Below are 47,846 nucleotides of genomic sequence, written 5' to 3'. Positions count from 1 at the left end.
CGGTGCGGTCGTCCGCACCGGCCGCCCGGCTCGGGTCACTTGACCTTGATCTGGTCGTACACCGGGACGCTGAAGACGTTCAGGGCGACGTTCTCCACCCGGTCCGAGTAGCCGGCGCTGCCGTTCTGGTACCAGAGCGGGATCACGGGCATCTGCTCGGCGAGGATCTTCTCCGCGTCCTGGAAGGTGCTGACGGCCGTGGCCTTGTCGGTCTCGGCGTTCGCCTTGTTGACCAGGCCGTCGAACTCCTTGTTGGTCCACTTGCCGTCGTTGGACGGGGCGTTGGTGTAGTAGAGCGGCTGGAGGAAGTTCTGGATGAGCGGGTAGTCCATCTGCCAGCCCGCGCGCCAGGCGCCGGTCAGCTTCTGGGTGGAGACCTGGCTGCGGAAGTCGGCGAACGTGCCGACCGGGCTGCCGACACAGGCCTTGTTGTTGCCCATGACGTTGTTGATGCTGTTGCAGACCGCGTCGACCCATTCCTTGTGGGAGCCCGTGTCCGCGTTGTACGAGATCTTGAGCTGACCGCCGGGGATGCCGCCGCCCTCCTCGATCAGCTTCTTGGCCTCGGCCTTGTTGTACTCGCACGGGTCGCCGCACAGGCCTTCCTTGAAGCCGCCCTCCTCACCGAGGACCGGGGAGGTCCAGTCGGAGGCGGGGGTGCGGGTCTTCTGGAAGATCTGGTCGGTGATCTGCTCCCGGTTGATGGCCATCGACAGGCCCTGCCGGACCTTGACCGCGTCGGGCGTGTTCCAGGCGTCCACGTAGAACGGGAAGGCGAGCGTCTGGATGATGCCGGCCGGGGTGTTGATGTACCGGTCCCCCAGGTCCGCCTCGACGTTCTTGAGCTGCGAGGCGGGCACGTCGTCGACCAGGTCGAGGTTGCCTGCCGTCAGGTCGGTGTAGGCGGTGTTGTTGTCGGTGTAGACCTTGAGGTCGATGCCGCCGTTCTGCGCCTTGTCCGTGCCGGGGTAGTCGTCCCACCGGCGCAGGTTCATCGAGGAGCCCTTGGCGTACGAGTCGACGGTGTACGGGCCGTTGCCGACCGGCTTGGAGAGCCAGGCGTCGTGGTCCGAGTAGAAGGTCTTGGGCAGCGGCACGAAGGCCGCGTAGCCGAGGGTGTCGGGCCAGAGCGAGAACTTCTGGGACAGCTTGACCGTGAAGGTCGTCCCGTTGACCACCTTGAGGCCCGAGAGGGTGTCGGTGGAGGCCTTGCCCGCCTCGGGGTGGGCCTTGTCGTAGCCGTCGATGTAGGCGAAGAAGTACGCGTTCTTCTGGTTGTTCTTCAGCGCCGCGCCGTAGTTCCAGGCGTCGACGAACGACTGTGCGGTGACCTTCTCGCCGTTGCTGAAGGTCCAGTTGTCCTTGATGGTGATGGTGAAGTTCTGCGAGTCGGTGGACTCGATCTTCTCGGCGATCTCGTTCTCGGCCTCGCCGGTCTTGGGGTCGTACCGCACGAGCCCGCGGAAGAGCATGTCGAGGACCTTGCCGCCCTGCACCTCGTTGGTGTTGGCCGGCTCCAGCGGATTCTGCGGGTCGCCCCAGGAGGAGCTCACGATCCCGTCCGCGCCGCCACCGCCACCGCTGTCGTCCCCGCCGCCGCAGGCGGTAGCCGCCAGGGCGACGGCGACCGCGCATGCGGCCCACCTGGCGTGTGTGGCTCCGCGCATGGAGTGCCTCCTAGGGTTCCCGTGAGTAGCTCAATGCCTCATATCACCCCATATGACACTGCGTCGCATGTTCATGTCCGCCGTACGGGGACCGGCCCGAACGCACGAAGACGCCCGGCCCCACAGGGGGCCGGGCGTCTTCCGTTCAGCTGACCGACGAGCTACGCCGCGTGCACGACGTCCTTCTCCTCGGCGAAGTGGCACGCCGACTCGTGCGCGGCCGGAGTGTCCGAGGCCTTGAAGCGCTCGGGGATCGCCAGGAGCGGCACCTCGGTGGCGCACTTGTCCTGGGCCTTCCAGCACCGCGTACGGAAGCGGCAGCCCGACGGCGGGTTGGCCGGCGAGGGGACGTCACCGGTGAGGATGATCCGCTCGCGTCCGTCACGGGCACTCGGGTCCGGAACCGGGACCGCCGACAGCAGCGCCTGGGTGTAGGGGTGCGTCGGGTGGTCGTAGATCTGCGTGTCCGTACCGATCTCGGCCATCTTGCCGAGGTACATGACGCCGACCCGGTCCGAGATGTGCCGGACGATCGACAGGTCGTGCGCGATGAAGAGGTAGGAGAGGTTGAACTCGTCCTGGAGCTTCTCCATCAGGTTGATGACCTGCGCCTGGACCGACACGTCGAGCGCGGAGACCGGCTCGTCGCAGATGATGATCTCCGGGTTGAGCGCGAGGCCGCGGGCGATGCCGATGCGCTGGCGCTGACCGCCGGAGAACTGGTGCGGGTACCGGTTGATGTACTCCGGGTTCAGACCGACGACGTCCAGGAGGTCCTGCACCTTGCGGCGCCGCTCGCCCTTCGGGGCCACCTCGGGGTGGATGTCGAAGGGCTCCCCGATGATGTCGCCGACCGTCATGCGCGGGTTCAGCGAGGTGTACGGGTCCTGGAACACCATCTGGATGTTGCGGCGCACGGCCTTCAGCGCACGGCCGGACAGCCTGGTGATGTCCTGGCCCTTGTAGAAGACCTCACCGGCGGTGGCCCGCTCCAGCGTCATCAGGAGCTTGGCGACCGTGGACTTGCCACAGCCCGACTCGCCCACGATGCCGAGCGTCTCGCCCTGGTAGAGATCGAACGAGATCCCGTCCACGGCCTTGACCGCGCCGACCTGCTTCTTGAACAGGATGCCCTGGGTCAGCGGGAAGTGCTTGACCAGGTTGCGCACCTGGAGGATGGGCTCCCCCTGCGAGACCGGCGCGTCGATCGCCGCTACGGCCTCCGACTCGGTGACCGCATTGACCGTCGCCACTTCGGTGACGTTCGGGGTGGCGTCCACGGGCTCCTTCTCGAGGTCAGCCATGGATCGTCTCCTTCCAGAAGTGGCAGGCGCTGCCGCGGCCGACCAGCTCGGTACCGTCCTGCTCGGTGACCGGGCGCAGTGCCGGGATCTCCGTACGGCAGATGTCCTGCGCCATCGTGCAGCGCGGGTTGAAGGCGCAGCCGGACGGCACGTGCAGCAGGTTGGGCGGCAGGCCCTTGATCGCGTAGAGCTCCTGGCCCTTCTGGTCCAGGCGCGGGATCGACTCCAGCAGACCCTTGGTGTACGGGTGCGCGGGGCGCTTGTAGATCTCGTGGACCGGTGCGGTCTCGACGATCCGGCCCGCGTACATCACGGCGATCTTGTCCGCCACGTCGGCGACGACACCGAGGTCGTGCGTGATCAGGATCAGGCCCATGTTGAAGTCGCGCTGGAGCTCCGCGAGCAGGTCCATGACCTGCGCCTGGACGGTCACGTCGAGCGCCGTGGTGGGCTCGTCCGCGATGATCAGGTCGGGCTCCAGGGCCAGCGCCATCGCGATCATGATGCGCTGGCGCATACCGCCGGAGAACTGGTGCGGGTAGTCGTTGACCCGCTCCTTGGCCGCCGGAATGCGTACCCGGTCCATCAGCGCGATGGCCTTGGCCTTGGCGTCCTTCTTGGAGAGCCCCTGGTGCACACGGAACATCTCGCCGAGCTGGTAGCCCACGGAGAGCACCGGGTTCAGCGAGGACAGCGCGTCCTGGAAGATCATGGCGATCTTCTGGCCGCGGATCTGCCGGCGCTCCTCGTTGGACATCTTGAGCATGTCCTGGCCGCGGAAGAGGATCTCGCCCTTGGGGATGCGGCCCGGGGGCATGTCCAGGATGCCCATGATCGCCTGAGCGGTCACGGACTTGCCGGAGCCGGACTCGCCGAGCACGGCGAGGGTCTCGCCCGCGCTGACGCTGTAGTTGACCCCGTTGACGGCCTTGGCAACGCCGTCACGGGTATGGAACTCCACGTGCAGATCGCGGACTTCGAGCAGCGGGCCGCTCTCGTCGTTGGAACCACGCGGAGCAGGAACATCCGCCGTCTTGTCGATGATGGTCATGTACGCCTCCCTCAGCGCAGCTTGGGGTCGAGGGCGTTGCGTACCGCATCGCCGAGCATGATGAACGCCAGAACGGTGATCGACACCATGACCGACGGGATGATCAGCACGAACGCGGCGTTGCGCAGCTGCTCCTGGCCGGAGGAGATGTCCACACCCCACGACACGGTCGGTTCGGCGAGGCCGATGCCCAGGAAGGACAGCGTGGCCTCGGCCGAGATGTAGCCGCCGAGCGCGATGGTCGCGACGACGATCACCGGGGCGATCGCGTTGGGCAGGATGTGACGGAGCAGGATGCGGGTGGTCGAGGCGCCGAGCGCCTTGGCCGCCATCACGTAGTCGGCCTGCTTGATCGTCAGTACGGAACCGCGTGCGACACGGGCGATCGAGGTCCAGCCGAGGAAGGCCAGGGCCAGGATGACGACCCAGATGTGGCGCTCCGAGAACGAGGTCAAGACGACCATCGCGCCGAGGATGAACGGCACGCCGAAGAAGATGTCGGTGACCCGGGAGAGCAGGGTGTCGATCCAGCCGCCGAAGTAGCCGGCGAGCATCCCGACCACGGTGCCCAGGATGGTGACGAGGGCGGTGACGACGACGGCGACGGTGATCGAGGCGCGGGCGCCGTAGACGACACGCGCGTAGATCGAGCGGCCCTGGATGTCGTACCCGAACCAGTCCTCCTGGAAGAAGTTCCCCCACTTGGGCTTCTGCAGGTAGTGGTGGGCCAGGTCCGCGTAGCGCGGGTCCGCGCCGGTGAACAGGCCGGGGAAGACCGCCATCGTCAGCAGGAAGACGATCAGGACGGCCGAGACGACGAACAGCGGGCTGCGCCGCAGGTCGTGCCAGGCGTCCGACCACAGGCTGCGGGGCTTGCCCACCTTGGCGGCGGGAGCCGGTGCGGTGGTCGCCTCGGGCAGCTGGCCCGCGGTGGTTTCCTTGAGCGTCTCAGGCATAACGGATCCTCGGGTCCAGGACCGCGTAAAGCAGGTCGACGACCAGGCTGGCGACGAGATAGACGATGACGATCAGCGTCACGATGCCGACGACCGTGGCACCCTCGCGGTGCCTCAGCGCGTCGAAGACGGCGGAGCCGACACCCTTGACGTTGAAGATGCCCTCGGTCACGACGGCGCCGCCGAGCAGCGCACCGAGGTCGGTGCCGAGGAAGGTGACCACGGGGATCATCGAGTTGCGCATCAGGTGGACCCCGACGATGCGGCGTCGCGGCAGCCCCTTGGCCACAGCGGTACGCATGTAGTCGGAGCGCAGGTTCTCCGCGACCGAGGTACGGGTCAGTCGCGCGACGTACGCGAGTGACAGGGACCCGAGCACGACCGCGGGCAGGATCAGCTCGTCCCAGCTGGCTTCCATGCTCACGTTGGGCTGGACCCAGCCGAGCTGGAAGGCGAAGAAGTACTGGCCGAGGAAGCCCAGTACGAAGGACGGCACGGAGATCAGCAGAAGCGTCAGTACGAGCAGTCCGCGGTCCCGGAAGGTGTCGGCCTTCAGACCGGCGAAGATGCCCATGGAGATACCGACGAGGACCGTGAAGATGAAGGCAAACAGGGCCAGTCTGACTGTGATCGGAAATGCTTCCGAGATGATGTCCGCCACCGGTCGGCCACTGGCGATCTGTGTGCCGAAATCACCCTGGAAAAGGCCGATGAGGTAGTTCCAGTACTGGTGCCAGAGCGGGAGGTCGAGACCCAGCTCCTTCTTCATGTTCGCGATCTGCGTCGGGTCGACGGTCTGCTCACCTGCGAGCGCGCGCACGGGATCGCCGGGCAGCGCGTACATCATGGAGAAGACCAGCAACGTTGATCCGAGGAAGACCGGGATCATCTGGAGCAGTCGCCGCGCGACATAACGCCCCATGTTTGCCTCCGATTTAGGGATAATGCAGCCCAAGGGCCGCTCTCCGGATTCGAAGAGCGGCCCCCGGGACCTACTGCCTGTGTGGGCGGCTGATGGCCTGGTGGGGGCCCTCAGGCGGTGTTACTTGGCGACGGTGACTTCGGTGATGTTGTAGTCACCGTGGAAGTCGACGGTCACGTTGTCGACTGCCTTGGAGTAGCCACCGTTGGTCTTGTACTCCCAGAGCGGGATCGCCGGCATCTTCGTCAGGACGAGCTTCTCGGCCTCCTGGTAAGCCTTGATCGACTCGTCCAGGGTCTTGGCGTTGTCGCCCTTCTTGAAGGCCGCGTCGACCTCCTTGTCGGAGAACCGGCCGTTGTTCGCCTCAGCGGTGGTGCCGTACAGCTCCCGCATGAAGTTGACGTTCAGCGGGTAGTCGGCCACCCAGCCACCGCGGTACATCGACTTGACCTGGTCGTTGTCACGCGCTTCCAGGTCGGTCTGGAAGTCCGGCTTGGCGTCCGGGATGCAGTCCACACCGGTGGAGTTGCGGATGGACTCGCAGACCGCGGTCACCCACTCCTTGTGACCACCGTCGGCGTTGTACTGGATCCAGATCTTGTTCTCCGGAACGCCGCCGCCCTCGGTGACGAGCGCCTTCGCCTTGGCCGCGTCGAACTTGAACACGTCGGTGCCCAGGTCCTGGTTACCGGCCACACCCGGGGGCGTGAAGCTGGTGGCGGGCTTGCGGGTGCCGTTGAGCACGGTCTTGGTGATCGTGTCGCGGTCGATACCCATCGACAGACCCTGGAGGACCTTCGGGTTGATGCCCTTGAAGGTCTTCGAGTAGAAGGTCGGGACGAGCGACTGGATCGCCGCGTACGGCTGGTCGATCGCACGGTCGCCGAGGTCCTGCTTGTACTTCGGCAGGTCCTTCGGGCCGACCTGGCGGATCATGTCCAGGTTGCCGGAGAGGAGGTCCTGGTACGCGGCCTCGACGGTCGCGTAGTTCTTGAAGAGGACACCCTTGTTCTTGGCCTTGTTCGGGCCCTGGTAGTCAGGGTTGGCCTTGACGCGGATGAGCTTCTTGTGGTCCCACTTCTCGAAGATGTAGGGACCGTTGCCGACCGGCGCCTGGCCGAACGCCTTGGTGTCCTTGTAGAACACCTCCGGCAGCGGGGCGAAGGTCGCGTAGCCGAGCTTGTACTCGAAGTACGGCACGGCGGTGTTGAGCTCGATCGTGAAGGTGGTGTCGTCGACCAGCTTCAGACCGGACATCACGTCGGACTTGGGGTCACCCTTCTCGGGGTGGACGTCCGCGTAACCCTTGATGTCCTCGAACCAGAAGGCGTTCTGCTGGTTGTTCTTGCTGTTGGCGTACCAGTTCCACGCCTTGATGTACGAGTCGGCGGTGACGGGGGTGCCGTCGTGGAACTTCCAGCCGGCCTTGAGCTTGACCGTCCACGTCTTGGAGTCGGTCGTCTTAACGGACTCGGCGTTCGTGTAGACGATGTTGCCGTCGGCATCGAAGTCCAGCAGCTGCGTGAACAGCGACTGGATGACGTAGCTGCCGAGCGACTCGTTCGTGTCGGCCGGGATCAGCGGCTTCTGCGGCTCGCCGACGTCGATGGACACGTAGCCCGCAGGCTTGCCCTTCTCCTTCGAAGCCGAGTCGCTGCTGCCGTCACTGTCGCCGCCGCCACAGGCGGTCGCGGCCAGGGCGATGATTGCCGCTCCCGCGACCCACTTGGCGCTCTTGGCACCGCGCATGGGTTTCCTCCTCATGAGTCCACTTTTGACTACAAGAGGGGCACTGGAGAGATCCACCGACACCCCTGACGGCGATCGTTTCAGTGCCCCGAGTGTGCTCGTGAGTCCGCACTCCCCACAGTGCGTCGACCCATTGACCCGAGCTCAATGGAGCCAACTATTAAGGAACACCGAGCTGTAAACCACACTTAAAGGGTCTCGGTTTGACAACATCAGGAAGCCGTGGTTGACCGAAATCCGGACAAAGGGATCCCAGACAGACACCCGCGAAACGGACCGTTAACACATGTTCCGGAGAGCGACGCCCGATATCCGGACACCTCGGTCAGAAAAACCGATTGACGAAAGGCCCGGCCCCCCACAGTCTCTGCGGGGGGCCGGGCCTCATGTCAATGGCTAGTGCAGGCGGTTCGCCGGCCGAAGCGGGCGCTCCGGATCAGGCGTCAGCCGTTCTTCGCACGCGAGGCCGTACGGCCGCGCTGCTTCTGGTCCAGGACGACCTTGCGGATACGGACCGTCTCCGGGGTCACCTCGATGCACTCGTCGTCGCGGCAGAACTCGAGCGACTGCTCCAGGGAGAGCTTGCGCGCGGGCACCACGTTCTCCGTGGTGTCCGCGGAAGCCGCACGCATGTTGGTGAGCTTCTTCTCCTTGGTGATGTTCACGTCCATGTCGTCGGAGCGCGAGTTCTCACCGATGATCATGCCCTCGTAGACCTCGGTGGTCGCCTCCGTGAAGATGACACCGCGCTCCTGGAGGTTGACCATCGCGAACGGCGTCACGACGCCCGCACGGTCCGCCACGAGCGAGCCGTTGTGACGGGTGCGCAGCTCGCCGAACCACGGCTCGTGGCCCTCGAAGAGGGAGTGCGCGATGCCCGTACCGCGGGTCTGGGTCAGGAACTCCGTACGGAAGCCGATGAGGCCGCGGGACGGGACGATCCACTCCATGCGGACCCAGCCCGAACCGTGGTTCGTCATCGTCTCCATGCGGCCCTTACGGGTCGCCATGAGCTGCGTGATCGCGCCGAGGTGCTCCTCGGGCGAGTCGATGGTCATGCGCTCGATCGGCTCGTGGGTCTTGCCGTCGACCTGCTTGGTGACCACCTGCGGCTTGCCGACGGTGAGTTCGAAGCCCTCGCGGCGCATCGTCTCGATGAGGATCGCCAGCGCGAGCTCGCCACGGCCCTGGACCTCCCAGGCGTCGGGGCGCTCGGTGTCCAGGACGCGGAGCGAGACGTTACCGACCAGCTCGCGGTCCAGACGGTCCTTGATCTGCCGGGCGGTGACCTTGTGGCCCTTGCCGCCCTTGCCGACGAGCGGCGAGGTGTTCGCACCGATGGTCATCGAGATCGCAGGCTCGTCGACCGTGATCAGCGGCAGCGCGATCGGGTTCTCGAGGTCGGCCAGGGTCTCGCCGATCATGATGTCCGGGATACCGGCGATGGCGCAGATGTCGCCCGGGCCGGCCACCTCGGCGGGCTTGCGGGTGAGCGCCTCGGTCATCAGCAGCTCGGTGATGCGCACGTTGGACATCGTGCCGTCGCGCTTGATCCACGTGACCGTCTGGCCCTTGCGGAGCTCGCCCTGCTCGACGCGGCACAGCGCGATACGGCCGAGGAAGTTGTCGGCGTCCAGGTTGGTGACGTGGGCCTGGAGGGGCGCGTCGGCGTCGTACTCCGGGGCCGGGACCGCGGAGAGGATCGTGCTGAAGAACGGCTCCAGGCTGTCGCTGTCCGGCGGAACCGTGCCGTCCTCGGGCTTGGTCAGCGAGGCGACGCCGTCACGGGCGCAGGCGTAGACGATCGGGAACTCGATCTGGTCCTCGTCGGCGTCCAGGTCCAGGAAGAGGTCGTACGTCTCGTCGATGACCTCGGCGATCCGGGAGTCCGGGCGGTCCGTCTTGTTGATGCACAGGATGACCGGCAGCCGGGCCGTCAGCGCCTTGCGGAGCACGAAGCGGGTCTGCGGGAGCGGCCCCTCGGACGCGTCCACGAGCAGGACGACCGCGTCCACCATCGACAGGCCTCGCTCGACCTCACCACCGAAGTCGGCGTGGCCGGGGGTGTCGATGATGTTGATGGTGATGACGTCGCCGCCATCTTTCGGGTGGTACTTCACGGCCGTGTTCTTGGCCAGGATCGTGATGCCCTTCTCACGCTCCAGGTCGTTCGAGTCCATCATGCGTTCGTCGAGGTTCTCCGCGGCGTGGGCCGCGAAGGCGCCCGCCTGCTTGAGCATGGCGTCGACCAGCGTGGTCTTGCCGTGGTCGACGTGGGCGACGATGGCTACGTTACGGATGTCGTGGCGCGTGGGCATGGGTGGCTTGCGCTTCTCTCGGATCGTGGGATCAGGCGTCTCAGTCGGTCTCGAGTCCTCGTACGCCCGCCGGGCGGACACGCCACGGCTAGTCCAATGGTACGGGCCCGACGCGTCCTGGGCTTCCCGGCCCGATCCGCAGGACCGGACTCCAAGCAGTATTCAGCCGATATTCAGCCGGTATTAAGTCATCATCCGACCTGTGACCGGCCGGACGGAGGGGGGTGTGGGGGGGTGAGCAGCCCGGGTCTGGGCAGAAACCACCTTGCCCGCCGGGGGTCCCGGCGGGCAAGGGAATTGAGCTGGTTCTGAGCTTCCGATACGGCCTTGACCTGCTACTTCTTACGATTCGCGGGGGAACCTGCCGCTTGTCGCCCGGTGAATCCGATGTCCTCGTAGCGAGGTGCGGCGAAGCCGAAGGCACCGACGTTGGCGAGCTTCTTGTTCACGGCGACCAGCTGTGGCCGCTGATACAGCGGAATCGATCCTGCAGCGGCCCAGATCCGTGCGTCCGCCTGCTTCAGCAGATCCCTGGACGCCTCCGCGTCGAGCTCGGAGACGGCCTGGTCGAAGAGCTGGTCGATGTGGTCCGAACCGACTCGCGTGTAGTTCTGCTCGACGAGCAGCGACCCGTCGGTGGCGGGCTCGGGCTTGGAGAAGATCGGCCGGCCGTCGGTCGCCGGGTAGGCGGTGGCGGGCCAGGAGTACAGCGCGAGGTCGTAGTCGCCGGAGGCGATGTGGTCCTTGAAGTAGCTGTCGTCCGAGACCTTGGTGATCTGCGTTCCGATGCCGATGGTGTCCAGCATCTCGACGATCCGATCGCCGACACTGCGCAGTGACTGCGAGCCGGGGCCGGACGGCAGGACGAATCGCAGCGTCAGCGGCTTGCCGTCCTTGCCGAGCCGGCCGCGGACCGAGGCGGGGGCGGGCGCCGCCGTGCCCACGGGGGCGTAGGCGCCTGCGGCGCCGCCGGGCTGCCTGTCCTGGGCGGAGACCTTGGCGTCGGCGCCGTCCCCGGCGGCGGTGCCGGTGAGCGCGCCGGCCTGGCGCCGCAGGGCGGCACTGTGGGCTGCGGCGGCCGGGGCGGTGGCGAGGACCCCGACGGGCCGGCCTCCCGGCTTGTCGTCGCCGACGATGTACATGCCCTCGTCACGGGATGCCTGGTCGTCCTTGCCCGCGTCGTCCGACCCTGCCGCGTCCGACCCCTCTTCGTCGGACTCGGCGGGCTTCGCGGACTTCTCCGCCTTCTCCGCCGGCTTCTCGGCCGTCCCGGACTTCCCGGCCTCGGGCTTCGCTTCCTTCTTCTCCTCGGCCTTCTTCTTTTCGGCCTCGCTGCCGGCCTCCTTCGGCGTCACGGCGGCGCCGCCCTTCGTCCAGCCCGCGTCGCCCAGCAGCGCCTGCGCCTCCTTGGTGTCCTGGTCGCCCAGTGCACCGCTGCCGTCCTTGTAGGCGGGCTGCCCGGCGAGCGCCAGGTGACTGCCGGGCGGCTTCGCGGGCAGGCCCAGCGGCTTCAGGACGATGTCGGCGAGCTCCTGGCGGTCCAGGGCGCGGGCCACGGCACGGCGGACCCGGTCGTCGGAGAGGGGGCCCGACTCCCCGTTCATCGCGAGCTGCGTGTACGCGGGCTCCAGGGACTTGCGTACGGCGAAACTGCCCAGGGACTTCTGCTCGGCGGCGTACGCCGCGATTGCCGCCCGGTTCTCTTCGCGGGCCGCCTGTGCGGTCTCCGCGGCCTCCTCGTCGGATCCGTGGGCCAGCGCCCAGGAGCGCAGGGCCGCAGCGGGTGTGATGTCGGCTCCGGGACCGTGGGCGGGCTGCCCGTTGCTTCCCCGGTAGCGGGCCGCGAGGGCGATACGGTTCGCGGTCGCCGGGTCGACGTCGGCGACGTCCACGGTGCCCGCGGTGAGCGCCTTGTCGCGCTTCTGGGGTTCGACGGTCCGGAAGACCAGGGATTCGAGCTTGGCCTCGGCACCCCACCAGCGCGGGCTCCGGTCGAGGGTGACGGTCCCCTTGGCCTTGTCCACGCCGCGCAGCCGGAACGGCCCTGCGGTGTTCTTGAGCGTCGTCCTCGCGCCGTCGTTGAAGGCGCCCGGGGATCCGGTCACCTCCTTCGGGTACAGCGGGGAGAACAGGGCGCGCCAGTCCGCGTACGGCTTGGAGAAGGTGACTCTGACCTGCAGGTCGTCCTTGCCGCGTTCGATCTTCTCGATCCGCTCGTAGCCGGCGTTGCGCGCCGTCCAGTACGCCGAGTCCTTGCCGCTCAGCGCGCGCCACTGCGCGACGAAGTCGGGAGCGCCGATCTCCCGGCCGTCGCTCCACACGGCCTGCTGGTTGAGCTTGTACAGGACGACCTGCTTCGGCTCCTGCTCGATGACCTTCGCCGACTCCAGGTAGTCGGGGTTGAGCCTGGGCTCGCCCCGCGCGTCCATCGGGAAGAGGGAGGGCAGCAGGGCGCCCGTGATCCGGGTGGTCGCGCTGTCGGCGTCCGACTGGAAGGTGTTGAGGGTGGCGGGCACCGCGTCGATCGCCCAGTTGAGCGTGGATCCCTCGGTGACCCGGTCGCGGGAGGCCGGGGCGATGTCCTGCGGGACGGCTGCCGAGGCGGCGCCCTCGCCGCCCGAGCTGCAGCCGGCCAGCACCGGGATCGTGAGGACGCCTGTCGCCAGGAGCGCGACCGAGCGGCGCTTTCGGGCCGTCCCCTGTGGGACGCCGAGGTGGGCCATGGCTGATACCTCCGGGGCCGGCCCGGCCCACCCCGTACCGGAATGGACCGGATTATTCGTTCTGGTGGCATTTGCAGTTGATCACACTGATTCGTTGACCCACTGAACCCACCTCCACGCGCGTCGGACAGCAGACACGGCCCGTACGGCGGCAAACCTCACCCGAGCGGCCCCACACCCGCGCCCCGGCCACGGGGGCCTGCCGGACCCTTGTGGAGCGGCGGTGTGACGCGTAACACTCTCAGGCACACAACTGCGCACCGCCATCGCGGGAGGTTGGTCAAATCATGTCTCTGCACGATGAGTTGACAGCCGTTCAGCACTGCCTCGACGACCTGGTCCGCACGGTCGGCCGGTTGGAGCGGACCGTCGCGCAGCTGCGCGCCCAGGACTCCGCCACGACGGAGACCCCAGGCCCCGACACTCCCGGCGGTCCCGGCCCCGGGGTCATCACCATCACCGAGACGCCGTACGACGCCGCCTTGTGGACGGACTCGGACGACGAGGGTCTGGGCGTCCGCGGCAGGCACGCCTTCTAGGAGAGCTCCTTGGCCACCGGTACGGAACCAGGTACAGAACCAGGTACGGAACCACCGAGGCCCGCAGCGCCGCCGGCGGGCACGACGGGCGCCGGGGCAGGGGTGCGCGGAGCGTCGCGCGCCGCCATCGCCGCCCGCCATCTGCGCACCGACCGGTGGTGGCTGGCGCCCGCCGCGACCGCCGCCGGCCTCTTCGCCTTCATCGTCTACTCGACCTGGCGGGCGTTCTCGAACGCCGACTACTACGCGGCCCCCTATGTGTCGCCGTTCTACTCCCCCTGTCTGGCGGAGAACTGCGTACCGATGCGGGGCGGCCCGAACTGGGACGTACTCGGCAGCTGGTGGGGCCTCTCCCCCGCGCTGATCATCCTGATCTTCCCGCTGGGATTCCGGCTGACCTGCTACTACTACCGCAAGGCCTACTACCGGGGCTTCTGGGCCTCACCCCCGGCCTGCGCCGTCGCCGAGCCCCACACGACGTACACCGGTGAGACCCGCTTCCCGCTGGTCATGCAGAACATGCACCGCTACTTCTTCTACGCCGCGGTGCCGGTCGCCGGAATCCTCACGTACGACACCGTGCTCTCCTTCCGCGACGAGCACTACGCCTGGGGCCACATGGGGCTCGGCTCGCTGATCTTCCTGGTCAACATCGTGCTGATCTGGGCGTACACCCTGTCCTGCCACTCCTGCCGCCACATCATCGGCGGCCGGCTGCGGCACTTCTCCGAGCACCCGGTGCGCTACCGGCTGTGGGGCTGGGTCGGCAGGCTGAACGCCCGGCACATGCTGCTCGCCTGGGCCTCGCTCATCAGCGTGGCGCTCTCGGACTTCTATGTGTACCTCGTCGCTTCCGGCGCCTTCGACGATCCGAGGTTTTTCTGAATGACACAGCTCGAACGGCAGCAGTGGGACGTCGTCGTGGTCGGTGCCGGGGGTGCCGGACTGCGCGCCGCGATCGAGGCCAGGGAGCGCGGGGCGCGTACCGCGGTCATCTGCAAGTCGCTCTTCGGCAAGGCGCACACCGTCATGGCGGAGGGCGGCATCGCGGCCTCGATGGGCAATGTGAACTCGGGCGACAACTGGCAGGTCCACTTCCGCGACACGATGCGCGGCGGGAAGTTCCTCAACCAGTGGCGGATGGCCGAGCTGCACGCCAAGGAGGCGCCCGACCGGGTATGGGAGCTGGAGACCTGGGGTGCGCTCTTCGACCGTACGCCGGACGGGAAGATCTCCCAGCGCAACTTCGGCGGCCATGAGTATCCGCGGCTCGCGCACGTCGGGGACCGTACCGGCCTCGAACTGATCCGTACCCTCCAGCAGAAGATCGTCGCCCTCCAGCAGGAGGACCACCGCGAATTCGGCGACTACGAAGCCCGGTTGAAGGTCTTCCAGGAGTGCACGGTCACCCAGGTCCTCAAGGACGGTGACCGGGTCGCGGGCACCTTCTGCTACGAGCGGGAGTCCGGCCGCTTCTTCGTGCTCGAAGCCCCCGCGGTGGTCCTTGCCACCGGAGGCATCGGCAAGTCCTTCAAGGTGACGTCGAACTCCTGGGAGTACACCGGTGACGGCCACGCACTGGCGCTGCTCGCGGGCGCGCCCCTGCTGAACATGGAGTTCGTGCAGTTCCACCCGACCGGCATGGTCTGGCCGCCGTCGGTGAAGGGCATTCTCGTCACCGAGTCGGTGCGCGGCGACGGCGGGGTGCTGCGGAACTCCGAGGGCAAGCGGTTCATGTTCGACTACATCCCCGACGTGTTCAAGGAGAAGTACGCGCAGTCGGAGGAAGAGGGCGACCGCTGGTACGAGGACCCCGACAACAACCGGCGTCCGCCCGAACTGCTGCCCCGCGACGAGGTGGCCCGCGCCATCAACTCCGAGGTGAAGGCGGGCCGCGGCTCGCCGCACGGCGGCGTGTTCCTGGACGTGTCGACCCGGATGCCCGCGGAGAGGATCCGGCGGCGGCTGCCCTCGATGTACCACCAGTTCAAGGAGCTGGCGGACGTCGACATCACGGCTGAGGCGATGGAGGTCGGACCGACCTGTCACTACGTGATGGGCGGGATCGCCGTGGACTCCGACTCCGCCAGTGCCCTCGCCGTCCCCGGGTTGTACGCGGCGGGCGAGGTGGCCGGCGGCATGCACGGCTCCAACCGGCTCGGCGGGAACTCCCTCTCGGACCTGCTGGTCTTCGGCAGACGGGCCGGAGCGCACGCCGCCGAGTACGCGAGCTCGCTCGACACACCGCCCGTGGTGGACCAGGACCGGATCGACACGGCGGCGGCCGAGGCCCTGCGGCCGTTCGGCTCCGAGGTGGCCGGCACCGGCGGGACACCCGCGGAGAATCCGTACACCCTGCACCAGGAACTCCAGCAGACGATGAACGACCTGGTCGGCATCATCCGGCGGGAGCACGAGATGGAGCAGGCGCTGGAGAGACTGGCGGCGCTCCGGGAACGGGCGCAGCACGCCGTCGTCGAGGGGCACCGGCAGTTCAACCCCGGCTGGCACCTCGCACTGGACCTGCGGAACATGCTGCTGGTCAGCGAGTGCATCGCCCGGGCAGCGCTGGAGCGTACGGAGAGCCGAGGCGGGCACACCCGCGAGGACTGCCCCTCGATGGAGCGCTCCTGGCGCCCCGTCAATCTGCTCGCGCGGCTCGCCGGGAACGACGATCCCGCACAGGGCCTGATCGAGCTCGTACGTACGACGACCGAACCCATCCGTCCCGACCTGCTCTCCCTCTTCGAGAAGGAGGAGCTGGTCAAGTACCTCGCCGAAGAGGAGCTGTACGAGTGAGCAGCTACGAAGCCCGGTTCAGGGTGTGGCGCGGGGACACCGACGGCGGTGAGCTGAAGGACTTCGCGGTCGAGGTGAACGACGGGGAGGTCGTCCTCGACATCATCCACCGGATCCAGGCCACGCAGGCGGGCGATCTGGCGGTGCGCTGGAACTGCAAGGCGGGCAAGTGCGGTTCGTGCAGCGCGGAGATCAACGGCCGGCCCCGGCTTCTGTGCATGACGCGCATGTCGGTGTTCCGCCGCGAGGAGACGATCACGGTCACTCCGCTGCGGGCCTTCCCGGTCGTGCGCGATCTGGTGACGGATGTGACCTTCAACTACGCCAAGGCGCGCGAAGTGCCCGCCTTCGTACCGCCGCAGGGGGTGAAGGCGGGCGACTACCGGATGCAGCAGGTCGACGTGGACCGCTCCCAGGAGTTCCGCAAGTGCATCGAGTGCTTCCTGTGCCAGGACACCTGTCATGTGGTGCGCGACCACGAGGAGAACAAGACGGCGTTCGCCGGGCCGCGCTTCCTGATGAGGGTGGCCGAGCTGGACATGCACCCCCTGGACGCCGCCGCCGAGTCGGGGCTGGACCGGAAGGCGACGGCGCAGGAGGAGCACGGCCTGGGCCTCTGCAACATCACCAAGTGCTGCACGGAGGTGTGCCCCGAGCACATCAAGATCACGGACAATGCGCTGATCCCGCTGAAGGAGCGGGCCGTGGACCGCAAGTACGACCCGCTGGTCTGGCTGGGGAACAAGATCCGGCGGCGGGAGGGGTCCTGACGGAGCTGCGAGGCGGCAACTCGGCGACTCGGCGGCCTGTCAGCCTCTGGGCCCCTTGACCTCTGGGCTCTTGGCTTCTTGGCCTCTCAGCCGAGGAGCTTGACGATCGCGGCGGTGGTGTCGGTCTCGCCGAGCCTCGGGAAGATCTTCTCGACGCTGTTGCGGTGGGTGTCGGCGTCCATGTCGGTGACCGCGTCCGTGGCGATGGTGACGTGGTAACCGTGCTCGTGGGCGGAACGGGCGGTGGACTCGACCCCGATGCTGGTCGCGATGCCCGTCACCACGATCTGGGTGATGCCGCGGCGGCGGAGCCGCAGGTCCAGGTCGGTGCCGTAGAAGGCTCCCCACTGCTCCTTGGTGACGACGATGTCGCCCTCGCGGGGCCCGAGCTCGGGGACGAGGTCGGCCCAGTCCGCGGCGGGCCGGCCGGCCGGCGCGGAACCGTCCGTACGGCCGGGGGCTCCGCCGGTGACACGGACCAGGACGACCGGGAGACCCTTGGCGCGGAAGGCGTCCGCGAGGGTCGCGGAGTTCGCGACGATGTCGGCTGCGGGGTGGACGGTGGGGCGGCCGACGATGCCCTTCTGGAGGTCGACGACGACGAGTGCGGTCTTCGGGTCCAGGGTGGTGGCGGTCATGTGCGTGCTCCTTGTGGTGCGGGGGGGGCGGGTGATCCGTTGCGTGCGCGTGGGGCGCGGTCGTCGGCGGTCGGGATGATCACCGGGCGACGCGGTGGGGTGGGCGCTCGGGCCGCGGTTGAGGACCTGATGCCGGGGCTACCGGGGGCGGAGGCCCGTTCGGCGCTCCGGGGGTGATTCCGGTGATGCACCGGATGCCGTGCTCGTCCTGCGCCCGGTCACTTCTCGACGAGGCGGCCGATGAGCTCGACGGCTTCGGCGACCGTTCGGCGTTGCTCCCCGTCCAGTTCGGCGGTGATCGCCTCGGCCAGCCAGCTCCGCTTGGCGGCCCGGACCTCGGCCAGCGTGGTGCGCCCCGCGTCCGAGATGGACACGACCGATTTCCGCCCGTCCGACGGGTCGGGGGCGCGGGCGACAAGGCCCAGGTCCCCCAGCGCGCCGAGAGTCAGCCGCATCGACTGCGGCCGTACGAGCTCGGCGCGGGCCAGCGCCGCGGTTGTTGCAGGCCCTTCCTCGTCCAGTCTGGCCAGCACCGACCGCTGGGAGGGCGTGAGCAGGCTGTCGGCCGAGCTGGTGCGCAGCCGCCGGAGCAGCCGGCCCACCACTGCCGCGAGGTCCGTCGCCACGCGCTCCGCGCTCGGGTCGGCGGGCCTCCGGTCCCGGGGGTCCGGGGAAGTACTGGACATCCTTCGACCGTAAAGATGGACAGGGCACCTTGCAAGGCAGCCTGTCCATTTTCTGCCCAGTGTTCGGTAAAGGGATACCGGGAGCGTGAACGCGGCGCGCGCCACACCGTTCGGTCTTGCTCGCCCGCCAGCCCGCGATCTAGGGTGAATGCGCTTTCAAAGGACCGGTCGGCACGGAGCCGGCCGCCCAGGAGCACACGTAACAGCACACGCATCAGGCGCGTCGCTACGGAAGAAGAAGCGGACGGTCGGTCGAGTGAGCGCCCCCACGGTGTACGACGTCGCCGAGCGGTCGGGCGTCTCCATTGCCACGGTCTCCCGGGTCTACCGGAACCCGGATTCCGTGCGCGCCCAGACGCGCGAGCGGGTCCTGGAGGCGGCCCGCGAACTCGGCTACGTACCGAGCGGCAACGCCCGTGGCCTGGCCAGCCGCACCACCGGTGTGCTGGGCCTCTGCTTCCCGGACTACGCCGACCCGGACGCCGAGGCGGACGCGGAGGCCGACAGCGACGCCGACGACGCGGTGATGCTGTACTCCGACCAGATCATCCGCGGCATGGAACGGGCGGCGCGCCGGCACGGCTACGCCCTGCTGATCGCCGCGTCACTGGAGGGCGGGCCGGAGAGCCTCGTCGCGAAGGTCGCGGGGCGGGTGGACGGCTTCGCCGTACTGGCGCAGACCGTGCCGACCGAGGACCTCGAGGTGATATCGCGCCGGCTGCCGGTGGTCATGCTCGCCGGGCCGCGCGAGATCGACCACCTCGACCACATCGTCGTCGCGAACGCCGACGGGGAGCGCGAGCTGGCCCGCCACCTGATCGAGGACCACGGCCTGCGCAGGCTCGCCTTCGTCGGGGGCGACCCCGCTTCGCCGGATGCCGAGGCACGGTTCCGCGGCTTCCGCGAGGCGTGCCGCGACGCCGGGCTGCCGGTGCCGGACGCACCGGATCTTCGGACGGAGATGATGACGCAGGCCGAGGGCGCACGCGCCGCGGAGACGCTGCTCGACCGGGACTCCGAGCGGCCGCAGGCGGTGCTCTTCGCCAATGACCAGATGGCGGTGGGCGCGCTGCGCGCGCTGGAGAGGCGCGGGGTCCGGGTCCCCGAGGACATCGCGGTGACCGGGTTCGACGGCATCCCGCTGAGCCGGATCGTGCGGCCGTCACTGACGACCGTGCGGCAGCCGATTCGGCAGTTGGGCGAACAGGCCGTGGAGTTGCTGGTGCAACGCCTGACCGACCGGAACCGTGACCCCGTGTCGCTGGAGCTGCCCGTCTCCCTGGCCCGGCGGGCGAGCTGCGGCTGCGGCTGACCCGGACTCCGCCCGGGTGCGGCCGGGGCCGCTCCGGGTCACTGTCCGAGCCACGCCCTCCGGGTCACCGCCCGAGCCACGCTCCGAAGAACCGCCGCCGACGGGTGCGGAGTTCGGCAAGGTCGGCATCACACCCTTCGTACGCGAAGTGCCCGGCGCCCAGTACCAGCAGCTCCCGCGGGCCGGGCAGCGCGTTGTGCACGGCGAACTGTCCCGGCGGCGGCACCGCAGGATCGAACAGGGCTGCGGCGACGAATGTCGGCAGTTCCAGCCGAGCGGCGGCCGTGGCCGCGTCGAAGTACCGCAGAACCTCCGTGACGCCGGGGTTGTCACGGTGGTGCGTCCGTACCGACTCCCCGCTGCCGCTGCAGCGCAGGGTGAGCCGCAGCGGATGGTTGCCGAAGGTCGGAACGGTGAGCTGCGCGGCGCCGAACCGCTCGTCCCAGGGCAGTGCGAGTGCGCCGAGGCCGCCTCCGAAGCTCTCGCCGACATAGCCGAGGGCACCGGGGCCGCGCAGTTCCGGCAGCAGTTCCTGGAGGGCCGAGGCCGCGCACCACAGGTCGGCCACGCAGTCGCCGATGACATAGGTGTCGCGCGACCCGATGCCGTGCAGAACATGCCTGGGGGCCCTGCTGGGAATGCCGGGCCACAGCCCACGGCTTCCCATCCCGCGCACGCAGGGCAGAATCGCGGCGGACCGGGGCAGCGGCAGCGGCACCTCCGCCCCCGGGCCCTGCCGGCCGCCGTAGCCGTGTCCGATGACGAAGCCGTGCTCCGCGGGCCCCTCGACAGGCAGCGCCAGCCAGCCGCCGATGCGCACCCCGCCCACGGAGGTGAAGGACACCTCGTGCAGCCGGACGCCGTCGCGCTCGCCTTCCACCGGGCCGATCTCGGGAGCGGTGGTCACAGCACGGGCCTCGCTGTGCCGCTCCTTCCAGAACGCCTCGAAATCCTCGGGCGCGGTCGGCGCGGGTATGCGCAGCAACTCGTCGAGCGTGTGCCCGTGGGCCGGATCGAAGGGAAAGCCGTGCGCGAACGAAGCCATGGCCACGACGGTAGCGCGCTCGCTTCCGCCCGCCGGGCGCCCTCCCTGGATCTCGCCGCACCCTTGCCGAACCCCTCCCAATCAAGCGGAATCGGTCACATCCACTTCTAATTCGCAAACGGCATGCTTACCGTTCCACAGTCGAGCCCCCAGGTGTCGAGCACGTTGCACGAGTGTGACCCAGCACCCTCTTGCGGATTCGTGAAGGACTGTCGCAGAGTGATGTATGCGCTTACAGGCAGCGCATACATCCGGATTGCTCAAGGAGGAGCCCTCCATGTCCCGCACCGCCAGAACCGTCTCCGCCGGTATCGCAGTCGCGCTCGCCTTCGGCATCACCGCCTGCGGGAGCTCCGGCGGCGCAGACGTCGCCGCGGACAAGAAGCAGACGCTCACCGTCTGGGCCATGGGCGCCGAGGGCGAGAAGCTCGCGGATGTGGCCAAGGTCTACGAGAAGGCCAACCCCCACATCACCGTCAAGGTGACCCCGGTCGGCTGGGACGTCGCCCACCAGAAGCTGGTCTCCGCCGCCGCGGCCGGCACCCTGCCGGATGTGGCGCAGATGGGCGGGAGCTACATGGGCGAGTTCGCCGAGCTCGGCGTCCTGGAGCCGGTGGACACCAAGACCTTCGACAAGAAGGACTTCTTCCCGGCGGGCTGGAACCAGGGCGAGGTGGACGGCACCGCGTACGGCGTGCCGTGGTACGTCGACACGCGCGTCCTCTACTACCGCACCGACCTGGCCGAGAAGGCCGGTGTCGACAAGGCGCCGTCCAACTGGCAGGAGATGCAGGACCTCGCCACCGCGTACCAGAAGAAGGCGGGCACCAAGTGGGGCCTGTCCATCCAGCCCAGCGGCCTGGACACGGTGCAGAACTTCTACTCCTTCCTGTACTCCGCCGGCGGCGAGATCGTCAACGACAAGGGCGACGCGGTCATCGACAGCCCCGAGGCCGTCAGGGCTCTCAAGGAGTACGGCTCGTACTTCGACAAGGGACTCTCCAACAAGTCCGTGCAGCCCGGCTACGACGTGGTGAAGGACTTCGGCAACGGCCGGGTCCCCATGTTCTTCGGCGGCCCCTGGCACGTCACCTTGCTGAACGAGGGCCAGCCGCAGCTCAAGGGCAAGTGGGCGGTGGCGGCCGTACCCGCGGACAAGTCCTCGGTCTCCATGGCGGGCGGGTCCTCCCTGGTGGTCTCCAAGGACAGCGAGCACAAGGCCGCCGCCACGGAGCTCATCAAGTACCTCACCGGCACCGAGGGCCAGGCGGACTGGTACGAGCGCACCAAGGACCTCCCCGCGAACACCGCGGCCTGGGCCTCCGGCAAGCTCGCCGACGACGCGAACCTCCAGATCTTCAAGAAGCAGATGGACACCGCCAAGGCCTCGCCGTCCACGGCCACGTGGACGGAGATCACGGACAAGGTCGACCAGGCCATCGCCAAGGTGACGCAGGGCAAGGCTTCCCCCGAGGACGCGCTGAAGACCGCGCAGTCCGAGATCGAAGGCCTCGTGAAGTAGGAGCCATGAGCACTACGACCGGAAAGGCCGCGCGGGCGGCCGAGGTGCAGGGCGGACCCGGGACTTCTCCGTCTCCGGGCGCCCTGCCCCATGACCAGCGGGGCCGACCGGGCCATCAGGGGCGCAAGGCGTCGATGGGTGTGCAGAACGCGGCCGGCTGGCTGTTCTCCACCCCCTTCCTCGTCCTCTTCACCGTCTTCATGGCGTTCCCGATCCTCGCCACTCTGCTGATGAGCTTCACGGACTTCGGGCTGCGCAATGTCACGCGCCCTTGGGAAGCGAACTTCATCGGATTCGAGAACTACGTCAATCTCTTCAGCGACGAGAAGTTCCTCAAGTCGCTTTTCAACACGGCGTATTTCGTGGTGATCGGCGTCCCCCTGACCATCGCCCTCGGACTGGTCGTCGCCGTACTGCTGAACAACGGCATCGACCGGGCAAGGACCTTCTTCCGCGTCGGTTTCTACGCACCGGTGGTCACCACGATCGTGGCGGTCGCCGTGGTGTGGCGCTTCGTCCTGGATCCGAGCGACGGCCTCATCGCCGGTCTCTTCTCCGAGGTGGGTCTGACCTCGCCGGACTTCCTCGGCTCCGAGACGCTGGCGATGCCGTCGATGATCGTGATGGCGGTCTGGCGCAACGTCGGTACGGTCATGGTGCTCTTCATCGCAGGTCTGCAGGCCATCCCCACCGAGGTCCGGGAAGCCGCAAAGCTGGACGGTGCCGGGGTGTGGCAGGAGTTCCGCGGGATCACCGTGCCCCTGCTGCGGCCCACGGTCCTCTACGCCACGGTCATCACGACCATCGGTTACCTCAATGTGTTCGAGGAGCCGTTCGTGATGACGCAGGGCGGCCCGTCCGACTCCACGCTCACCGTGTCGCTGAACATGTACCGCGAGGGCTTCAACTTCTTCCACATGGGTTATGCGAGCGCCATGGCGTATGTCCTCTTCGTAGTGATCATGGGCATCACGGTGCTGCAGCTCCGACTGCTGAAGGACAACACGAAATGACCGTCGGCAATGCACCCGGTGCCGTACGGACGGCGCCGGCGAGGAAGCCCCGGAACCTGAGGCGTCCCCTGGTCTATGCCCTGCTCTCGCTGGGCCTGCTGATCATGTCTGCGCCGTTCCTGTGGATGGCCCTCTCGTCGTTCAAGACGACCTCCGAGCTGTCGGCCAGTCCCCCCGTGTGGATTCCCACCGAGTGGACCCTGGACAACTTCCGGGAACTGCTCGACAAGCTGAATCTGCCGCTCTACTTCATGAACTCCGTGATCGTGGCGGTGCTGGTCACCGTCTCGAATCTGGTGTTCTGCTCGATGCTCGGGTACGCGCTGGCCAAGCTGAACTTCGTCGGCCGCAACAAGATCTTCGGTGTCGTCCTCGGTGCTCTGATGGTTCCGGGAAACCTGATGCTGCTGCCGCTGTTCGTGCTGATGAGCAAGCTCCAGCTGATCGACTCGTACGCAGGCCTGGTGCTGCCGTTCGCCGCCGGGGCCTTCGGGGTCTTCCTGATGCGGCAGTTCATGCAGTCGATCCCGGACGAACTGCTGGAGGCCGCCCGGATGGACGGTGCCGGCGAGTGGTACATCTTCTGGCGGATCGTGATGCCGCTGGTGAAGCCCGCCCTCGCGACGCTCTCGATCTTCACCTTCCTCGGTTCCTGGAACAACTTCGTGTGGCCCCTGATCGCAACCAACGATCCGGACAAGTACACCCTCCCCGTCGCCCTCGCCACGTTCGCCACGGACCCCAACAAGGCCGGTGGATCCAACGGGATGCTGATGGCCGGAGCGTTCCTTGTCGTCCTGCCGGTGCTGATCCTCTTCATCGCCCTGCAGCGGCACTTCACCCAGGGCATCGCCACGGCGGGCTTGAAGTAGCCCGCCCGGGCCGCCCCACACGCACTCACGAGGCCGTGCCCCACCCTCTCGGCCACGCCCCTTCACGCACAAGAGAGACATTCCGCGATGACGCACACCCCGGTCCCGTTCCCCGAAGGCTTCCTGTGGGGTGCCTCCACGGCCGCCCACCAGATCGAGGGCAACAACACCAACAGCGACTGGTGGGTCAAGGAGCACTCCACCGGCACCCACATCCAGGAACCCAGCCTGGATGCCTGCGACAGCTACCACCGCTGGCGTGAGGACATGGATCTGCTGGCCGGACTGGGCTTCACGGACTACCGCTTCTCCATCGAGTGGGCGCGCATCGAGCCGGCCGAGGGGCAGTTCTCCCGGGCCGAACTCGCCCACTACCGGCGCATGGTCGAAGGAGCGGTCGAGCGCGGCCTGCGCCCGATGGTCACCCTGCACCACTTCACCGTGCCGCAGTGGTTCGAGGCGCGCGGCGGCTGGACGGCCGACGGTGCCACCGAGCTCTTCGCCCGCTACGCCGCGGCCTGCGCGCCGGTGATCTCCACCGGTGTCAGCCATGTCTGCACGATCAACGAACCGAACATGATCGCCGTGATGGCCGGTCAGGCCAAGCGGGGCGACATCGGCTTCCCGCCCGCCGGTCTGCCCACCCCTGACGACGAGACCACCCAGGCCGTCATCGCCGCCCATCACGCGGCCGTGAAGGAGATCCGGGCCCTGGACGCCGGCATCCAGGTCGGCTGGACCATCGCCAACCAGGTCTACCAGGCGATCCCGGGCGCCGAGGACGTCACCGCCGCCTACCGCCACCCGCGCGAGGACATCTTCATCGAGGCCTCCCGCGGCGACGACTGGATCGGCGTCCAGTCCTACACCCGTACCCGGATCGGTCACGACGGTCCGATTCCCGCGTCGGAGTCGGTCGAGCGGACGCTGACGCAGTGGGAGTACTACCCGGCCGCCGTCGGATACGCCCTGCGCCACACGGCCGAGGTGGTCGGCAATGACGTGCCTCTGATCGTCACCGAGAACGGCATCGCGACCTCCGACGACACCCGCCGCGTCGACTACTACGCCGGTGCTCTGGACGAGGTGGCCTCCGCGCTGGAGGACGGCCTCAACATCCAGGGCTACCTGGCCTGGAGCGCACTGGACAACTACGAATGGGGCTCGTTCAAGCCGACGTTCGGCCTGATCGCCGTCGACCTGGAGACCTTCGAGCGGACCGCGCGGCCGTCGGCCGTCTGGCTGGGTTCCCTCGGCCGCTCCCGCGAGCTGCCCCGCACCGCCGGCTGAGACCGGCCCCAGAACGGGGAGCCACGTGATGGCTCTCTCCGGTGGGGGAGTCGTCGGCACCTGACGGCCGTCGGCTCCCCCACTGCATTTCCGCGGCCGGACCTCGTCCTGCCGCCATCTGAATCCGAACATCCGTGACAGACGATGACTCTTCTTCGAGAGGTTCTGATGGACCGTCGAACATTTCTCACCGCTGCCGGGACCGGGGCAGCCGCCCTGTCCCTCGGAGCCGTCTCCGCTCCCTCCGCATCCGCCGCCCAGGCCGCTCCCACGGCCGGGGCCCTTCGATCCGCGCGCGCCGCTCGTTCCCTTCATGCCTTTGATACACCGCAGCTGCTGCATTGGTTCCGCGATACGTACCGCTCGATCGAGGCCATGACGACGGACTTCGGTCTCGCCGCCGACAAGATCGACCTCAGCGGGTCCGGCCCCGTCCCGTCCCGCCAGACCTCGCCCACCAACATCGGCTGCGGCCTGTGGGCGGCCGTTGCGGCCGCGGGGCTCGGCGTGATCGGCGAGGACGCGATGCTCCGCACGCTGGACCGCACGGTGTCCGCCGTCGAGAAGCTGGAGCGCCACCACGGCTTCTGGCTCAACTGGTACGACGCCCATGACGGTTCGGTGCTGACCGAGTGGCCCGGCACGGGTGACCCGGTCCGCCCGTTCCTCTCCTCCGTCGACAACGCCTGGCTGGTCACAGGCCTGCGGATCGCCGCCGACGCCGCACCGTCACTGCGCCCCCGCATCGGACGGATCCTTGAGACCGCCGACTGGTCCTACTACTACACGCCGTACGACGCCGCCGACCCGGTCGCCGGACCCGGCCAGCTGCGCGGTGGGTTCTGGACCGATACCGAGGAGCCCACCGCCCACCACTACGGCGCGCTCAACACCGAGCCCCGCATGGCCAGTTATCTCGGAATCGCGGACGGCTCCCTGCCCGCCGAGCACTACTGGCACCTGCTGCGCACGATGCTTCCCGAGCACGAGCAGGAGCAGCACCCGCAGGGCAGGTACGCGGTCGTCGACGGTGTCCGCGTGTGGCAGGGGCACTACACCCACGGCGGCCGGAAGATCATCCCCACCTGGGGCGGTTCGATGTTCGAGGCACTCATGGTGCCGCTGTTCGTACCGGAACCGGAGTGGTCACCGCGGTCCTGGGGCCTCACGCACCGGCGCTACGTCCGCAGCCAGATCGTGCACGGTCTCGACGAGGCGCAGTACGGATACTGGGGATTCTCCCCCTCCAACGTCCCCGAGGGCGGCTACCAGGAGTACGGCGTCGACGCGCTCGGCATGCAGGTCGACGGCTACGCCTCCAACACCGACCGCACGTACACCACGGACGGCTCGCCGCTCCCTGCCCCGTCCGCCTTCACCAACGGCGTGGTCACTCCGCACGCCTCATTCCTCGCTCTCCCGTACGCACCGCACGAGGCGGTGGCCAACCTCCGGGCACTGGAGCGCGACTTCGGCGCGTACCACGAGGGGTACGGCTTCCGGGACTCGGTCAATGTCGGCACCGGGCGGGTCAGCGACTTCATGCTCGCGCTCGACCAGGGCATGATCGCCGCGGCGCTGGCGCAGGCCATCCGGCCCGGACTGCTGCAACGGCCGTTCCGGACGGGTGGCTTCCGGTCGCGGGTACGCCCTCTGCTCGCCAAGGAGCGGTTCGGTATCTGACTCCTCCGCCGCCAGGCGGACTCAGTGCCAGCCTTCCCGGTAGGCCGCCCAGTCGCCCTCGCGCGCGGCGAAGTCGACGTAGAGCGCGACGCCGAAACGCTTCCGGTCGCGGTCCGTCCGTGCCAGGCCCAGCCTGGCACCGCGGACCGCGGCCTCGACCGTTTCCGCGGCGTCCCGGTGCCCCAGATCGTTCTCGTGGAAGAACGGCACCCCCATCAGCAGGTCGGTGTCCTCGGGCGTCACCTCGAGGGCGAGCGCGGTCTGCTGGGCGACGAATCCGCCGTAGGTGCCCTCGAACGGCATCCAGCTGTCGTACGACATCACGGCGATCTGGTCGACCCGCCCGGCGACCTCACCGAAGAATTCCTGCGACCACCACTTCTTCCTGCCGATGAGCGCGCCGAGGATGCTGTGCGCGGCGGGTACCGGATCGATCTGATGGGCGGCGACAGAGAGCTGCGCCTTGCGGGCACCGGTGAGTTCGCCCAGATCGTCGAGGAGGGAGAGGTAGTGGCCGTCCCCGGAATGCAGGGGTTCCAGGTCGAAGTGGACTCCTTCGAACCCCGCGTCCAGTATCTGCCGCGCGGAGCTGACGACGGCTGCGCGGGACGCGGCGCGTTCGAGGCGCAGGCCGTCGGGTCCCTCGGTCGCCAGGACGTCGCCGAGCCAGGCCTGCACCCGGATGCCGGGCAGGGTGCGGTGCACCGCATCGATCAGCCACTGCGCCTTCGGATAGCGCTTCGCCGGCAGGGTGCCGTCGTGTTCCAGCGGTCCGGCGTGCACGTAGAGGTCCTTGATGCCGGTCCCCTTTATCTGTGCGGCGAAGGCCGCCAGGTCTCTGTCGCCCTTGCGCCCGTCGACCCACGCATGGCCGAGCCAGATGGCGTCACGCCCACGGGTGCGGGTGTCCTCGCCCGGATCCCCGGTGTAGTTCAGCCGCAGCGCGATGCCCGCGGTCAGGACCGGCAGGACGAGCAGCAGGACCAGTGCCAGAGCGACGCGTCGCGGCCAGGTCCATCGGATCCGGGCCCACCTGTTCCGCGCCGTTCCGGCCGTCTTCCCTGTGCCCATGTCCGTACCCCCTGAGTTTCGCTGTGCCGATGCAGTACCCGGCCGCCTGATTTCCTCCTGCCGGAAGGCCCGCACCGCTTTCGTCCCTGGCGTCACAGACGCAATCCTCAGCCACTTCCGTTCCTTCTTCGGCCGGCCCGGGTCGCCCGATCGGACGCGGAGCCGCTGCGCGGTCCTCCCTCACTCCTCATCCGTACCGCCGTCCAAGGCGTTGCGAGGCGGGGTGGCGGAAGCGGCTGTACGACGGCCGGCCGGCCCGTCCGAGGACCGAGGGCGCCGGGTCGCGAGGGGAACAGGGCGGACATAGCCTCCCCAATGTGACGCAGCCCGCGAGCCGTACCCGGATCTCCATACCCGCCAGGGTCCTCCTCGCCGTGCTGGCAGCGATGTGCTGGATCGCTCTGCCCGCCGCCCCGGGCGCCCGTGCCGACGACCCCGTCGTGCTGTCCCGTGACGGGCAGATCACCGACAAGGTGGGAGCTCTCGGCGACCGCGACCAGCAGGTCGAGTCCGCGCTCGACGCGTTGTTCGACAGCAGCCGGATCCAGCTCTTCGTCGTCTACGTACGAGATTTCTCCGGCCGCGACGCGCAGACCTGGGCCGACGAGACCGCGAACCGCAACGGGCTCGGGCAGGACGACGTGCTGCTGGCCGTGGCCACGCACGACCGGCAGTACGCCTATTCCGTCGACCAGGGGTCGCGGCTCACCGACGGACAGCTCCAGGACGTGGCGAGCACGGCGATCGAACCGGCTCTGCGGCAGAACGACTGGGCCGGGGCCGCGATCGGCGCCGCGAACGGGTACGCCGCCGTGCTCGCCGGCCGGCCCGTTCCGGCTCCCGCGATCACACCGGGGGCCGCGGACCCCGGAACAGGCAGCGACTCCGGCAGTGGCAGCGCGGGGAACCTGATCGTGCCCATCGCCGTCGTCGCAGCCGCGGGTGCAATCGCTGCCTATGCGTACACCCGCCGCAGGAGGCGTGCGTCGGGCCGGACCACCCCTGCCGCGGCCGGCTGGGGCAGCGGCGCACAGGAATCGGCCGAGCCGCCCACGCCGTTGCCGGAGCTCGACGCACAGGCCAAGGCCGACCTGGTGGACACGGACGACGCCGTGCGCACCAGCGAGGAGGAGCTCGGATTCGCCACCGCGCAGTTCGGCGAGGAGGCCGCGGCTCCGTTCGCCCAGGCCGTCGACCATGCCAAGTCGGAGCTGACCGCGGCCTTCCGCCTGCGGCAGCAGCTCGACGACGCCTTCCCCGAGGACGACGCGACACGGCGCCGCATGCTCGACGAGATCGTCAGCCGCTGTGCGGAGGCGAACGGACGTCTGGACGCCGTGGCCGAGGACTTCGACCGGCTGCGCGCCCTCGAGCAGACCGCGCCCCAGGCCGTGGCGACTGCGGAGGCCACGTTCCACGACCTGTCCGGACGGATCTCCACGGCGGAGTCCACCCTCACGGGAATGCGCAGCCGGTACGCGGAGTCGGCCGCCGCGCCGGTGGCCGACGACGTCGAGCAGGCCAAGGACCGGCTGCTGTTCGCCACGTCCGGCCTCGATCAGGCACGCCAGGCCGTGGCCGACGGCGACAACGCGAAGGCCGCTGTGTACGTCCGGGCCGTCGAGGGCGCGATCGGGCAGGCGTCCGCACTCGTCGACGCCGTGGACCGGCGTGCCGTGGAACTGGCCGAGGCCGCGGGCAAGCTGCCGGGTGCCCTGACCGAGACGGAAACGGATCTGGCCGATGCGGGAGGTCTGCTGAAAGGCACGGCCGAGGGAGTCTCCACCGCGGATCTGCAGGGCAGGATCGCGCGCGCGGCGTCGGTGCTCAGTGATGTGCGCAGCGAGATGGAAGCCGGTCCCTACGACCCCATCGACGCGCTGCGCAGGGTGGAGGAGGCGGACGCGGCGCTGGACGAAGCCCTCGCCGGGGCCCGCGAGCAGGAGCACGGGAACCTGCGCGCCCGCTCGCTCCTCGACCGGGCGATGCTCACCGCGCGTTCGGCGATCGGGGCCGCCGCGGACTACATCACCACCAACAGAGGAGCGGTGGGCAGCCAGGCCCGCACCCGGCTGGCCGAGGCCCAGCGGCGGTGGGAGCGGGCCCGTGAACTGGGCGAATCGAACGATCCGCAGGGCGCGCTGAGCGAGGCCCAGCAGGCGGACGCCCTGGCGGGGCTGGCGCAGAGCCTGGCCGAACAGGACGTGCGGGCCTACCGGAACCAGAACGGCCCGGGCGGTGTACAAGGAGGGGGAAGCGGGATGGGCGGGGCGGTTCTGGGCGGCATCCTCCTCGGTGGACTCCTCGGCGGGAGCGGCCGGGGCGGGGGATTCGGAGGGGGGTTCTCGGGAGGTTTCGGAGGCGGAGGGTTCTCAGGCGGGCCGGGCAGCTTCGGCGGCGGGGGAACCCGTGGCCGAAGGGGCGGCGGAGGCCGGTTCTGAGGTTCTGACGGACGGCGCGTCGCGTCATCCGCGGAGTTTCACGTTGCGTCAGTCGCTGTATTTCACACAAGGAGAGGTGCCATGACCAAGCAGACGATCCTCGGCCGCGTCACGCAGCTGGCGCGGGCCAACATCAATGCCCTGATCGACCAGGCGGAAGACCCCCAGAAGATGCTGGACCAGCTGATCCGCGAGTACACGGGCAACATCTCGGAGGCCGAGCAGGCCGTTGCCGCGACCATCGGCAACCTCCGGCTGATGGAGCAGGATCACCGGGAGGACGTCGACGCGGCGCGGGAATGGGGGCAGAAGGCCCTCGCGGCCAGCAAGAAGGCCGACGAGTTGCGCGCGGCGGGATCGGCCGCCGACGCCGACAAGTTCGACAACCTGGCCAAGGTCGCGCTGGGCCGCCAGCTCCAGTCGGAGCAGGAGGCCAAGACCGCTGAACCCACCATCGCCTCGCAGACGGTGGTGGTGGACAAGCTGAAGACGGGCCTGGACCAGATGAAGACCAAGCTGACCCAGCTGAAGTCCAAACGCGACGAGCTGGTTGCGCGCTCCAAGTCCGCCCAGGCGCAGAACCAGATGATGGACGCCGTGAAGAACATCGACGTCATGGATCCGACGAGTGAGCTCAGCCGCTTCGAGGACAAGGTGCGGCGCGAGGAGGCGAGGGCGGTGGGCAAGCAGGAGCTTGCCGCGTCGTCCCTCGACGCACAGTTCGAGCAGCTGGACAGTCTCGGTGAGAGTGCGGAGGTCGAGGCCCGGCTCGCCGCCCTGAAGTCGGGCTCATGAAGCGACCGGAGGCCGTCGGCTCCGCCCGCCCGCACAGGGCCCGACTCCCGGTCAGTACATGCTCAGCAGCTGCTCGACCGAGAGCTCGGCGGCCGGCTCACCGTCGGGCAGCGCCAGCTCGAACCACACCGTCTTGCCTCGCGGTGTCCGCCGTGACCCCCAGGCCGCGCTCAGCAGTCCGACCAGCTGCAGCCCACGACCGCCCTCGTCGGTGTCGCGTGCCCGCCTCCGCCGTGGCTGGACCAGTCCCGCGTCCCATACCTCGCACACGAGGGTGCGGTCGCGCAGCAGCCTGAGCCTGATCTCGCCCTCGCCGTAGCGCAGCGCATTGGTGACGAGCTCACTGACCAGCAGTTCGGTGGTGTCCACCAGGTCGTCGAGGTCCCACGACGACAGCTGGGCACGGGCCAGCTCGCGGGCCCGGCCGACGGAACGGAGCTCGCGGGGAAGCCGCCAGTCGCCCACGGCATCCACCGGAAGCCCTTGGATACGCGCCATCAGCAGGGCGATGTCGTCCTCGCCGTGGCGGGTGTCGAGGGTGGCCAGCACATGGTCACAGACGTCCTCGAGCGGCTGGGACGGCTCCGTGAGGGCGTCCCTGAAGGCCTGCAGGCCCTCGTCGAGCGGATGGTCGCGGGACTCGACGAGACCGTCGGTGTAGAGGGCGAGGAGGGCGCCCTCCTTGAGCTCCACCTCGACCTCCTCGAAGGGCTCGCCACCGACGCCGAGCGGCATTCCGGGAGGGACGTCCAGCAGCAGGGCCGGTTCGCCCGGCTCGACCACCACAGGGGGGAGATGACCGGCATTGGCGAAGGTGCACCGCCGGGTGACGGAGTCGTACACCGCGTAGACACACGTCGCCAGGTAGACCTCGGAGAGGTCCGCCTCGCGTGACTTGTGGGCGACGCGTGAGGGCCACTGGGCGCCGCCGCCTCCACCGAAGGCGTCGCTCCGGTCGCCGCCGCCCGGGGTGCCGAGGCCACGGGCGACCTCGTCGAGGGCGGAGAGCACCTCGGCCGGCTCCAGGTCCAGGAGCGCCAGTGTGCGTACGGCGGTGCGCAGCTCCCCCATGGCGACAGCGGCCCGCAGCCCGCGGCCCATGACGTCACCGACGACGAGGGCCGTGCGATGGCCGGGAAGTTCGATCACGTCGAACCAGTCGCCGCCGACCTCGGTGGCCGTGTTGCCGGGGAGGTAGCGGCAGGCGATGTCGAGGCCTGCGGCCTCCGGGTCGCCCGGGGGGAGCAGGCTGCGCTGGAGTATCAGTGCCCGTTCGTGTTCGCGGCGGTAGAGGCGTGCGTTGTCGATGCAGACGGCCGCACGTGCGGCAAGTTCGGTGGCCAGGGCCCGGTCCCGCTCGCCGAAGGGTTCGCTGCCCTTGGTGCGGGAGAACTGGACGAGGCCGATGACGATGTCGTGCGCGACCATCGGCACGGCGAGCGTGGAGTGCACGAAGCCGCGTTCGTCACCGGGCACGTCCTCGACATGGCCGGTGCGCAGGGCGACGGCACAGGGCGAGTTGAACGGGTAGCGGTGGACCGCGCCGAGCGCGGGCGGCCCCGGGGCCGCGTTCCTGTCGGGATCGGCACCGCCGCTCATGCTCGCACCCGGCAGGCCGTCGGGGAGCGCGTCGGAGACGGCGCTGGCCTGGGCGACCCGGCGCAGTTCTGCCGAACCGCCGCCGGACTCCTGCCGGAGCCGGCCCCAGGTTCCGGGTGAGGCCTCGTCGCCCGTGAGCAGCCCCTGGTAGAGGTCCACGGATGCCAGGTCGCAGAAACCGGGCACGGCGACGTCGAGCAGTTCCCGGGCGGTGGTCTCCAGATCGAGGGAGTTGCCGATGCGCGCACTGGCCTCGTTGAGAAGTGCGAGGTTACGACGGGCACTGGCTGCCTCGCGGGCGGCGATGTGCCGGCCCGTGACATCGGTGGCGAGGCCCGCGACGCCGATGGGGCGTCCGGCGCCGCTGTGTACCCGGTAGAGGTTCATGGACCAGTGGCGCCGGTCGCTGGAGCCGGGGACGGTGCCGACCAGTTGGAGATCGGTGACGGCGTCACCGGTTTCCAGGACGCGCTTCAGCGTGCTGGACAGCCGGTCGGCCTCCTGGCCGGCCAGGTAGTCGTCCACCGTGCGTCCGCGGTGGTCGTCCGCCTCGCCGCCGAAGACGGTGGCGAACCGCTGGTTGGCCCGTACGACCGTGAAGTCCGCGCCGAAGAGCACGAAGCCGAAGGGAGATTGGCCGAATATCGCCTGTGATGCGGCAAGATCAGTTTCGATGCGCCGTAGTGCCCGGACATCGACGACGATGCAGAGTGCGGCACGCTCCCCGCTCCCCGTCTCGCTCGGCATGACGTAGATCTCGGCAAGACCCTCGGCACCGCCCTCGCCCGGAATCCGGAACGGGACGAGACCCGTCCACTCCTTGCCGTCGAGGATTTCGCCGACCCGCCGATGAGCGTCCGAGCGCAGCTCGTCAGGCATGAACGCCTCGACCGGATCCCTGCCCACCGCCTCGTGGGAGGCCATGCCGAACAGACCGGCGGCCCGCCGGCTCCACTGCTCGATCAGCCCGTCAGGCCCGATCGAGAAGGAGGCGACCCTGATGTAGTCATAGATCGAGCCAGGCGGGCTGCTCTGCCACACGACGTCGCCCGCCGACCCAGGTATTTCGCTCACGCGACCGTCCCCTCCAGCTCACACACCGGACCGGTCCTGCCCGCAGTATTCAGCACTACGGGCCTTACCGGCACGGCGTTCACGATCACAGCACGGTCTCAGTCCCTTTCAGCCAGGTTCTGCCTGACCGCCGGTGATCGCTGTGCGTCCCCTCCCACTCCTAACCAGGGAGAGCGAGCTCGAACCACACCGTCTTGCCACTCTTTCCGCGCCGGGTCCCCCAGCGGCGCGCAGAACAAGCCACGAGCTGCAGCCCGCGCCCCCCTTCGTCCTCCGGTCCGGCCATACGTTCGGTGGGCGCATCCGGAAGCGGATCGGAGACTTCCACGAGCAGGGCCTGCCCGGCAGTCGGCGAACCGGGACCCTCACCGTCCGGATGCGGACGCACGAGCCGCACCCCGATGGGGCCCGCCGCATAGCGCAGGGAATTGGTCACCAGTTCGCTCACGAGCAGCACGGCGACGTCTCCGACCGCCGCGTCGAGCCCCCAGACGTGCAGCGCATCGCGTACCGCATGCCGGGCGCTGCGCACGGAGCCCGGCACCGCCGGAAAGCTCCACTCGGCGCAGTCGCCTTCGGTATCGGTCACGCCGATCACTTCCCAAGACCAAAAACGGGGGTGCACCCCACTCGGAGGGGATAATCAGCACATACCCGAAATTTGGTGCAGCCTATCGCAGGACCTGACAGGTGGGGCGTACGGGTGCATGCGCCGGGGGCTCAGATGAGCTCGCCCGTGGCGTTGAGATCGTCGAAGAGCAGTTGGTCGACCGGGGGGACGAGGGAGCGGTCCCCGTAGGAGAACCAGGCCATCTCGTCGATCTCGCTGCTGACGGCCAGCGTTCCGCGGTAGTCGCCGTAGTAGCAGCTCATCCGTACCACCACACCGTCCGGATGGCCGTGCGCCTGCGCCTCGTACGTACCCGCATGGATGACGGTCGACGGGACGACGTTCACCGTCAGCTCCTCCTCGACCTCGCGCAGCAAGGTCTGCAGGTCCGTCTCCCCGCTCTCCCGCTTGCCTCCGGGGATGTAGAAGATGTCCTTCCCCTTCGGTCGCGCGCAGAGAATCCTGCCGTTCTCCACCCGCACCCAGGCCACCGTGTCGATCAGCACCGGCATCGTTCCGTCCTCACCATCGGTCCGCCGCCGCTTCGGATGCCGTGGGTGCGGCTGAGGGCGTTCGACGGCTCAGCGCGTCCGGACGGCTCAGGCGCGTTCGGCACCTCGCCGGCAGCCGGCGCAACCGACAACACCCGGGCCGGCCCCACGCCTGACGTGCTGTCCGAGGACGTGCGGGAAAAGGGCTTCCGGGACGCGAATATACGGCGCTGTCCGGCAGGCCGGGCTGCCACGTCCACGACGGACGGCGGCCGGGGCCGTCCTCGACATCGGACGGCCCCGGCGACAGCTCGGAGTCACTCTCGGACCGCAGGCGGTCCGTACGGGCGGCAGACGGGGGCGGCCGGCGCGGCCCCGGAGGCCGCAGCCGTCAGGGGCGGGCGCTCTGGCCCACGCGCTCCACCCAGTAGAGCTGCTTGTGCCCGTGGCGCTCCAGGCTGTCTGCGATCTTCTGCGCCTCGTCCTGTGTCGCATAGCGGCCGACGCGGTATCTGTTGCCGTTGTCGTCCTGCCGAATCACCAGCCAAGGGAGCACGGCACCGCTGTCGGTCATCGTGTCCCTCCCAAGCATTTCGCCCCTCTCCCCACCGGCGTGCACGTCTCTAAGGATCCCCAGGAAACCGCAGTACGCATATGCCCGAGCGTACGCCTGACCTTCACTCAGCGGATGCGGGTTTACACAAAGAGATACACATCCGGTCATGCGTGAGGGGGCGCACCCGTCCGGATGCGCCCCCTCGCACACGTCCCGCGTCAGTCGGCCGCCGTTCGCACCGTGGGCAACGGCAGCAGAACCGGGCCCGCGCCCTGCTCCTTGCGGCAGACGTCGCCGCACTCCGCGTCCAGGGAGCAGCACAGCGAGCAGATCGGGCCCGACTGGACCGGGCAGTCGGCGATGTCGGGCAGCTCATAGGCGGTTTCGCACACCGCGCAGGTGTGCGTGGCGGTGATGTCGGCGATCTCGACGTCCGGGCCGTTCACCGGGTTCGGCCGGGCGAGGTAGTACTTCCCCTTGGTCGCCCAGGCGATCAACGGGCAGAGAATCAAGGAGAGTCCGGCCGCGATGAAGGTGGAGAAGGCTTCCGCGTACACGCCGAACAGCCCGAAGAAGGCCAGGATCGACACGGTCGAGGCGATCACCATCGCACCGAATCCGGCGGGGTTGACCGCATAGAGGTAGGCGCGTTTGAACTCGATGTACCGGGGGCTCAGCCCGATTCGCTTGTTGATGACCAGGTCGGCCGCGACAGCCGCGATCCAGGCGATGCCCACGTTGGAGTAGAAGCCCAGCAGCTTGTTCAGGGCCGCGAACATGTTCATCTCCATCAGCGTCAGCGCGATGGCGAGGTTGAGGAAGATGTACCAGACCCGGCCGGGGTGCTTGTGCGTGATCCGGGAGAAGAAGTTCGACCAGGACAGCGAGCCGCTGTAGGCGTTGGTGACGTTGATCTTCACCTGGGAGACGATCACGAAGATCGCGGCCGCGGGGAGCGCGAACGACCCCAGCCACGGCTTCAGTGCCTCGATCTGCGGCGCGATCGGCTCCAGGGCGTGCGTCTTGCCGACCGCCTCCAGCGCCACGAACGCGAGGAACGCGCCGCCGAGCTGCTTCGCCGCGCCGATGATGACCCAGCCGGGCCCCGCCGCGAGGACGGCGAGATTCCACCGGCGCCTGTTGGCCTCGGTCTTGGCCGGCATGAAGCGCAGGTAGTCGGCCTGCTCACCGATCTGGGCGATCAGGGAGAGCGCGACGCCCGTACCGAGCCCGAAGGCGACCCAGGAGAAGCCCGAGCCCGCCCCCTCCGTACCGCCGAAGGAGCTGAACGCCCCCCAGGCGTCCGGGGCTTCGAAGGCCAGCACCACGAAGGGCAGAATCATGCCGATGATCCAGACCGGCTGGGTCCAGGCCTGCACCTTGGCCAGTGCGCCCATGCCCCGGAAGACGATCGGGATGACGATCAGCGTGGTGATCAGATAGCCGGCCTCGACCGGCAGCCCGACGGCCTGGTGCATGGCCTGCGCCATGATCGAGCCTTCGAGGGCGAAGAAGATGAACGTGAACGACGCGTAGATCAGCGAGGTCAGCGTCGATCCGAAGTAGCCGAAGCCCGCCCCTCGCGTGACCAGGTCCATGTCCAGGCCGTACTTCGCGCAGGCCCGGGCGATCGGTATGCCGGTGAGGAAGATGATCGCCGCGGCGGCGAGGATCGACGCGAATCCGCTCGTGAACCCGTAGGTGAAGACGATCGAGGCGCCGATCGCGAAGTCGGCGAGATAGGCGATACCGCCGAGCGCGGTACCCGCGACCATCGAGGGCGACCAGCGCCGGAAGGAGTGCGGGGCGTAGCGGAGGGAGTAGTCCTCCCGGCTCTCGTCGGCCGCGAGCTTCGCATAGCTGCGCCGGGGTGCCGCCCCGGCGCCGTCCTGCGGCGCCGGCGGCGGCACCTCGGCCGTTGTGGGCGTTGCCGTGTCCGTCATCGGTGACTTCCCGTCCGTCGGTCCGTGTGCGGGTGACGAACGGGAAGTTACGAGCCGGACATGACAAGCCCCAACGGTCGGAGGTTGCCTGCGGGTTAAGGGCCGCGAGGGGGAGTTAACTCCTCGTCACGGACGGCGGACACACCATCCCTCATAGCGGTCGTCGCAGCCGGTACAGCCCGCACGGCCGGTCACTTGACCGGCAGATGGTAGGCGATCCGGTAGCGGTCGGCGGGCACGACCACGTCCGCCGTCTCCACGGCCCGCCCCGACGCGTAGTACGTGCGCCCGATCACCATCACCACGTGCCCCGGCACACCACCGAGCGCCAGGAGCTCCTCCGCCAGCCCCGGGCGCGCGCCGACCTCCTCCGCGACGTTGTCCACGACGACGTCGATCGCGGCCATCCGGTCGACCACGCCGCAGCCGCCCAGCGGGCCCTCCTCCGGAAGCATCACCGGCGTACGGCCCGTGACGGCGAGAGGCTCCCAGGACGTCGAGAGCATCATCGGCTCGCCCGCGTCCCGGAAGACGTACCTCGTACGCATCACCCGGTCGCCCGGCTCGATGCCGAGGCGTTCGGCGATCTCGGGGGTGGCACCCTCCTGTTCGCTGCGGGACTCCCAGGTCCCGCGCACGCCTTCCGCCGTCTGTTCCTGGCGGAACGGACTGGCTCCGGCTCCCGGCCGGTAGCCGGAGCGGGCGATCCGGCGCGGGACCGGGCGCTCACGCACGTACGTCCCGGAACCCGACCGCCCCTCGACCAGCCCTTCGGCCATCAGCACCTTCCGCGCCTCCAGCGCGACGGTGTCCGAGACTCCGTACTCCTCGCGGATACGCGCCTGCGACGGCAGGCGGGTATGAGGCGGCAGCGCGCCGTTGACGATCTTCTCTCTGAGATCGCTCGCCACGCGCAGATAGGCGGGCTGCTCACCGAAAGTCACAGGCCACTCCCAACAGGTTGACAGACTGCAACAGCCTGGCAACCGTGGGTTGTGCACCGCAAGCACAGGCCACAGTTTCACTCGATGTGATGATTCCTCGCCGACCAGCGCATACCTCGCGCGGTACCGCGCGGGCTCTTGACCGTTTTTGGTCCAGACCAATACCTTCCTCTGCACAGCACGGCTCTCGCTGGCTCTCCAGCTCCGGCACACGCACAGGAACGAGTCCCATGCGTCGAAGAACCCTGTCCAGACTGACCACGGCCGCCTGCGCCTTCGCGCTGCTGGCCGGCATCGCCCCCGCGGCCACGGCCGACGGCGGAAGCCGCGACGACCGCGGTGCGGGCCACAACCGCGCGTACAAGAGCATCGGCTACTTCACCCAGTGGGGCGTCTACGGGCGCGACTTCCAGGTCAAGGACCTGGACACGAGCGGTGCGGCGGCCAGGCTCACCCACATCAACTACGCCTTCGGCAACGTCAGTGCCGAAGGCAGGTGCTTCACCGGCAATGTGCCCGGCGAGGCGGACGCCTGGGCGGACTACGCCCGTCCGCTGGATGCCGCGGGATCGGTGGACGGCGTCGCCGACACCGACACCCAGGCCCTCGCGGGCAACTTCAACCAGCTGCGCGAGCTCAAGGCCAAGCACCCCGGCCTCAAGGTGATGATCTCGCTGGGCGGCTGGAGCTGGTCCACCCACTTCTCCGACGCGGCCCGCACCGCCGCCTCGCGCAAGGCCCTCGTCTCGTCCTGCATCGACCTGTACATCAAGGGCAACCTGCCCGTCGACGGTGTACGCGGGGGCGAGGGGGCAGCCGCCGGCCTGTTCGACGGCATCGACATCGACTGGGAGTGGCCCGGTTCCGCCGGTGACACCGACACGGTCTACCGCCCCGAGGACAAGAAGAACTTCACCGCCCTGGTACACGAGTTCCGTACCCAGCTCGACGCCTACGCGAAGTCGCAGAAGTCGCAGAAGTCGCAGAAGTCGCAGACGGACCGGAAGCCGCATCAGAAGCACTACGAGCTCTCGGCCTTCGTTCCCACCGCTCCCGCCAAGATCGACGCGGGCTTCGATGTCCGCCGCATCATGCGGGACTTCGACTTCGTCAACCTTCAGGGCTACGACTTCCACGTATCCGGTGAGACGACTACCGCCCAGCAGTCCGCCCTGTACGCGAAGGGCGACTTCAGCGTCGACCAGACGGTCCGCGACTGGATCAGGCGCGGCGCCCCCGCCCGCAAGCTGGTGGTGGGCATGCCGTTCTACGGGCAGGGCTGGACCGGAGTGACCGGTGGCGGCGACGGTCTCGGGCAGCCGGCGACTGCGCCCGCACCGGCCACGTACGCGGCGGGCTACGAGGACTACAAGGCCCTCAAGAAGCTGGCCGATTCCGGGCAGTACACGGTGCACCGCGACACCCGCAACGGCCACGCCTGGCTGTTCGACGGGACGACGTTGTGGACGTACGACGACCCCCAGGTGCTGCGCGCCAAGACCTCGTACATCCGTGACCGCGGTCTCGGCGGTGCGATGTTCTGGTCGCTGGACGGCGACACGGACGACGGCGAGCTGATGTCCGCTGTCGACCGCGGGCTCAACCGGCACTGACCGGAAGCGGCGTGCGGGGCGGCTGCCGTCGGCAGCCGCCCCGCGTGCGTTCATGTCCGGCTCAGAAGCGGTCCGGCTCAGAAGCGGTCCGGCATCAGAAGCGGTCCGGCATCAGAACTGCAGTGCCCAGGAGTTGATCCTCCCGGTGTCGTACGTGGCGTTGTCGCTGACCCGGAGCTTCCAGGCGCCGTTGGCGACCTCCGACGAAGCGTTCACCGTGTAGGTGGTGATCACGTTGTCGGCGCTGCCGCCGGTCCCGTACGCCTTCAGGTTGTAGACCGAACCGTCGGGCGCGACCAGGTCGATCTTCAGGTCGCCGGAGTAGGTGTGCGTGATGTTCACGGGAACGCTGAGTGCTGACGGTGCGTTACCACTGATACCGGAGACGGTGATCGGCGACTCGACCGTGGCGTTGTCGGCGATCGTGTAGCCGGTCGTGCTCTCGAACTTGGTGCCGGTGGGCGGCGGGGTGGTGCCGGTTCCGACGTTCAGCAGCTTGTTCGGCGACCCGGTGCCCGGGCTCGTCACGACGCCGCTGGTGGCCGCGGCGACCAGTCCCGCCGAGACCTGCGCCGGGGTCTGGCCCGGGTGGTCGGCGAGGTACAGGGCGGCGGCCCCGGCGACGTGCGGGCTCGCCATCGACGTGCCCGAGATGGTGTTGCTCGCACTGTCACCGGTGTTCCACGACGAGGTGATCGAGGAGCCCGGCGCGAAGATGTCCAGGACGGTGCCGTAGTTCGAGAAGCTCGAACGGGCGTCGGTGCTGGTGGTGGAGCCCACCGTGATGGCCTCGGCGACGCGCGCCGGGGACTTGGTGGAGGCGTTCGTCGACTCGTTGCCCGCCGCGACCGCGTAGGTGACGCCGGAGGCGATCGAGTTGCGCACGGCGGTGTCGAGCGCGGTGTCCGCGCCGCCGCCCAGGCTCATGTTGGCGACGGCCGGCTTGACGGCGTTGGCCGTCACCCAGTCGATGCCCGCGACGACCTGCGCCGTGGTGCCGGAGCCGCTGTTGTCGAGGACGCGGACGCCGACGATCTTCGCCTTCTTGGCGACGCCGTACGAGGTCCCGGCGACGGTGCCGGCCACGTGGGTGCCGTGCCCGTTGCCGTCCTGCGCGGTGTTGTCGTTGTCGATGGCGTCGTAGCCGTTCGACGCGCGGCCGCCGAAGTCGCTGTGGCTGATGCGTACACCGGTGTCGATGATGTACGCGGTGACGCCCTCCCCCGCCTTGTCCGGGTAGGTGTAGCTCTGGTTCAGCGGCAGCGCCGTCTGGTCGATCCGGTCCAGTCCCCACGAGGGCGGGGAGGGCTGGGTGCCCGAGATCGTGAAGGTCCGGTTCTGCACGACGGACTCGACTGCCGGGTCCGCGGCGAACTTCTTCGCCTGCTCGGCCGGGAGTTCGACGGCGTAGCCGTTGAGCGCCGCGCTGTAGGTCTTCTTGATCTTCGCGCCGTATTCCGCGGCGAGCGCCTTGCCGTCGGCGGATCCGGCGTCGGCGGCGGATTCGTCGAGGGTGACGATGTAGCTGCCGCTGATGGCGCCCGGGGCGCCCGCGTTCTCGATCCGGCCTTCCGCCGCGCTCGGGGACGCGAGGGCCGGGAAGGCCGCCGCGGTCGAGAGGGCGAGGGCCGCGCCGGTTATGACGCTCGTCGCGGCCAGTCTTCGCGCGTAGCGTGCGTGACGCTTCACTGCCATGTGAGGGGTCCTCCTCGTTTGCGGTGCACTGGTGGGGGATGCCTGGGGGTGCATTGACCTGCATCGCGGTGCATGGGGGGTGCATTCGGTCGAGCGGGGTGCCTTCGGCCAAACAACAGCATGGGCATGACAAACCAGACACGACAGAACACCGAATCCGGGTTCCTCGTACGGCGGCGTGCCCTGCTGCCAGCGAAAGATTGGCCCATCCATAGGAATCCCACAAGACTGTCTTGGCATGAGCAATACATTCGCCACACGGCTGACATGCTGGCGGGCATGGCCACCTACCGCTGCCCGCAGGACGGGACCCGCGCAGACACGACCGAGCTGACCTGGTGTTGTCCCCTCTGCCGGGGGCCCTGGGACCTCGACTTCGACGTCCGGTCACCGATGTCCCTCGACTCGCTGACCGGACGCGTGAGTTCACTGTGGCGTTACGAAGAGGCGCTGCCCCTCCGCGGTCCGGCGGTCAGCCTCGGCGAGGGCAGGACCCCGCTCGTCCCCCTCACCGCGAGCGTCTCGGCCAAGCTCGACTACCTGATGCCGACGCTCTCCTTCAAGGACCGGGGCGCGGTCATGCTGGCCGAACTGGCCCGCCGGCTCGCCCCGGAGCGGGTCGTCGCGGACAGCAGCGGCAACGCGGGCACGGCCGTGGCCGCGTACTGCGCCCGGGCCGGCCTGCCCTGCACGGTGTACGTCCCCGAGGGCACGTCCCCGAAGAAGACCGAGCAGATCCGCGCGCACGGCGCCCGGCTGGAGGTCGTGCCCGGCGACCGCGAGGCCACCGCACGGGCCGCCCGCGCGGCCGCCGACGGGCCCGGCACCTTCTACGCCTCGCACGTCTTCAACCCGTACTTCCTGCACGGCACGAAGACCTACGTCTACGAGATGTGGGAGGACCTCGGCGGCACGCTGCCGGAGGCGATCGCCGTGCCGGTCGGCAACGGCACCCTGCTCCTCGGCGCGGCCCTGGCCACGGCGGAACTCCTCGCCCAGGGCCTGATCGCCCGGCGTCCCGCGCTGATCGCCGTACAGGCCGAGGCCGTGTCCCCGCTCGCGGAGGCGTTCCGTGCGGGCGCCGACGACCTGCTCGACTCCCCCGCCCACGCGTCCCCCACCCTTGCCGAGGGCATCGCCATCCCCCGCCCTCCGCGCGCCCGGCAGATCCTTGCGGCCGTCAGGGAGTCGGGCGGCACCTTCCTCACGGTCGCCGAGGACCGGATCCGTGCCGCGCAGCAGGATCTGGCGGCCCGCGGCTTCTTCGTCGAGACGACCGGGGTCGCCTGCTGGGCGGCCGTGGGCGACTGGAAGGACCGCAGCGTCGTCGTACCCCTGTGCGGCGCCGGCCTCAAGACGGGCCTGGCGCCCGCACCGTGACCGGAGCGGTCAGTCCGTCCAGTACGTGTCGTGCCTGATGAAGAACTCGGCACGCTCCTTCTCCGGCCAGTCGGAGACCTGCGACACCTTCTCGAAGTACTCCTCGCGGGGCGCCCCGGGCGTGAACAGCAGCAGCATCGAGGCGGGTGCGTCCGAGTCGTTGCGGAAGGCGTGCAGACCGCCCTGCGGTACGTACAGGAAGTCGCCCTCGGTCGTGTCGACCCAGCGCTCACCGTTGTAGATCCGCACGGTGCCGCCGAGGATGAAGAACGACTCCGAGATCGAGCGGTGGAAGTGCGTGGCAGGGCCACCGGCCCTGGGCGCCATGTTGATCCGGTAGAGCCCGAACTCGCCGTGCGTCGACTCCGTCGTCGCCAGGTAGTGCGTGGTGCCACCGCTGCGCGTCAGCAGATTCGGCGTGGTGTCCGCCGGGCGGTACTGCGCGCTGATCTCTCCCTCGCCGTCCGTGTATACGGGTTCCGGATACGACATGCCGTTCTCCCTCTGCCCTGGACCGGTCCGCTCCGATGTGCCGTCCGATCAGCCGTTCACCCGCGCGCCGCAGCCGAACCCGCGACGCCGCCGTGCCTACCTTCGTACGGTGAGCCTCACGCGCATCTCTGTTCTCACGTCCTTGGTGGCGGGCGCACTGATCGCCCCCCTGCCGCCGCACTCGTACGCGACCGGCGCGAGGACCGCCGCACCCGTGACGGCGCCACCGCCCGCCTCCTGCGGGCGCACGGGCCACGCGGACGACCGGGACGCACCCGGCGCGTCCGCCGCCTCCGACGACGCCTCCTGGGCGCCGACGTCCACCGCCTTCGGCGAGGCCGCAGGATACGACCCCTACGTCGGCAACGGCTATCTGGGCCACCGGGTGCCCGCCACGGGCGCCGGATACGCGGCGACGGGCGGGAAGACCGGCTGGCCCCTCTACACACCACGGTACGACGGCGCCTTCGTCTCCGGGCTCTACGCCCGCGACAAGGGCCTCGCCGAGGGCCGCGAGGTGATCGCCGCCCTGCCGAGCTGGACCACCCTCGACGTGCGCGTCGGTACGGAGACCTTCGGCACCGGCACACCCGCCGGCCGCGTCTCGCGGTACCGGCAGACCGCCTTCCTGCGCTGCGGTGTCGTCGTGACCTCGCTGCGCTGGACCACCGCCGACGGCCGGGCGACCGATCTGACGTACGAAGTGCTGACCGACCGCTCCGACGTGCACGCCGGGGCCGTACGCCTGCGGATGACCCCGCGCTGGAGCGGCACGGCGACGGTCACGGGCCGGCTGGACGAGCGCGGGGCACGCAGGGTGACGGTCACGGACGACGGTTCGTTCCGCACGCTCGGCACGGGCACGGAGGGGGCGATCGTCCAGACGGGAACCGGCAACGGCACCCGGACGGCCCGGGTCGAGGCGGGCCGCTCGTACACGTTCGAGAAGTACGTGGGCATCGACACCGCCCTCACCTCCCGCACCCCCCTCGTCTCCGCGCGTGACGCCTCGCGGCGCGCCGCCCGGCGCGGCTGGTCCGGGGTCCTCGCCGACAACGCGGCCGCCTGGCGGACCGCGTGGGCCTCCGACATCGCCGTCCCGGGCAGCCCGGACCTGCAGGCCTGGCTGCGCGCCGCGCAGTACGGCCTGCTCGCGGGCACCCGCGCCGGTGCCTCGAACAGCATCGCCCCGGCGGGGCTGACCAGCGACAACTACGCGGGCATGGTGTTCTGGGACGCCGAGACGTGGATGTACCCGGGACTGCTCGCCACCCGCCCCGAACTGGCCCGCACCGTGGTCGAGTACCGCTACCGCACCAGGGGTGCCGCCCGCGCCAACGCCGAGAAGCTGGGCCACCGCGGCCTGTTCTACCCGTGGACGAGCGCGAGCAGGGGCCGGCTCGACTCCGAGTGCCAGAGCTGGGACCCGCCGCACTGCCTCACCCAGAACCACCTCCAGGGCGATGTCTCGCTCGCCGTCTGGCAGTACTACCTGGCCACCGGCGACCGGACCTGGCTCGGGACCCGGGGCTGGCCGCTCCTGAAGGGCATCGCCGACTTCTGGCAGTCGCGCGCCACGGCGAACAGCGACGGCAGTTACTCGGTGAGGAACGTCGCGGGTCCGGACGAGTACAGCAACGGGGTCACCGACGGGGTCTTCACCAACGCCGTCGCCGCCACCGCTCTGCGCAACGCGACCCGCGCCGCCCAGCTCCTCGGCCACCCGGCACCGGCGGGGTGGACCCGGGTCGCCGACGGGCTCCGCATCCCGTACGACGCCGAGCGGAAGCTGTTCCTCCAGTACGCCGGGTACAACGGCTCGACCATCAAGCAGGCCGACACCGTGCTCCTCGTCTATCCGCTGGAGTGGCCGATGGAGGAGGGTGCCGCCGCCGCGACACTCGACTACTACGCCGCGCGCACCGATCCGGACGGCCCCGCGATGACGGACTCGGTGCACGCGATCGACGCAGCCGCGATCGGGGAACCCGGCTGCGCCACGTACACGTATCTCCAGCGTGCCGTAAGGCCGTTCGTCCGCGGCCCCTTCAACCTCTTCTCCGAGGCGCGCGGCGAGAAGTCCGGTGCCGAGGACCCGCTCTCCGGCTTCCCCGCCGAGGACTTCCTCACCGGCAAGGGCGGCTTCCTCCAGGTGTTCACCCACGGCCTGACGGGCCTCCGGCTGCGCGAGGACGGCGTACGGCTGGATCCGCTCCTGCCGCCCCAGCTCCGCGAGGGCGTGGAACTGACGGGGCTGCGCTACCGGGGCCGTACGTACGACATCTCGATCGGCCCCCGCGACACGACGGTCCGGCTGACGGACGGCGCCCCGTTCACGGTCCACACCCCGTCGGGCCCGCGCCGACTCTCCACCACGCTCACTCTCCCCACCCGCCGTCCCGACCTCGCCGTGACGGCCGACGCGGCACGCTGCCGCCCCGCGACGGCCACCTCGGAGACCCCCGGTCTGTACGCCGTCGCTGCGGTGGACGGCAGCCCGTCGACGGCCTGGTCCCCCGAGGGCGCGACAGGAGCCCTGACGGTGGACCTGCGACGGGTCCTGCGGGTCGCGTCGGTCACCCCCCGGTGGTCCGACATCGCTCCCGCCTCCCACACCCTGGAGACCTCGCTCGACGGCAAGACCTGGTGGCCGTACCGGTCCGGGGACCTCGCCCGGCAGGTGCGGGTGACGGTGCGCTCGGCGGACGCGGAGAAGCCGGCGGGTGTGCGCGAACTGGTGGTCCTCGGCCGGTGAGCGACACCGCACCGGCGTCGGCGGCGGGATCCCGGTTTTGTTCCAACTCCGGCCGCGTGTACCGGTTTCGGCACCGAGGGTTAAAATCCGGCCATGAACAGAGGGGTACCGACGCTGGAAGACGTCGCGCAGCAGGCGGGGGTGTCCCGCGCCACCGTGTCGAGGGTCGTCAACGGTGTGCGCAACGTCGACCCCGCCATCCAGGACCAGGTCCGTGTCGCGATCGAGCGGACGGGGTACACCCCGAACCGCGCGGCGAGGTTCCTCGTCACCCGGCGCGCGGGCACGATCGCGCTCATCATCTCCGGCGCGGGTGACGAGTTCGCCGCCCAGGTGTTCGCGGACCCGTTCTTCGGCCGGGTGGTCGACGGCGCCATGGGGTACCTGCGGAGCCGTGCCATCCACCCGGTTCTCCTGTTCGCGGAGTCGGAGGCGGCCAGGGAGCAGGTCGTCGACTACGCGCGGCAGGGCAACGTGGACGGCACGCTCGTGGTGTCGCTCCAAGCGCCGGACCCGCTGCCGCAGTTGCTCGCCTCGGCCGGAATCCCCACCGTCCTGTACGCACGGCCGGCCCAGCCCCAGCCGTTCAGCTTCGTGGACCTGGACAACTACTCCGGGGCCCGGCTGGCCGCGGAGCACCTGCTCGCCCGCGGCTGCAGGCGTATCGCCGCGATCCCCGCTCCGCAGAACCTTCCCGCCGCCCGGGCCAGGCTCGACGGTTTCCGTGACGCGCTGGCCGCCGCCGGCCACCCCGCCCCGTTGATCGCCGAGGGCACGTTCACCCTCGACAGCGGCGCGGCGGCGATGAGCCGGCTCCTGGAGGATGACCCCTCCGTCGACGGTGTGTTCGCGGCCAACGACCTGATGGCACAGGGCGCCTGCCAACTCCTGCGTGAGCGCATGAGGCGCATACCGCAGGACGTCGCGGTCGTCGGTTTCGACGATTCGAGCGCCGCTTCGGTGTGCCGGCCGCCGCTGACCACGGTCCGTCAGCCGGTGGAGAAGATGGCCGAAACCATGGCACGTCTCCTGTGCGAACACGTCGAAGGCGTGCGCTCCGAGCCGACCTCGGTCGTCTTCGATCCGGAACTGGTCGTACGCGAGTCCGCCTGACGGGGGAACGCCCGGCGGGCCGGTCAGCAGCCTGTACCCGGCCCCGCCACCCAGCAGTTCGCCACCAGCCGGGAGACGTGGCCGGCGCCTGCCGGGCTGCCGAGCACGTAGCCGCCGGCGCCGAACAGCTTGACCGACTCCCAGTCCAGGGCCGTCAGCCGGTCGTGGACCTCCGCCAGGCCGGCCCGCGAGTGCGTGGGGGCGAGGAGTCTTCGGCGCAGTACCTCCGTCTCGGTGGCCAGATCGGCGAGTGCGGCCTGGACGAGCTGCTTGCCGAGGGTCGGTTCGCCTCCCGAGACACGGCCGGCGAGGTGTGCGGCGGCCGCCTCGGCCAGGCGCCGGGTGACTCCGAGGCGGGCGGCGCCCAGCAGCACCGTGAGCTGTGTCAGGTCGGCTCCGTCGGGCTCCTCCCTGA

Annotated in this window: 37 protein-coding genes (1 of these 37 only partly in view); 16 read left to right on the top strand and 21 right to left on the bottom strand. The window is 69.2% G+C overall.

The genetic code is table 11. The annotated features are described in order from the left end of the window. Positions 1-35: 35 nt before the first annotated feature. From ACFQ6X_RS13110 to ACFQ6X_RS13075, 8 genes are all read right to left on the bottom strand, one after another. Positions 36-1,667, bottom strand: coding sequence for an ABC transporter substrate-binding protein (locus tag ACFQ6X_RS13110; protein ID WP_383180358.1), 1,632 nt, complete (start codon positions 1,665-1,667; stop codon positions 36-38). A gap of 161 nt (positions 1,668-1,828) precedes the next feature. Next, complete coding sequence (locus tag ACFQ6X_RS13105; RefSeq protein ID WP_383180355.1) at positions 1,829-2,971, bottom strand: ABC transporter ATP-binding protein; 1,143 nt, start codon at positions 2,969-2,971, stop codon at positions 1,829-1,831. Next, positions 2,964-4,022: an ABC transporter ATP-binding protein gene (locus ACFQ6X_RS13100; RefSeq protein WP_383180353.1), complete on the bottom strand. Its 1,059-nt coding sequence runs from the start codon at positions 4,020-4,022 to the stop codon at positions 2,964-2,966. The genes ACFQ6X_RS13105 and ACFQ6X_RS13100 overlap by 8 nt, the downstream gene beginning before the upstream one ends. Before the next feature lie 11 nt (positions 4,023-4,033). After that, positions 4,034-4,978, bottom strand: a complete 945-nt coding sequence (locus ACFQ6X_RS13095; RefSeq protein WP_383180350.1) for an ABC transporter permease — start codon at positions 4,976-4,978, stop codon at positions 4,034-4,036. Further along, a complete protein-coding gene (locus ACFQ6X_RS13090; protein WP_383180347.1) occupies positions 4,971-5,900 on the bottom strand; it encodes an ABC transporter permease in 930 nt (309 codons plus the stop codon). Before ACFQ6X_RS13090 ends, ACFQ6X_RS13095 begins: the two co-directional genes overlap by 8 nt. A gap of 120 nt (positions 5,901-6,020) precedes the next feature. After that, complete coding sequence (locus ACFQ6X_RS13085; protein ID WP_383180344.1) at positions 6,021-7,649, bottom strand: ABC transporter substrate-binding protein; 1,629 nt, start codon at positions 7,647-7,649, stop codon at positions 6,021-6,023. Positions 7,650-8,092: 443 nt separating this feature from the next. Beyond that, positions 8,093-9,967, bottom strand: a complete 1,875-nt coding sequence (gene typA, locus ACFQ6X_RS13080) for a translational GTPase TypA (protein ID WP_329207749.1) — start codon at positions 9,965-9,967, stop codon at positions 8,093-8,095. A gap of 335 nt (positions 9,968-10,302) precedes the next feature. Next, positions 10,303-12,690: an ABC transporter family substrate-binding protein gene (locus ACFQ6X_RS13075; RefSeq protein WP_383180340.1), complete on the bottom strand. Its 2,388-nt coding sequence runs from the start codon at positions 12,688-12,690 to the stop codon at positions 10,303-10,305. 287 nt (positions 12,691-12,977) lie between these two features. Between ACFQ6X_RS13075 and ACFQ6X_RS13070 the strand changes: the two genes are divergently transcribed. From ACFQ6X_RS13070 to ACFQ6X_RS13055, 4 genes are read left to right on the top strand one after another with little or no spacing between them, the layout of a single operon-like run. Continuing rightward, a complete protein-coding gene (locus ACFQ6X_RS13070) occupies positions 12,978-13,229 on the top strand; it encodes a hypothetical protein (RefSeq protein WP_383180337.1) in 252 nt (83 codons plus the stop codon). 9 nt (positions 13,230-13,238) lie between these two features. Next, positions 13,239-14,114 (top strand): hypothetical protein, encoded by an 876-nt coding sequence (locus ACFQ6X_RS13065; RefSeq protein WP_383180334.1) that lies wholly within the window; start codon positions 13,239-13,241, stop codon positions 14,112-14,114. Further along, positions 14,115-16,028 carry a fumarate reductase/succinate dehydrogenase flavoprotein subunit gene (locus tag ACFQ6X_RS13060; protein ID WP_383180331.1) on the top strand — a complete coding sequence of 638 codons (1,914 nt, stop codon included), beginning with the start codon at positions 14,115-14,117 and terminating at the stop codon, positions 16,026-16,028. It abuts the gene before it with no gap. Further along, a complete protein-coding gene (locus tag ACFQ6X_RS13055; RefSeq protein WP_383180328.1) occupies positions 16,025-16,798 on the top strand; it encodes a succinate dehydrogenase/fumarate reductase iron-sulfur subunit in 774 nt (257 codons plus the stop codon). The genes ACFQ6X_RS13060 and ACFQ6X_RS13055 overlap by 4 nt, the downstream gene beginning before the upstream one ends. Before the next feature lie 86 nt (positions 16,799-16,884). Here ACFQ6X_RS13055 and ACFQ6X_RS13050 read toward each other — a convergent pair whose 3' ends face one another. Both ACFQ6X_RS13050 and ACFQ6X_RS13045 read right to left on the bottom strand, forming a co-directional pair. Then, positions 16,885-17,436: an isochorismatase family protein gene (locus ACFQ6X_RS13050; protein ID WP_383180326.1), complete on the bottom strand. Its 552-nt coding sequence runs from the start codon at positions 17,434-17,436 to the stop codon at positions 16,885-16,887. A 218-nt stretch (positions 17,437-17,654) separates the two neighbouring features. Further along, on the bottom strand, positions 17,655-18,122 hold the full coding sequence (locus ACFQ6X_RS13045; protein WP_383180323.1) for a MarR family winged helix-turn-helix transcriptional regulator: 468 nt from the start codon (positions 18,120-18,122) through the stop codon (positions 17,655-17,657). Positions 18,123-18,378: 256 nt separating this feature from the next. On the opposite strand from ACFQ6X_RS13045, the gene ACFQ6X_RS13040 reads away from it, so the two are divergent. After that, a complete protein-coding gene (locus ACFQ6X_RS13040; protein ID WP_383180320.1) occupies positions 18,379-19,434 on the top strand; it encodes a LacI family DNA-binding transcriptional regulator in 1,056 nt (351 codons plus the stop codon). A gap of 64 nt (positions 19,435-19,498) precedes the next feature. Here the strand turns inward: ACFQ6X_RS13040 and ACFQ6X_RS13035 are convergent, their stop codons facing one another. Next, complete coding sequence (locus ACFQ6X_RS13035) at positions 19,499-20,479, bottom strand: acetylxylan esterase (protein ID WP_383180317.1); 981 nt, start codon at positions 20,477-20,479, stop codon at positions 19,499-19,501. Between the two features lie 277 nt (positions 20,480-20,756). On the opposite strand from ACFQ6X_RS13035, the gene ACFQ6X_RS13030 reads away from it, so the two are divergent. The 5 genes from ACFQ6X_RS13030 (at position 20,757) to ACFQ6X_RS13010 (ending at position 26,859) form a co-directional block, all read left to right on the top strand. After that, positions 20,757-22,001 (top strand): sugar ABC transporter substrate-binding protein, encoded by a 1,245-nt coding sequence (locus ACFQ6X_RS13030; protein ID WP_383180315.1) that lies wholly within the window; start codon positions 20,757-20,759, stop codon positions 21,999-22,001. 5 nt (positions 22,002-22,006) lie between these two features. Beyond that, entirely contained in the window at positions 22,007-23,014 is a 1,008-nt protein-coding gene (locus ACFQ6X_RS13025; RefSeq protein WP_383180312.1) for a carbohydrate ABC transporter permease, read from the top strand. Continuing rightward, positions 23,011-23,886 (top strand): carbohydrate ABC transporter permease, encoded by an 876-nt coding sequence (locus ACFQ6X_RS13020; protein WP_383180309.1) that lies wholly within the window; start codon positions 23,011-23,013, stop codon positions 23,884-23,886. Before ACFQ6X_RS13025 ends, ACFQ6X_RS13020 begins: the two co-directional genes overlap by 4 nt. Before the next feature lie 87 nt (positions 23,887-23,973). Beyond that, on the top strand, positions 23,974-25,176 hold the full coding sequence (locus ACFQ6X_RS13015) for a glycoside hydrolase family 1 protein (RefSeq protein WP_383180306.1): 1,203 nt from the start codon (positions 23,974-23,976) through the stop codon (positions 25,174-25,176). A 168-nt stretch (positions 25,177-25,344) separates the two neighbouring features. Beyond that, positions 25,345-26,859, top strand: a complete 1,515-nt coding sequence (locus ACFQ6X_RS13010) for a glucoamylase family protein (RefSeq protein ID WP_383180303.1) — start codon at positions 25,345-25,347, stop codon at positions 26,857-26,859. A 21-nt stretch (positions 26,860-26,880) separates the two neighbouring features. On the opposite strand, the gene ACFQ6X_RS13005 is transcribed toward ACFQ6X_RS13010, so the two are convergent. After that, entirely contained in the window at positions 26,881-27,930 is a 1,050-nt protein-coding gene (locus ACFQ6X_RS13005; RefSeq protein WP_383180300.1) for a hypothetical protein, read from the bottom strand. 386 nt (positions 27,931-28,316) lie between these two features. Here ACFQ6X_RS13005 and ACFQ6X_RS13000 point away from each other — a divergent pair, with 386 nt between their 5' ends. Further along, positions 28,317-30,371: a TPM domain-containing protein gene (locus tag ACFQ6X_RS13000; RefSeq protein ID WP_383180373.1), complete on the top strand. Its 2,055-nt coding sequence runs from the start codon at positions 28,317-28,319 to the stop codon at positions 30,369-30,371. Between the two features lie 81 nt (positions 30,372-30,452). Then, positions 30,453-31,166: a PspA/IM30 family protein gene (locus ACFQ6X_RS12995; protein WP_383180297.1), complete on the top strand. Its 714-nt coding sequence runs from the start codon at positions 30,453-30,455 to the stop codon at positions 31,164-31,166. 51 nt (positions 31,167-31,217) lie between these two features. Here the strand turns inward: ACFQ6X_RS12995 and ACFQ6X_RS12990 are convergent, their stop codons facing one another. From ACFQ6X_RS12990 to ACFQ6X_RS12965, 6 genes are all read right to left on the bottom strand, one after another. Beyond that, positions 31,218-33,806, bottom strand: coding sequence for a SpoIIE family protein phosphatase (locus tag ACFQ6X_RS12990; protein ID WP_383180370.1), 2,589 nt, complete (start codon positions 33,804-33,806; stop codon positions 31,218-31,220). A 193-nt stretch (positions 33,807-33,999) separates the two neighbouring features. Continuing rightward, positions 34,000-34,437, bottom strand: a complete 438-nt coding sequence (locus tag ACFQ6X_RS12985; protein ID WP_383180294.1) for an ATP-binding protein — start codon at positions 34,435-34,437, stop codon at positions 34,000-34,002. A gap of 122 nt (positions 34,438-34,559) precedes the next feature. Beyond that, positions 34,560-34,961, bottom strand: coding sequence for an NUDIX domain-containing protein (locus tag ACFQ6X_RS12980; protein ID WP_383180291.1), 402 nt, complete (start codon positions 34,959-34,961; stop codon positions 34,560-34,562). A gap of 370 nt (positions 34,962-35,331) precedes the next feature. Next, positions 35,332-35,514 carry an SPOR domain-containing protein gene (locus ACFQ6X_RS12975; protein ID WP_329207780.1) on the bottom strand — a complete coding sequence of 61 codons (183 nt, stop codon included), beginning with the start codon at positions 35,512-35,514 and terminating at the stop codon, positions 35,332-35,334. Positions 35,515-35,714: 200 nt separating this feature from the next. After that, positions 35,715-37,439: a purine-cytosine permease family protein gene (locus ACFQ6X_RS12970; protein WP_383180288.1), complete on the bottom strand. Its 1,725-nt coding sequence runs from the start codon at positions 37,437-37,439 to the stop codon at positions 35,715-35,717. A gap of 191 nt (positions 37,440-37,630) precedes the next feature. Next, positions 37,631-38,383 carry a GntR family transcriptional regulator gene (locus ACFQ6X_RS12965; RefSeq protein WP_383180285.1) on the bottom strand — a complete coding sequence of 251 codons (753 nt, stop codon included), beginning with the start codon at positions 38,381-38,383 and terminating at the stop codon, positions 37,631-37,633. A 230-nt stretch (positions 38,384-38,613) separates the two neighbouring features. Between ACFQ6X_RS12965 and ACFQ6X_RS12960 the strand changes: the two genes are divergently transcribed. Further along, a complete protein-coding gene (locus ACFQ6X_RS12960; protein WP_383180282.1) occupies positions 38,614-39,996 on the top strand; it encodes a glycoside hydrolase family 18 protein in 1,383 nt (460 codons plus the stop codon). Positions 39,997-40,107: 111 nt separating this feature from the next. Here the strand turns inward: ACFQ6X_RS12960 and ACFQ6X_RS12955 are convergent, their stop codons facing one another. Then, positions 40,108-41,691, bottom strand: a complete 1,584-nt coding sequence (locus ACFQ6X_RS12955; protein ID WP_383180280.1) for a S8 family serine peptidase — start codon at positions 41,689-41,691, stop codon at positions 40,108-40,110. 279 nt (positions 41,692-41,970) lie between these two features. Here ACFQ6X_RS12955 and ACFQ6X_RS12950 point away from each other — a divergent pair, with 279 nt between their 5' ends. Next, positions 41,971-43,071: a threonine synthase gene (locus ACFQ6X_RS12950; protein ID WP_383180277.1), complete on the top strand. Its 1,101-nt coding sequence runs from the start codon at positions 41,971-41,973 to the stop codon at positions 43,069-43,071. 9 nt (positions 43,072-43,080) lie between these two features. On the opposite strand, the gene ACFQ6X_RS12945 is transcribed toward ACFQ6X_RS12950, so the two are convergent. Then, complete coding sequence (locus ACFQ6X_RS12945) at positions 43,081-43,563, bottom strand: cupin domain-containing protein (RefSeq protein ID WP_383180274.1); 483 nt, start codon at positions 43,561-43,563, stop codon at positions 43,081-43,083. Between the two features lie 109 nt (positions 43,564-43,672). Here ACFQ6X_RS12945 and ACFQ6X_RS12940 point away from each other — a divergent pair, with 109 nt between their 5' ends. Next, positions 43,673-46,318 (top strand): glycosyl hydrolase family 65 protein, encoded by a 2,646-nt coding sequence (locus ACFQ6X_RS12940; RefSeq protein ID WP_383180271.1) that lies wholly within the window; start codon positions 43,673-43,675, stop codon positions 46,316-46,318. A gap of 93 nt (positions 46,319-46,411) precedes the next feature. Further along, positions 46,412-47,431, top strand: coding sequence for a LacI family DNA-binding transcriptional regulator (locus tag ACFQ6X_RS12935; protein WP_383180268.1), 1,020 nt, complete (start codon positions 46,412-46,414; stop codon positions 47,429-47,431). 23 nt (positions 47,432-47,454) lie between these two features. Here the strand turns inward: ACFQ6X_RS12935 and ACFQ6X_RS12930 are convergent, their stop codons facing one another. After that, positions 47,455-47,846: the 3' portion of an acyl-CoA dehydrogenase family protein gene (locus tag ACFQ6X_RS12930; protein WP_383180266.1), read on the bottom strand. It continues 223 nt past the right edge of the window; only the last 392 of its 615 coding nucleotides appear in the window; the start codon falls outside the window, past its right edge; the stop codon is at positions 47,455-47,457.

Origin of the sequence: Streptomyces sp. NPDC056452 (genome assembly GCF_042796085.1) — a bacterium.
In the GTDB taxonomy this organism is placed as follows: Bacteria; Actinomycetota; Actinomycetes; order Streptomycetales; family Streptomycetaceae; genus Streptomyces.
The sequence above is the reverse complement of the archived record's forward strand: the minus strand, read 5'-3'. Positions and strand labels throughout refer to the sequence as shown.

Coding starts and splice junctions, on each gene's coding strand:
- ACFQ6X_RS13110 (WP_383180358.1), bottom strand. CDS start 1,667: ATGCGCGGAGCCACACACGCCAGGTGGGCCGCATGCGCGGTCGCCGTC.
- ACFQ6X_RS13105 (WP_383180355.1), bottom strand. CDS start 2,971: ATGGCTGACCTCGAGAAGGAGCCCGTGGACGCCACCCCGAACGTCACC.
- ACFQ6X_RS13100 (WP_383180353.1), bottom strand. CDS start 4,022: ATGACCATCATCGACAAGACGGCGGATGTTCCTGCTCCGCGTGGTTCC.
- ACFQ6X_RS13095 (WP_383180350.1), bottom strand. CDS start 4,978: ATGCCTGAGACGCTCAAGGAAACCACCGCGGGCCAGCTGCCCGAGGCG.
- ACFQ6X_RS13090 (WP_383180347.1), bottom strand. CDS start 5,900: ATGGGGCGTTATGTCGCGCGGCGACTGCTCCAGATGATCCCGGTCTTC.
- ACFQ6X_RS13085 (WP_383180344.1), bottom strand. CDS start 7,649: ATGCGCGGTGCCAAGAGCGCCAAGTGGGTCGCGGGAGCGGCAATCATC.
- typA (WP_329207749.1), bottom strand. CDS start 9,967: ATGCCCACGCGCCACGACATCCGTAACGTAGCCATCGTCGCCCACGTC.
- ACFQ6X_RS13075 (WP_383180340.1), bottom strand. CDS start 12,690: ATGGCCCACCTCGGCGTCCCACAGGGGACGGCCCGAAAGCGCCGCTCG.
- ACFQ6X_RS13070 (WP_383180337.1), top strand. CDS start 12,978: ATGTCTCTGCACGATGAGTTGACAGCCGTTCAGCACTGCCTCGACGAC.
- ACFQ6X_RS13060 (WP_383180331.1), top strand. CDS start 14,115: ATGACACAGCTCGAACGGCAGCAGTGGGACGTCGTCGTGGTCGGTGCC.
- ACFQ6X_RS13050 (WP_383180326.1), bottom strand. CDS start 17,436: ATGACCGCCACCACCCTGGACCCGAAGACCGCACTCGTCGTCGTCGAC.
- ACFQ6X_RS13045 (WP_383180323.1), bottom strand. CDS start 18,122: ATGTCCAGTACTTCCCCGGACCCCCGGGACCGGAGGCCCGCCGACCCG.
- ACFQ6X_RS13035 (WP_383180317.1), bottom strand. CDS start 20,479: ATGGCTTCGTTCGCGCACGGCTTTCCCTTCGATCCGGCCCACGGGCAC.
- ACFQ6X_RS13030 (WP_383180315.1), top strand. CDS start 20,757: ATGTCCCGCACCGCCAGAACCGTCTCCGCCGGTATCGCAGTCGCGCTC.
- ACFQ6X_RS13025 (WP_383180312.1), top strand. CDS start 22,007: ATGAGCACTACGACCGGAAAGGCCGCGCGGGCGGCCGAGGTGCAGGGC.
- ACFQ6X_RS13020 (WP_383180309.1), top strand. CDS start 23,011: ATGACCGTCGGCAATGCACCCGGTGCCGTACGGACGGCGCCGGCGAGG.
- ACFQ6X_RS13015 (WP_383180306.1), top strand. CDS start 23,974: ATGACGCACACCCCGGTCCCGTTCCCCGAAGGCTTCCTGTGGGGTGCC.
- ACFQ6X_RS13010 (WP_383180303.1), top strand. CDS start 25,345: ATGGACCGTCGAACATTTCTCACCGCTGCCGGGACCGGGGCAGCCGCC.
- ACFQ6X_RS13005 (WP_383180300.1), bottom strand. CDS start 27,930: ATGGGCACAGGGAAGACGGCCGGAACGGCGCGGAACAGGTGGGCCCGG.
- ACFQ6X_RS13000 (WP_383180373.1), top strand. CDS start 28,317: ATGTGCTGGATCGCTCTGCCCGCCGCCCCGGGCGCCCGTGCCGACGAC.
- ACFQ6X_RS12995 (WP_383180297.1), top strand. CDS start 30,453: ATGACCAAGCAGACGATCCTCGGCCGCGTCACGCAGCTGGCGCGGGCC.
- ACFQ6X_RS12980 (WP_383180291.1), bottom strand. CDS start 34,961: ATGCCGGTGCTGATCGACACGGTGGCCTGGGTGCGGGTGGAGAACGGC.
- ACFQ6X_RS12975 (WP_329207780.1), bottom strand. CDS start 35,514: ATGACCGACAGCGGTGCCGTGCTCCCTTGGCTGGTGATTCGGCAGGAC.
- ACFQ6X_RS12970 (WP_383180288.1), bottom strand. CDS start 37,439: ATGACGGACACGGCAACGCCCACAACGGCCGAGGTGCCGCCGCCGGCG.
- ACFQ6X_RS12960 (WP_383180282.1), top strand. CDS start 38,614: ATGCGTCGAAGAACCCTGTCCAGACTGACCACGGCCGCCTGCGCCTTC.
- ACFQ6X_RS12955 (WP_383180280.1), bottom strand. CDS start 41,691: ATGGCAGTGAAGCGTCACGCACGCTACGCGCGAAGACTGGCCGCGACG.
- ACFQ6X_RS12950 (WP_383180277.1), top strand. CDS start 41,971: ATGGCCACCTACCGCTGCCCGCAGGACGGGACCCGCGCAGACACGACC.
- ACFQ6X_RS12945 (WP_383180274.1), bottom strand. CDS start 43,563: ATGTCGTATCCGGAACCCGTATACACGGACGGCGAGGGAGAGATCAGC.
- ACFQ6X_RS12935 (WP_383180268.1), top strand. CDS start 46,412: ATGAACAGAGGGGTACCGACGCTGGAAGACGTCGCGCAGCAGGCGGGG.